This window comes from Campylobacter sp. RM9331 (assembly GCF_020137685.1).
Classification (GTDB): domain Bacteria; phylum Campylobacterota; class Campylobacteria; order Campylobacterales; family Campylobacteraceae; genus Campylobacter_E.
The window spans coordinates 1-57,671 of record NZ_JACGBA010000010.1 but is presented as its reverse complement, the minus strand read 5'-3'; the positions used below and the strand labels follow the sequence as shown (position 1 = coordinate 57,671).

Genomic DNA, 57,671 nt, shown 5'->3' with positions numbered 1-57,671 from the left:
ATTTTTTTAAGCCTAGATTTAAAACTAGGCAAATTAGTGTAGGCGGGGTTAAAATCGGTGGTGATGCTCCAATTAGCGTTCAATCAATGCTATTTACAAAAACTCAAGATATTAATGGATGTTTAGAACAATTAATTGAGTTAAAATTAGCAGGTGCTGATATAGTAAGAGTTGCGTGTTTGGATATAAAAGATGCAAGGGCTTTAGCAGAACTTAAAAAGCAAAGCCCACTGCCGCTAATTGTAGATATTCATTTTAATCACAAATTAGCTTTATATTGTGCTGAATTTATAGATGGGATTAGAATAAATCCAGGAAATATCGGTGGCAAAGAAAATATAAAAGAAGTAGTAAATGCTTGTAAGCAAAGAAATATTCCTATAAGAATTGGTGTAAATCACGGAAGTATTGAAAAGCAATTTGAAAACAAATACGGCAGAAGTGTAAAAGCCTTGCTTGAGAGTGCTGTTTATAATATTAAATTACTTGAAGATTTTGATTTTAGGGATATTAAAATAAGTATTAAAACTTCAGACGCACAAAGCACAATAGAAAGTTATACGAGATTAAGAGAATTGTGTGATTATCCGTTTCATTTAGGAGTAACTGAAGCAGGAACTAAGTTTCATAGCACAATAAAAAGCTCAATTGCTATAGGTCAGTTATTATTAAATGGCATAGGCGATACTATTCGTGTTTCTATGACAGGAGAGCTTAGCGAAGAAATAAGGGTCGCTAAAGCGATTTTGCAAGATAGCGGAGTGCAAAAAAGCGGTATAAACATAATCTCTTGTCCAACCTGTGGAAGAATACAAAGCGATTTATTAAGTGCTGTTAAAGTGGTTGAAGAAAAGACAAAACACATTAAAGCACCATTAAATATAAGTGTAATGGGTTGTGTTGTAAATGCTTTAGGAGAAGCTAAAGGAGCTGATGTAGCAATTGCATTTGGCAAAAATGAAGGCTTAGTAATAAGACACGGCGAAGTGGTTGCAAAATGCAAATATGATACTTTAGTAGATAGATTTTTAGATGAAGTATTAGACGAAGCAAAACTTCACGAAGAATAGAATTTGAAATTCCTATTTCAAATTCTTATTTTAATTTCTTTAATTTTTACGAGAGATTAAAATAAGAATTAAGGAAGAATTATGAGTAAGTATTTTGATATTGAATTAGAGCAAAGTATTTTATTAGCTTGTATAGAAAATAATGAAAATATAGATATAGCCGCAAGTATTATTAAGCCAAGTGATTTTTCATATAGATTACACGCTGATATATTTGAGTTTATATTAAATAAAAGAAGACTTAGAGAGAGTGTGGATTTAAAATTAGTAAAAATTTCTTTTGCAAGTGCAAAGGATAGTTTTTGGACTGCACTTGAGCAGCAAAATTCTTTCATAGAAGTTGATGAATATTCAAAAATGTTAAGGAATTTAAGTGTAAAAGACCAGCTTAATTCTTTAATGAATACAAGCACACAAGAGCTAAGCAGTGTGCAAGATAGTATTGATTATACGCATAATTTAAATGCTAAGATTTATTCTTTAGTATCAGGCGTTAGTGATAATACTTTAAAGAGTTCAAGAACTGCTGTTAATGAGTTTTATGAAGAATTAAATAGGGTTAGTAAGATAATTGATAAAGATGTAATCGGGGTTGATACAGGTTTTTCTTTATTAAATCATTATACAAAGGGCTTTAAAGCAGGGGAATTAATAATTCTTGCAGCTCGTCCTGGTATGGGTAAGACTACATTTGCTTTAAATATTTTATTAAATGCACTTAAAAAAGATGTTGGAGTGGTGTTTTATAGTCTTGAAACAGAAGCTTATAAGATAATGGCTAAATTAATAGCGCAAGATACAGGAATAGGTTTGCAAAATATCTTAACAGGAGATAAATTAACAGAAGATGAGATAAATAATATGCAAATGAGTGCGAATATGCTTAGTGAAAAGACTTTATATATTTATGATAAGGGTAATTTAAATATAGAATTTCTTCGCTCATCTTTAAGAAGATTAAAAGAAGAGCATAACAATATAGGTTTATGTGTATTAGACTATATTCAGCTTATGAACTCACTAAATACAAGGGCTGATAGACATATTCAAGTAAGTGAGATTAGTAGGGGGTTAAAATTACTTGCATTAGAATTAAAAATCCCTATTTTAGCTCTTTCTCAAGTTAATCGTTCGGTAGATTCTAGGATGAATAAAAAACTTATGCTCTCAGACATTCGTGAGAGTGGTAGTATAGAACAAGATGCTGATTTGATATTATTTATTAATAAGGCTGATGATGATCCGACTATTTTAGCAGAACGCCACGCTATACTTGATATTGCTAAAAATAGAAGTGGGGAATTAAAAGAAATTCATTTTGATTTTAAAGCTTCTAAAGCGAAATTTTTACAACTTGAGTTTAGAAAAGACAACGAACCAAGCGAGACTGAAGAATTTTAATTTAGGAAATAAATTCCTAAATTATTCAAGTATTTTTAGATTTTCACAAGCTATATTGTTTCCTAAATCACAAGATTTTTTATAATACAATTTAGCCATATTTTTATCTTTTTTATGATACATAACGCCTAAATTATTACATGCGTATGCGTCTTTATTATCGCAAGATTGATTCCACAAACTAGCTACTTTATCATAATCTTTTAATTCATAATATACATTACCTAAATTATAACAAGCATTATAATCTTTAGCAGAACAAGCAATTGATAGATATTTAATAGCTAAATTATTATTTTTTTCATTAGCATATAAATTGCCTAAGCCATAACAAGCTGGGATTAAATTATCATCACAAGCTTTTTTTAGATATATTTTTGCATTATCAAATTCTTGATTTTTTTTAAATAGTATTCCTAAATTATAGCAAGCATCTTTATAGCTATTTTCACAAGCTCTTGCTAAATATTCTTTTGATTTATTAAAATCTTGAGTATTAATCCCTGCATAAAAGCAAGCTTCATAATTTCCATTATCGCAAGATTTTTCATAATATTTACTTGCTTTATCTTTTTCGTTATTTTTACTATAAATTACCCCTAAATTGTAGCAAGCATTATAAATATCGCCATCACAAGCTAGGGTAAAATGTCTTATAGCAAGACCTAAATTATCTTGATTATATTCAACTACACCTTGATTATAACAAGCAGCAGGGATTTTGCTATTTTCACAATCACTTAAATAATCAGCCATTGATACTAAACTCATACTAATTAAAAATAATATCTTTTTCATGTTCTAAACTCTTGTAATTTTTTATTTAGCTCTTCAGTCATTTCACTAAGATGATTTGCTGCACCAGCTATTTCTTCAACGCTTCTTGCGTTTTCGTTCGTTATTGTATTCATATTGTTTAAATTATTTAGAATTTCTTCCATATCTTTACTTGTATTTATATAATCATTCACGGTTTTTTCACTTGAGCTAATAGCTTCTGCTACGCTATTTTTCATAATATTCATATTATCTTTAGTAGAATTTGCAATATTACTTAAATCTTGCATTTGGTTTGAGTTAATACTCATTTGCTCACTTGCGTCTTTTATACCTTGAACTATAATGCTTATAGTAGCATTTACCTCGCTAAGACTTCTTTGTGTTTTTTCAGCTAATTGTCTAACCTCATCAGCTACTACGGCAAACCCACGACCTGCCTCGCCTGCACGTGCAGCTTCAATAGCAGCATTTAGTGCAAGAAGATTTGTTTGGTCTGCAATTTCGTTAATGATTTCTAATACTGATTTTACATTATCAGCATCTGTGCTAAGCTTTTCTATTTTCATAGCAAGTTCGCTTTCAATACTTGCACTATTTATAATTTTATTACTTAATATATTAATTTCTTTATTTGAAGTTTCCATCATATTTAAAGCTTCATCTAATTTTATAGTAGCTTCTTTAGCCTTTTGAACTCCTATTTCTAAGCTTTCTTTGGTATTTTGTCCTTTTTTAGCTATTTGATTTACTATTTCACTGCCTTCTTCAGCGCGTTTTCCTGTTTGAAGACTAGTATTGCCTAATTCACTTGCTATTGAAGCATTTTCGTTAGAAATATTTTTAGCTTGTTTGATTAAAATTCTTATTTTTTCTAAAAATTCATTAATAGCACTTGAAGCGTGAGCTATTTCATCATTTCCTTTTACTTCTAATTTATTAGTTAAATCCCCATCTCCACTGCTTAAATCTCTTGCTTTAATCTCTAATATTTTTAAAGGTTTTGATATAAATAAAGTTGCGAAAATATATGCAATAAGCATTAAAACTATGAAAATAATTGCACTAATAATTATAAATTTTATTAATTCTTTAAATTGTTCTTCGCCTAATTCTTTTGCGTTTTTATCTAAAAATGTATAAACACTATCTAAATCAACTGCAGTGCTAAATATCAAGCCACTTGCTTTATCTTGTAATGAATATGCTAAGAATTTCTTAGTAGTTTTATCTTTATATTTAAACTCATATTCGCTAAAGCCACCACCATTGTTTCCAGCATTGATTATATCTTGTATGAAAGCTTTATTATTGGTATCAACTGAATTAATTTTATTAGTTCCAATCCAATCTTTTAGTGTGTGATACACAACTAAACCATCTTCTTGAAATACTAAAAATCCTTTAGTATTGTTATCGTATCTTACTTCATCTAATTTGTTTTTTAATATGTCATTAAATTCTTTTAATTTGTTTTGATTTTCTAAATCTTTATATGTTGTTTTTGTATATTGAACCATACTTTCTACTAAAGTTTTTACTTGTTCTTTTCTAAGATATATGCTTTCGTTTTCAATTTCAGTTAGCATTTTGTTTTCTAACTTATCAAACATTAAACTAGAATTAAAGCTAAGTGATACTACTAATAGTAATAATGAACAAAATACCAATATACTAATCTTAAGTGAAATTTTCATTCTAAATCCTTTTAATTTTTTGTAAATAATAAATATATTAGATAAATTTTTATTAATTAAATTTTATTTTTTTTACATTTTTCATTCTTTTTAATTTGTATTAATTATTAAATAAGCAAAATTTGATTAAATCCTAAGAAAAAACCTAATGGAGGCAGTATGATTACAGGTGCAAAGATGATTTGTGAAGCTTTAAAGCTAGAAGGTGTTGAAGTAGTTTTTGGTTATCCTGGTGGAGCAGCTTTAAATATCTATGATGAATTATATAAACAAAATGATTTTAAACATGTTTTAGTTCGTCACGAACAAGGTGCAGCTCACGCAGCAGATGGCTATGCAAGGGCTAGTGGTAAAGTTGGAGTTGCTATTGTTACAAGTGGTCCAGGATTTACAAATACTTTAACAGGGATTGCTACAGCTTATGCTGATAGTATTCCTATGGTTTTAATTTCAGCTCAAGTTGCAAATTCACTAATAGGAACTGATGCGTTCCAAGAAATTGATGCAGTTGGAATGAGTAGGCCTTGTGTAAAGCATTCTTATTTAGTAAAAACTATTGAAGAATTACCAAGAGTTTTAAAAGAAGCTTTTTTTATAGCAAGAAGTGGTCGTCCAGGGCCTGTTCATATTGATATTCCAAAGGATATTACAGCTATTAAAGGCGAATTTAAATATCCTAGTGAAGTAAATATGAAAACATATAAGCCAACTTATAAAGGCAATCCAAGACAAATTAAACGCCTAGCAAGTGCTTTAATGGAAGCTAAAAAACCACTTTTATATATAGGTGGTGGTTGTATTAGCTCAAATTCTAGCGAGGCTATCCGTAAATTTGTGGAAAAAACTAAAGTTCCTGCGGTTTGCACTTTAATGGGTTTAGGAGTATTAGAACACGATAATCCGTATAATCTAAGAATGGCAGGAATGCACGGAAGCTATAGAGCTAATATGGCTATGAGCGAATGTGATTTATTAATTTCATTAGGTGCTAGATTTGATGATAGAATTACAGGTAAAACTAGCGAGTTTGCAAAATTAGCAAAAATTGCTCATATTGATATTGACCCAACTTCAATTTCTAAAATCATTAAAGCTGATTTTCCTATAGTCGGAGATGTTGGTAGTGTTATTAGCGATCTTTTAGATGAGGTAAAAGAATTTGAATTTGATTTATCAACTTGGCATAGTGTTTTAGATAGACACGAGAGTTTATATCCATCATTTAGTTATGAAGATAGCGATGAAATCTTAAAACCACAATGGGTAATTAATGAATGTGCGAAAATTACTCCTAATGCAAATATTATTACCGATGTAGGGCAACACCAAATGTGGGTAGCACAATTTTTTAAATTTAGTGAGCCAAGAAGACTTAGTACAAGTGGTGGTTTAGGAACTATGGGATATTCAATTCCTGCTGCTTTAGGAGTTGCATTTGCAAAAAATAATGAAGTAGTTCTTAATTTTGCTGGTGATGGTTCGTTTTTGATGAATATTCAAGAATTAATGACGCTAACTGCAGAGCGTAAAAAAGTAATTAATATTATTTTAAATAATGCTTATTTAGGAATGGTTCGCCAATGGCAAACTAGATTTTATAATGAAAGATATTCAGAAACTAATCTTGAAGATGTGCAACCTGATTATGAAATGTTAGCAAGAAGTTTTGGCTGTGATAGCTTTAGAGTAAAGAGTAAAGATGAATTTATTAAAGCATATCACGAATGTTTAAAAAGCCCTAGAACTTGCGTGATTGATGTTATTATTTCAAGATTTGAAGATGTTTTACCAATGGTTCCAGCAGGTGCTGCAATTTATAATATGATATTACCACAAAAATTAATCACAAAGGATAGCAAATGAGAAGGGCGTTAAGCGTTATTGTAGAAAACCAACACGGGGTTTTAAGTAGAGTAGTAGGGTTATTTTCTGGTCGTGGTTATAATATAGATAGCTTAACTGTTGCTCCTATTGCAGGGACAGAGTTTTCAAGAATTAATATAATTACAAGTGGAGATGAAGCTGTGTTTGAGCAAATTACTAAACAACTTCACAAATTAATTTCTACTTATAAAGTCTTTGAAGATTGCGAATTTGTTGAGCGTGAATGTGTTTTGGTAAAAATCAATATAGACCAAAATCTAGCTGGTCTTGATAGTTTATTAAAAGGCTATAATGGAACAATAGCTCACTCAAATGATGAATATATGACAATTTGCGTAAATGATACTAGCGATAGAGTGGATAATTTTTTAAAGACGATTAAAAAATACAATCCTAAAGATTGTGCTAGAAGCGGCGTTGTTTTGATGGAAAATTAATATGAAAAGTTTAAAAGAATTATGTGAAAATATAGGAATTAAAATAGAATTTGAAATGCAAATTTCAAATCTAAATTCCTTAGAAGATGCAAATGAAAATGAGCTTAGTTTTTGTATAAAAGAATGTGATGCTTTAAAAACTACTAAAGCAGGTGCGGTATTAATTAGTGAAAAATTAGCAAATCTTTTACCAACAAATGTAAAAGCAGTTATTTGTGAAGACCCAAAATATATTTTTGCATTGTTTAGTAAGGTATTTTCTAAGGATTTAATTAGAGTTGGTAAAGACGCAATCATAGGCGAAAATACAACAATAATGCCAAATGTTTATATAGGTAAAGATGTTAGCATAGGAAGTAATTGCACTATTTTAGCAGGTGCTTATATTGGCGATGGAGTTTGTATTAAAGATAATGTAATAATATACCCAAATGTTACAATTTACAATGATAGTGTAATAGGAAATCATTGTATAATTCACGCTGGAAGTGTTATTGGAAGCGATGGTTTTGGCTATGCAAGTAATAGCAAAGGACATTTTAAAATCTATCATAATGGTTATGTAGAATTACAAGATTTTGTTGAGATTGGTTCGTGCGTTTGTATTGATAGAGCAGTGTTTTCAAAAACACTTATAAAAACAGGCACTAAAATTGATAATTTAGTTCAAATAGGACATAATTGTGTTTTAGGTCAAGGTTGCTTATTAGTATCTCAAACAGGACTTGCGGGTTCAAGTGAGCTTGGAAATACTGTCGTAATGGGCGGTCAGAGTGCAACGAGTGGGCATTTAAAAATTGGCGATGGTGCTATTATTGCTGCTAGGGGTGGAGTTAGTAAAGATTTAGCTGGTGGCAAGGTTTATGGTGGATTTCCTATAATGGAGCAAAGTGAGTGGCTAAAAATGCAAGCAAAATTAAAAAGGATTAATAAATGAAAGCTGAACTAATTAGTTCAATTTTACTCAAAGGCACTCAAAGTGGCAAAATATCATTAGCTAATATTAAAAACCCTTATGGAGATGGTAGCAATGATGTTTTAAGCATAGCTGTGTGTTTAAAAGAAAATATTCCAGAATGGAAAGTTCATATTCCTTATGAAAATTTAGATGAATTAATAATAGCTTTACAATCAATTAGTGGCAAAAGGCAATAAAATTGATTAAAACCCATTTAAGAATTTTTGAAATAGTGCTAATACTTATGATGTTTAGCATAGTTTTTGTTTTTTCTATGGGTTTTTTTAACTATGGGGGACAAAAATCTCCTTATGGTTTTTTATTTTCTCAAACCCTGTTTGCGATTGTTGGAGTGCTTATTATTTTTACATTTCAATTAATTAGCGAAAAGGCTTGTTATAGAATTTTATATGTTATTTTAGGTTGCAGTGTTTTAGCTTGTTTTGTCTTACCATTTTTACCTGCTTCGTTAGTTGTTGAAACTAAAGGAGCTAGGAGATGGATTAGGCTTTTTGGTTTTTCCATTGCACCATTAGAATTTGTAAAAATTTCTTTTATAGCTTTTTTGGCTTTTACATATTCAAGAAAGATTGATAAAAGCAAAAGAACATTTATACAAGATTTGCGATTATTAGCTCCAACTATAGCTATATATTGTTTTATTTTTGGCTATGCTTATATTACTCAAAATGACTTAGGACAATGTGTTGTAACTGCTGTTACATTGTTTATTATGGCATTAGCTGCTGGGGTTAGGTTTAGAAATATTTTATATTTATTTTTAGCTGCAATTGCTGCTGGAATTTCATTAATAGCTTATAATCCTAGAAGACTTGAAAGAGGGCTTGAGTGGTGGGGTAGTATTCAAGATTTTGTTTTACCAATTTTCCCTGAAAGCATTCAAGAAAGTCTTAAAATAGCCCATTCAAGTGAGCCTTATCAAATATCACATAGTTTAAATGCTATTACAAATGGAGATTTATTAGGGCAAGGATTTGGATTAGGGGTTTTTAAATTAGGATTTTTAAGTGAGGTTCATACTGACTTTATCCTATCAGGCATTGCCGAAGAAATAGGATTTTTAGGATTTTTGTTTGTTTCTTTATTATTTGGTTTTTTAATAGCTTCGGTATTAAAATTATCAACTTATATGAAAAATAAGCAAAATTATTTGTTTTGTATAGGCTATGGTGTTTGTATTATGGCTACTTTTTTAATGAATATTGGTGGAATTATTTCTTTAATTCCTTTAAAAGGAATTGCAGTGCCGTTTTTAAGCTACGGGGGTAGCTCTATGTTGGCTAATTCTATAGCTATTGGAATATTATTAAGTATTTTTAAAAATACAGGAGAAAATATTAATTTGGAAAATAAAGAATGATAGCAATTACTGGTGGTGGAACAGGTGGGCATTTAGCAGTAGCTAAAGCTGTGTCAAAAGAATTAGATGAGTTTGTTTATATAGGTAGCACTAAAGGACAAGATAGTTTATGGTTTGAAGGTAGTAATTGCTATTTTTTAAAAAGTAGTGGTTTTGTAAATCAAGGAATTTTAGGCAAGATTAAAGTTTTATTTTCTTTAATAGCTTTAGTATTTGAATGCCTTAAAATATTTAAAAAGCATAAAATTACTTGTGTTTTAAGCGTTGGTGGATATTCAAGTGTGCCTGCTAGTATAGCTGCAATTATTAGTTTTAAAGCACTAATAATTCACGAACAAAACTCAAAAATGGGTCTTGCAAATCGCCTTACAAAACCATTTGCTAAAAGGTTTTTTTCAGCTTATGAAAAAGAGTTTTGCCCTTACCCTGTGCAAGAAAAATTTGCACTCAATAAAAGAAAAAGAACCGAAATTAAAACGATTTTAATAATAGGTGGCTCTCAAGGAGCTAGATTTTTGAATGATTTTGCATTAGAGCTTTATCCTGAATTATTAAAATTAAATATTAAATTAATTCATCAATGTGGTGCTAAAGAGTATGATAAATACGAAAAAGCGTATGAGAAATACGAAATTAAACCAACACTAATAGGTTTTTCAAAAGAGATTGATAAATATATGCAAGAAGCTGATTTTGCTATTAGTAGAGCAGGTGCTAGTGCTAGTTTTGAGCTAATAAATATAGCTTTGCCAACACTTTTTGTGCCGTATAAATATGCTTATAAAAATCATCAATATTTTAATGCCTTGCATTTAGTAGAAAACAAACTAGCATTTATTTGTGAAGAAAAGAATTTAAATAAAGAATTTGTATTGAATTTGCTTAAAACAAATGCCTTAGAATATGCTAATAATTTATATGAATATGAAAATGTAAATGGTGCTAAATTCTTAGCAAATGTTTTAAAGGAATATTGATTTGAGCTTTTTTTCTGTTGAGTTTTTAATATTAATATTTATATTTTTCATTGTATTTAATTTACTAGGCAAAAATAAGCAAAATGCTTTATTATTAGGGTTTAATATACTAATACTATATTTATTTAATCCTTATTGCTTATTAGTAGTGCTTGTTTTTAGCTTTTTTATTCATTTTTTTGCTTTGAGCGTTTATGTTAGAAATTCTAAAAATATCTTTTATACTGCTATATTTTTTATAGTGTTAAATCTGTGTATATTCAAATATTATTCAAGTATTAAAGATAGTGTTGATTATGTTCTAAGCTATTTTGATATTATGATTGCTGATATAATTTTTCCTTTAGGGCTTAGTTTTTATACTTTTAATGCAATTACTTATATTGTTTGGGTTTATAAAGAAAAACAAGAGCCAGTTGGTTATTTAACGCTTTTTACTTATCTTAGTTTTTTTGCTACTTTTGTTAGTGGTCCTATATTTAGATATGTTGATTTTATTAAGCAATTTAATACTTTAAAACGCTTTAAACACAAGGATTTAATACTAGCTAATTTATTGTTTGCTTTAGTAAAAGTATTTTTGATTTTACCTATTGTGGATAAGTATTTTTACGCATTTTTAAATGATTTAAATAATTTAAGTTTTTTAGGTTTATTAAATTGTTTTTACTTGTATTCAATCAAATTATATTTAGATTTTAGTGCTTATATTAATTTAGTTTCTGCATTTGCTTTAATGATTGGCTTTAAATTGCCTAAGAATTTTAATAATCCATTTAAAGCTAGAAACATTCAAGATTTTTGGAAAAGATGGCATATTAGTTTATCAAGTTTTATTCGTGATTATATTTATATTCCACTTGGTGGAAATAGGGTAAATAGAACAAGTTTAAATATTATTATTGCCTTTGTTATTTCGGGTATTTGGCACGGAAATTCGTATAATTTTGCTTTATGGGGTTTAGCTCACGCTTTAGGGCTGATTTTTATTTCTTTATTTTCTTATAGGTTTAATAAATTTGTAGCTTCATTTATAACTTTTACTTATATTAGCATTGTTTGGAGCTTTTTTTATTTTGTGAGTTTTGATGAGGTTAGAGAATATTTTTCATTTTTCTTGAAATTTAATTTCATTGATAAAAGAGAAATTTATATATTTTTAGTAGTATTTGTTTTATTTATAATTAATTTTTATTCTAAAAACCACTTAGCATTGGTTGTAAATATTTTAAGACATTTAAATATTTTTATAAAAATTATTGTAATTAATCTAGTTTTATTAATTGTGTTTATTTATATGCCAAGTGGAATTCCTAACTTTATATATGCAGGGTTTTAATGAGAGAATTTGTTTTAATAATTATTAGTTCAAGCATTATTTTTATTAGCTTATTTAACGACTCTTTAAAAGAATATTATGAAGTAAATTATCATAAAAATATAGATTTTGATTTTGCATTTTTTAAAAAAAGCAATGAATTTAAAGAATACCTAGAATACAATGTGTTTTTTACAAAGGTAAAAGAAATAAAACCACAAATAAGCAATGAAAACAATAATAAAATAAAGGTATTTCATAAATGTTATCTTGATACTTTATATATGATTAAGCTAATTGCTAAGCAAGAAATTCACAATAATCAAAAATTAGTTTTAAGTAAAGATAATGGGGTAATTTTATTAGGCGATAGTTTAATGCAAGGTGTTGGGCTAAGTATATGCAATTCTTTAAAAAAACAAAATATTAAATGTGAGAATTTAGCAAAGCAAAGCACAGGATTACTTAGGAAAAAATACTATGATTATGCAAAGGTTTTAAAATCTTCTTTACAAGAAAGTGCAATTAAAAATGTAGTAATTTTAGTAGGTGTAAATGATTTATGGAACGCTAATGAAAACAACAAGGTATTAAAATTTGGCGATAGTGAATGGAAGAGTTTTTATACAAAAAGAATTGATGAACTTGTAAAAATTACAAGAGATTATAACGCTAATATTTTTTGGTATGAATTACCTGTAGTTAAAAACGATGAGCAAAATGAAAAAATAAAAATATTAAATGAAGTATTTTATGAATTGGCTAAAAAAAATAATTATCAATTTATAAAATTAGATTCTGTATTAACCGAGCATTTTGATTTTTATATCAAGATAGATGGCAAAAGCAAAAGGATTAGGTCAAATGATGGCATACACTTTACTCCACTTGGGTATGAGTTGATTTCACAAGATTTTTTTAAAACAGTTGAAATACAATGAGAATTATTATTTATCTTAGTATAGTTATATTTTTTTCATCTTGTAGTTATGTGGATAGTTTATTTATAAAAGAGATAAAAACAGATAAGATTTATAAATCCCCTAAAATATCTCAAAAAAGCCAAAATGAAATTCTTGTAAGCAAAGAAGCAAAAGTTAAAACAAATTTAGTTAATTTTCAGCCTGATAAACCAAAAGAAATCCAAGTAAAACCTAAAAGCAATCTTTTAATTCCTTATAAAAAAATAGCATTTATAGGAGATTCTCATTTAGCAAGTGATTATATTCCCGAATATTTTAGAAAGGCTTTAAATATTCACTCTTTAGGATTTGTTCCTGCGATTTTACCTAAATGGCACAATCAGTATTTAGCAGATTATAATAGCTTAGGATTTAATGTAGAGTATTTGATAAATACAAAAACTAATTTAAGTTTTGGTGGAATTAATGCAAATTGCAATGCAAAATGTGAGATTAATATCCATCTTAAATTCAAGGCTAATAATGTTGAGTATTTAGAATTTAAATCAGGAATTTGGAATATAAAAAATTATCAAAAAAATACAAATCAGATTAATTTTTCTACAACGGCAAATAAAATCGGTGGTTTTATTACTAATAATTCTAGTTATATTGATAATTTAGGTATTAATGGAGCTAGTATTTTTAATTATTCAAGAATAGATTATAACTTAGCTAAAAGTGTTGCTAAGAAATTAGATTATGATTTAATAATTTTTTCTTTTGGCACAAATGAGAGCGTATCAAATAAGATTAATCAAGAGAATTTCATTAATAACTATTTAAATATTATAGAACTTTTCAAAACAAAAAAATCAAAAATAATATTATTAATCCCGCCAGAACCAACATTATTTGTGAATAAAAACTATGTTAAAGGAGAGAATAATGCTTTAGTAAAAACTTTAATCAAACAAGTGGCAAAGACAAGTGGTGTTTATATTTTTGATATAGATAATTTAATGCAAAAAGAAGGGGGAAAAATTGCTTGGATAAATGATAAAAAATCATTAAAAAATACACATCTTACTAAGTCGGGCTATGAGTATGTAGCATTTAGGTTATTAGAGTTTTTAAAGATTACAAAGGAATAAAATGAAAGATGAATTAATATATAAATTAGAAGATAGGCCTCCGTTTGTGCGTGCTGTTTTAGCTGCACTTGTTCATTTATTAGCTATGTTTGTAGCAGTAATAACTCCTTCATTATTAATAGGAAAAGAATTAGGACTTAGCCCTGAAAATGCTACTAGGATTATTTCTATGTCATTATTTGCTAGTGGGGTAGCTGGATTTATTCAAATGATGACTTTAAAGGTTGGAAAATTTCAAATTGGTTCAGGTTTATTAAGTGTTCAAGGAACAAGCTTTAATTTCGTTTCAGCAATCATTACAGGTGGCTTAGTATTAAGAAATCAAAACCTAAGTGATGCAGAGATTTTAGCAGCAATTTTTGGAACTCTTATGTTATGTAGTATCACTGAAATGCTAGTATCAATCAGTTTAAAATATGTAAAAAGAATTATTTCAAATCTAGTTTGCGGAATTGTTGTAATGATAATAGGTCTTACTTTAATTAGTGCAGGACTTATTAGTGCAGGCGGTGGATTTGCTAGTATGAGCAAGGATATTCCTGCGAATTTACAATTTGCAAGTTTAGAAAACTTAGCTTTAAGTGGGGTAGTATTATTATCAATTGTAGTATTTAACTCTTTTAAAAAGCCTATTTTTAGGGTTGGAGCTTTATTTTTCTCAATTATTATTGGTTTAATACTTGCTACATTTTTAGGTAGATTTGATTTAAGTAATGTGCATTCGGCTAATTTATTTATAGTTCCTGAACCATTATTTTATGGTCTTAGCATAGAAACTAGCCTAATTTTGCCATTTGCGATAATATTTTTAGTTACTTCACTAGAAACCATTGGCGATATTAGTGCTACAAGTGAGCTAAGTCATCAGCCAATGAAAGGCGAAATATATGAAAGAAGATTAAGGGGTGGGGTATTTGCTAATGGGTTTAACTCTTTAGTATCAGCATTTTTTAATACCTTTCCAAATTCTTGTTTTGGTCAAAACAACGCAGTAATTGCACTAAGCGGGGTTGCAAGTCGTTATGTTGGATATATTGTTTGTATTATGCTTATGATTTGCGGGATTTTTCCTATTGTTGCAGAGTTTGCTTTAAGAATACCTGAACCTGTAATTGGTGGTGCTATTTTAGTAATGTTTGGAACAATTGCTGCAACTGGAATTAAAATAATTTCAAGAGAAGAATTAAATAAGCGTTCTGTTATGATACTTTCAATTTCACTTGCTCTAGGTTTAGGGGTAAGCACTCAACCACTTATTTTAGAGCATTTACCTGATGTGTTTAAAAATCTATTTGGCTCAGCAGTTGCAACTGCAGGATTTAGTGCTATATTGCTTGAGATTTTATTACCTAAGGACAATAAATGAGAAAACTATTAATATTATTAATTCCTAGCTTTATTTTTGCTAGGATTTTAATTCAAGGTGCAATGCCTATTGAGATTGATACTTTAGTAAATGCTATGAGTGATAAAAAGGTAGTTAAAATCGGTAGCTATATATTTTATGAAGGCAAAATTAAAGGAAGAGATATTGTAGTATCAAGGACTTTAATAGGTCTTGTAAATGCTTCAGCAGCTACAACTTTAGGCATAACTTATTTTAAGCCTGATATTATTATAAATCAAGGCACAGCAGGTGCTATTGTAGAAGGTCTTAAATTAGGAGATATAGTTGTAGGAGATAGAATTTATAATGCAAATTCTTATAAAACTCCTAAGAGTTTATACACTATCAATCCTTTAGCAAAAGAGCCAATGATAGCTCCACTAACTTTGTTAGATGCAAATAATGAAGATTTAAAAAATGAGTATTTTACAAGTGATGAAACTTTAGTAAATAAATTTATAAGCCTAGCTCCTAAAGGAGTTTTAAAGGTAAATATAGCTAGTGCTGATGCTTTTAATAAAGAAATCTTAATGCTTCATCTTTGGAATAAAACCTATAATGCAAGCGTTGAAGAGATGGAAAGTGTAGCTGCTGCTCAAGTTGCTAAAGCTTTTAATGTGCCGTTTTTAGCTATTAGAATTGTGTCTGATAATTTGATTGAAGATATTGATTATACTCCTAGTATTGCTATTAAATTACAAGAATTATTAATAAAGATTATTGATAAGTTTTGATATTTAATTTTTATCCTAGCAAAAACTAGGATAAAAATCTTTTTATATTTTAAAATATTTTATATGTTGTGTTAAGGTATTTGCAATTTCTTTTAAGCTATTTGCTGCGTGTGTGTTTTCTTGCATAGATTTATTGGTATTTTCAGAGCTTTTTGTGATACTTATCATATCGTTATTTAGGCTTTGAAGTTTTTCTACTTGTGCGTTAGCAGCGTTACTTACTTCATTAGCTTTTAATAATGAATCATTTGCTTGATGGCTGATTTGCTCTAAAATCAAATTAGCTTCATTAGCTAGTCTCATTCCGCTTTCTACTTGTGGAACTGCTGTTTGAATAGCATCAACCGTTGCTTGAGTTTCGCTTTGTATTATTGAAATCATATTTGATATTTCATTTGTTGCTGTGTCAGTTTTTTCTGCTAATTTTCTAATCTCATCAGCTACAACTGCAAATCCACGCCCATGCTCTCCTGCACGAGCTGCTTCAATTGCAGCATTTAATGCAAGAAGATTTGTTTGCTCTGTGATTTCTTTAATTAATTCTGCACTATTGCTAATTTCGGTTGAGTGTTTATCTAGCATTTTGATTTGCTCTGAAGAATAATGCACGGTTTCTGTGATTTTTTCTATTTCTTTAATTGTAGTTCTCATAGAATTAATTCCATTATTTGATAATTCAACCGTTTTTTGAGAATTTTCTTTCGTTTGATTTGCTATATTTAATACATCTTGCATAGCTATTCTAGCATTGTTTATATTTTCTAAAGATTCTCTTGATTTGTTTTGTTGTTCGTTTGATAATTTACTAGCATTATTTGAAGCATTTGTTACTTCTTTTGCACTATTTTCTAATTCTTTTGAAGAATGAATTACTTCTCCTACAATGTCTTTTAATTTATTTTCCATTTCTTTTAAAGCATATAGCATACTATCTTTATACTTAGTATCAATTTTAGTATCTAAATTCCCGTGCGATATGCTAATTACTGCTTTAACTGCGTCTTTTACTTCACCACCAAGTGAACTAATAATTAATCTTGTTATATAAAGTGCTAAGAAAATCGCTACTAAAAATGCAACTATGCTAATTGCTATACTACTACTTAAAAAGCTGCTAATTGTCCCTCTTGCTTGTTTTGTTAATGCTTGATTTTTTGCTTCTTGATAGTCAATAAATTCATTAATAACATTTAGCCAAGTAACAAAACTATCTCTTGCTTGAGATAATAATATTTCGTGAGCTTTGTTTGTATCATTATTGTTTTTATATTGAATTATTTCTTTTATTAAAGGAAGAGTTTTTGCTTCTACGCCTTTAATTTTTTCTAAAATCAATCTATCTTTATCATCTACTAAATCAGCATTTGCGAATATTTTTGCCATATTATTAGCTGCTACATTGTAATTGTTTTCTAATTTATCAATTAAAGATATAGCATTATTTATCTCGTTTTTATCACTTAATAAAACAACATCTCTAATAGCTATTGCTCTATCATGCACACTACCTCTAAAATCAACTGCATACCTTTGTTTTACAGCATTTACATCGCTAATTTCATTTAAATCATTATTTACGCTATTAATTTTAATATATCCGCTAAAAAATATGATTAAAATAAATGCAAGAATACTAGCAAAACCAATGAATAATTGGGCTTTTAAAGAAAGATTTTTCCCTAACATTTTATTTCCTTTTAAATTAAATTTATTTTATTATAATAAAAATTATTAATTAGCAAAATAAAAATTAGAAAAATTATAATGATAATTTAATATATGAATTAATTAAGTTTAATTTAAGCATATAAGCTAGGAATTTTAGTTGAAATTCATATATTTAATAGCGTTAAAATCAATATCTTATGATGATTTTTATATTTTAAAATTAAAAGAATTTAAATTAGGAATTAATTGCATAATCCTTTTAATTAATAGCTTTTGTGTTTTAAGGTGCTTAAATTTATTTTTTTAAAGGTTTTTTGATAATTTCAATTTTAGTTTAATAATTTTCATTAATTTAGCAAGATAGCTTATGGATTAGGTTTTTGTTTTATACCAAAATTGACCTAATCCCATTATAAGTCCTTTTTAATCTTTAATAATCTTACGAAGGTGTCTAAGACAGAGCTTCGTATTTTTCTAAACTTAAAGTGATTTCAAACGCTAATGTGTTGTAAGTCTATGATTAGTTTTTCCACTAAAGTGCTAAAATTTGAAAGAATTTTAAAAGTGGAAAAATCACTACTTTTTAAAAACTCTCAAATACTTAACACATAAGCAAGTTTTACTTGCTATTGCAAACCTAATTCTATCACAACACGGTTTGAAACAACAAACAAAACATACAACCCGTTCTCTCGCATTTATTGCAAACCTAATTCTACCACAACATGGTTTGAAACAACGTTTTGCTAATCCAATCAATAGGAATATTTTTAATTGCAAACCTAATTCTACCACAACATGGTTTGAAACGCCAAGTACTCTACTGCTGAGCTACAATGACATAAAAATATATGTTAAGACATTGTTTTTTACAACATCTTAACATTTGAAACTTATTATAAGTTATAGAAGTCTTCAATTTTATCAGTACAATTTGTATCTTCTAAACCGTAATTTTCATATTTTGTATAATTATAGAGTATTCCTTGTTCGTTTGTTCCATTACGTTTTTGTGCTTCTTTTACTAAAGTTAAAACCTGAGGTTTAATGTTTATATATAGTTCAAGTAATTCTTGGTAAGCTTCTTTAGCCTGTTCTTTTGCTTTATCTAATTCCTCTTGTTGTTCTTTAGTGGTTGGCTTACGATCATATACAGGACCATTTTCTTCATTATGTCGTGCTTTTATACCATAAATTTTTGAAATACTTTCATGCATCTTTATTTTAGCATCTCTATATTGTGAAGTTATAACAAATATGTGATGATGAAGTCTTGCATTATCATAATTTTTAAAATTTGCAGTAGAAGCTTTTACATCATGCAATATATCTGCTTTTCGTATAACACATTCTGACATGTACTTATTATCTTTATTATCATCACTAAAAGAATCACTATTCATTCCTTTAAATGCTCCAAAAGAACCTACAATAGTTATTATGACTAATAATATTGCTATACCTTTAATATTAAATAATTTTTTCATTGTTTTTTCCTTTTAAAATAGTTTTTTAATTTTTAGATTTTTTATATTTTTTAGTTTTAAAATAAATTAGTTAGATAGCATCGTAATTTTTATCCATATTAACTCCTTTAATGAAATAAAATTTATTGTAATACCCCCCCCCATTAATAAAAGTTAATAAGATTAATTAGATAGTTTAAAAATAAGTTTTTTTATGTGAATTAAATATTAAATGTCGTTATAAGGCAAAATATTATATTTTGTGCTTAATCAAAATAACTACTAGTTTGGAATTTAAATTAAAAAAATTATTTAATATAGTATGGATTTTCCTAATTTATAGCTAAATTAGGAAAATTTATTAATTAGATAGTATCTCCGTTAAAGATTGAGTTTTTAACCACTACATAATCAACTTTTCTAATATCACGAAGTTCTTTTCCACCTGCATAAGAAATTGAGCTTTGCAAATCTTCTCTCATTTCATTTAAGGTATCAAAAATATTTCCCCTAAATGGAACATACATTTTTTTACCTTCTACATTTTTACGCTCACCTTTTTGAAATTCACTTGCTGAGCCATAATATTCTTTCATTTTTTTGCCATCAATTTCTATGGTTTTTCCAGGACTTTGCTCGTGTCCGCTAAATAATGAGCCTATCATTACAAAAGTAGCTCCAAAACGAATTGATTTTGCTATATCTCCGTGATTTCTAATACCACCATCAGCAATTATTGGCTTTTTAGCACTTTTAGCACACCAGCGTAGAGCTGCAAGCTGCCAACCACCTGTTCCAAAACCGGTTTTAAGCTTAGTAATACATACCTTACCAGGTCCAATACCAACCTTAGTTGCATCAGCTCCAGCATTTTCTAAATCCCTAACAGCTTCAGGAGTTCCGACATTTCCTGCTATTACAAAGCTAGTTTTTAATGTGCTTTTAATGTATTTAATCATCTTAATTACATTGTCGCTATGTCCGTGAGCAATATCAATTGTAATATATTCAGGATATAGCTCATTTGCTTTTAATTCATCAATAAATTCGTATTCTTTTTGAGTAATGCCAACAGAAATTGACGCAAAAAGCCCTAATTCTTGCATTTTTTTTACAAAGTCTAATCTTTTTTCAGGCTCAAATCTATGCATAATGTAAAAATAATCACTTCTAGCAAATGAAATCGCTAATTCTTCATCAATGATTGTTTGCATATTTGCAGGAACTACAGGTAGTTTAAAAGTTCTATTACCAAGCCTTACGCTAGTATCGCATTCGCTTCTTGAATTGATTATACATTTTGCAGGGATTAATTGCACGTCTTCATAATCAAATACTAATAAATTATTTAACATCTCATCTCCTTAAATTAAAGAACTGATTTTATCTTATAAACAATTAATAAAAACTTGATTTTAAAAGTAAAAATACTTTACGGAATTTAAATCCGGATTTTCACCGGAATTATTTTTTAGCTATCGCTTCTATTTCTATTCTTGATGCTTTTGGTAATGCTGCTACTGCAAATGCACTTCTAGCAGGGAAAGGCTCTTTAAAAAACTCAGCATAAGCTTCATTAACTGCTGCAAAATCATTTATATCAGCTAATAAAACCATTGTTTTTATAACATTATTCATATCTAAACCTTGCTCGTTTAAGATAGCTTTTATATTTCTTAAACTTTGTCTTGTAAGCTCTTTAATATCGCCTTTTACAAACTCTCCTGTACTAGGGTCAATTGGTAGCTGACCACTAACAAATACTAAATCATCTGATTTACCACACACACTATAAGGTCCAATAGCCTTTGGATAATTCATTTTTTCTCCTTTTTTGAAAAATTTTGCAAAAATATTAGCAAAAAAATATTAATTGATAAAAAATAATAAAAAATATTTATAATTAAGGATTTTTTAATAATTTTTTTGCAAAAATTAGCATTAATAATAATTTTTTATTAATTTAATTAAATTTAAAGGAGAATTTATGGAAAATAATTCTAAAAATACCAACTATGCTACAAAAAGCATAAGGTGGTTTACTTTTATTGTTCTTGTTTTTGGTGGGGGAACGGTGTTTAAATTATCATCTTTAAAAGATGCTTTTTATGTTCCTATGCAAGAATTTATGCATCTTAGTAATACTCAAATAGGTGTTGCTTTATCGGTTTATGGAATTGTTCAAACAGTAGGTAATTTTGCTTCTATTTATATATCAGATAGATTTTCTAAAAGAATACTCATACCAATTTCATTGGTTTCTATTGGTATAATTGGCGTTTATATTTCAACATTTCCTAGTTATTATGGTATATTGGCTGCTTGGGGATTGCTTGCCTTTTTTGGTGAAGTTGTTTATTGGCCTGTTTTATTAAAAGCTATAAGATTGCTTGGTGATTCAAGTCAACAAGGAAGATTGTTTGGATTTTTAGAAGCAGGTCGTGGTGTTGTAGATACTATAATAGCTTTTTCAGCTTTAGGTATTTTTGCTTTATTAGGAAGTGGGGCAGCTGGTCTTAAAGGTGGTATTTTATTTTATAGTGCTTCTGTTGCTATCGCTGGAATTGCAAGTTATTTTCTATTAGAAGATGATAAAGTTCAAGAAGTAGATGAAAATGGAAATAAAATTAGTAGAAACAAAGCTGCTTGGAATGGCGTAATAAAAGCTGTAAAAACACCTGAAATATGGGTTGTATCTTTAACAATTTTTACAATTTACTCAATTTATTGTGGATTAACTTATTTTATACCTTTCTTAAAAGATATTTATGCAATGCCTGTTGCGTTAGTAGGTGCTTATGGAATTATAAATCAATATACACTTAAAATGGTCGGAGGGCCTATTGGTGGATATTTGGCAGATAAAAAATGTAAAAGTGCAACAAAATATTTAAGATATGCTTTAATTGCTGCAGCTTTAGCTATGGTTATTTTTATATTATTACCACATGATAATATGAATGTTTATTTTGGTATGACATTAACACTTGGGTTTGGTGCTATTGTTTTTACAATGAGAGCTACATTTTTTGCTCCTGTTGATGAAATTAGAATTCCAAGAGAAATAAGTGGTGCTGCTATGAGTATAGCTTGTATTTTTGGTTATTCTCCACAACTATTTTGTTTTGCATTATATGGATACATTATTGATACAAACCCTGGTATAACAGGTTATAAAATTGTATTTTCTATAATGGTTGGTTTTGCACTAGCTGGAATTTTAGTTACTACTTTGCTTCTTAAAATGATAAAAAGAAAAAAAGAAGCTTTAGGAGAATAATATGAAAATAGGTTTAGAAACTGAAAGTATGCATTTATGGTTTCAAAATAATAAAATGGATATTTTTAGCTATATAGATTTTGCTAAAGATTTAGGTTTTGATGGGGTTATTATTAATATTATTAAAGATTATGGACTTGATGAAAATTGGGGAACGTTAGGTAGTAACAACTTGGAGCATTTAAAGAAAATATCTAAAAAGCTAAAAAACTATAATATGTATTGTGAAATTGATATTAAAGGTTTTGATTATAATAAAATGAAAGAAGTTTGCGAAGTGGCCTCTATTTTAGAGGCTAGCATAATAAGAAGTTATGTTCCTATTACTAAAAAAGTTCTAAATATTACAAAGGGTAGTGAGGGTGCATATGATGATTCTAAGATAACTGCAGATTTTAATATTGATGAATTTTACAAATTTTCTGAAGATATAAAAATGTTAATTCCATTATTAAATGAATATGGAGTTAATTTAGCTATTGAAAATCACGAATATCAAACATCTTTTGAAATGATTGAATTATTAAAAAAGGTAAACAACGATAAGGTAAAATTATTGTTTGATTTCGGAAATTCTATGATGGCGTATGAAGAACCACTTCAAGCTTGTAAGAATATGGCACCATATACAATAACCACTCATTGTAAAGATCATATAATATTTCAAGAAAATAATGAATATTATGTATCAGGAACACCATTAGGTGAAGGAAATATTGATATAAAATCTTGTATAAATGTTTTAAAGTCATATGGTTTAAAACATATAAATATAGAATCTTGTTATCCTTATTGTTCTACTTTTAAAAGGAAAGTAGGAACAGGTGGTGTTAATAATTTGGGAGAAGGTGCTTTTAAAATAGAGCAGCCATTATTTCCTGAACTACAAGCAATGCAATATTATTACCCACAAGAGGTAAGTTTGAGTGCTTTAGATAAATTATTAAAATTACAAAAACAAGGTGTAGAAAATAGTCTTAAATATCTTAAAACAATTTTATAATTGTTTTGTTGTTCTAGTTGCTATATTAAGCAACTAGAATTTTAAATCTTCATTATATAAAAATAATAAAATTTTATTATTATTTTTTCTAAAATTAATAAAAATTTGTTACTTTTTGTAATATTTTATGAAAAAGTAAGAAAAATTAAGAAAATTTATTAAAAAAAATCAAAAAAATTATTATTTTAAGAAAATTTTAAAGATGGGGGGGGGTATAATCAAATGATGATTTTTAAATAAAGGAGAAAAGATGAGCAATTTTGCTTTAATTTCGGTCTTAATAGCTTCTATTGCTTTAGTTGTGTTTTGTATTACAAAACTTAAAATCCACGCTTTTTTATCATTAAGCTTAGCAAGTATTTTTGTCGCACTTATAACTGGTGTTGATTTAACAAAAATCGGTTCTATTATTGAAAATGGAGTAGGTGGGACGCTAGGATTTTTAGCTGTTATTATTGGTTGTGGAAGTGTCTTAGGAAAAATGCTAGAAGTTAGTGGCGGAGCGCAAAAAATAGCCCTATCATTACTAAATCTACTTGGTAAAAAAAGAGCTGATATTGTTATGATGTTGGTTGGATTTATTGCTGGTATTCCTGTATTTGTTGAGGTTGGATTTGTCTTATTAGTGCCTTTAGTTTTAGTTATAGCTAAAGAAATAGGTGTTAGCAGAATAAAAATAGGCATAGCATTAGCAACTTCACTAATGGCAGTTCATTGTATGGTGCCACCACACCCAGCAGCTACTAGCATAGTAGCTACTTTAGGTGCTGATATAGGTCAAGTAATTTGGATGAGTATAGTTGTGGGTATGATATGTGCTTTTATAGGTGGGGTTTTGTTTTTGAAATTCTTTGATTTTTCAAAAGATAATGAGATGAGTGTTTTTGATAATACAAGTTCTACTTATAACTCTATGCCAAGCACAGCAATTACTTATTTTACAATACTTTTGCCTTTAGTTTTAATGTTGCTTAAGACTTTAGTATTTAAAGATAATGCAGTATTTGCATTCATTGGAAATCCTATTATCGCACTATTAATAAGTGTTTTTGTAGCATACTATACTTTAGGCTTAAAGCAAGGCTATTCTATGCAAAATTTAATGGAATTTAGTTCTAATTCATTTACGCAAATTGCTTCAATTTTATTAATTATAGGAGCAGGTGGAGCTTTTAATGAGATATTAATTGCTTCAGGCATTGGCGAAGCATTAAAGCAGACTTTAGGAAGTTTGAGTTTAAATCCTGTGTTTTTAGCTTGGTTAATTGCTATTATTTTACATGCTAGTGTTGGAAGTGCAACGGTTGCTATGATTAGTGCAGCAGGAATTGTCTTGCAAATGGATAGTAATGTTAGTAAAGAAGTTTTATGCCTTGCAATAGGAAGTGGTGCTATAGGTTTTACTATCGTAACTGATAGCTTATTTTGGCTAGTAAAAGAAAGCTTAGGAATGAGCGTAAAAGCTATGTTTAAATATTTCACAAGTGCGACTTTAGTAGCAAGTATAAGTGGTTTAATCTTAAGCTATGTTTTATCAATAATTTTATAAGGAGTAAAAATGTTAATTGAAAATCTAAAAGCAATGAAAGAAACAAGTTGGATTAATACAAATCTAAGTAATGATGTTTTATGCGAATTAAACAAAGGTGCTATTAAGCTTGATAGAATTGATGATGCAAGGGCTAGGCTTAATCGTTTTGCACCTTTACTTAAGATAATTTTCCCTGCTACAAATATTACTAATGGTATTATAGAAAGCCCATTAGCTTGTGTGAATAATTATAAAAAAGAGTTAGAAAAATTAAGCGGTGCTAGTATTCAAGGCGATGTTTATATAAAACTTGATTCGCATTTACCAATATCAGGCTCTATTAAGGCTCGTGGTGGAATATATGAAGTATTAAAACACGCAGAAGATTTGCTAATAGAAAATAATATGCTAAGCATTCAAGATGATTATTCAAAACTTGCCGAGCCAAAATATAAAGAATTTTTAAGTAAATATAAAATAGCAGTTGGCTCAACCGGTAATCTTGGTCTTTCAATAGGAATTATGAGTGCAAAACTTGGCTTTAAAGTAGAAGTTCATATGAGTGATTGTGCTAAAGAATGGAAGAAAAAAATGCTAAGAGAGCACGGATGCAGCGTGATTACTTATGAAGATGATTACGGCGTCGCAGTAGAGCAGGGAAGAAAAAGTTCTGAAAATAATCCGTATTGTTATTTTATAGATGATGAAAACTCGCATAATTTATTTTTAGGATATAGCGTTGCTGCAAAGAGATTAAAAGGACAATTTCAAGCATTAGATATTAATATCAGCAAAGATAGACCGCTTTATGTTTATCTTCCTTGCGGTGTTGGTGGTGGTCCTGGTGGGGTTGCTTATGGGCTTAAGGCTGAATTTGGCGATTGTGTAAAATGCTTTTTTGCTGAGCCAACGCATAGTCCTTGTATGATACTTGGACTTGCTACCGGAAAACATAATGATATAAGTGTAGCTGATATTGGGCTTGATAATATTACGGCTGCTGATGGGCTTGCTGTTGGTCGTGCGAGTGGTCTTGTAGGTAAAGTGCTTGAGCGTGTAATTGATGGAAGCTTTACGGTGAGTGATGAGAATATGTATAGATATTTAAGCTTACTTGCATCTAGCGAAGGTATTAAGCTTGAGCCTTCGGCTTTAGCTGGGGTTAAAGGCTTAATGATTTCTAATGAGCTTAAAACTGAACACAAAAACGCAATTCATCTAATATGGGCAACAGGTGGAAGTATGGTGCCAGACGCTGAAATGGCTGAATTTATTAAAACAGGAGATGAATTATTATAAAATAAGCCCTAAAATAGGGCTTATAATTACTTTACGCAACTATAATTTACAAAACATTTACCGAGGGCTTTATGAATCAACAAACAAGAACAGAATATATAAAATTAGTGCATTTTTTAGCACAAGCTTTAGGCAAGGATTATGAAATAGTTTTGCACGATATAAATGATGATGGAATGAGTATTGCAGAAATTGCTAATAATCACATAAGCGGAAGAAGTATTAATTCTCCTATTACAGGATTTGCACTTGAGCTTGTTAATAAAAAGATTTATGAAGAAAGAGATTTTTTAAGCAATTATAAAGCAAGTGCAGGTGGAAAAAATATAAGAGGTAGCACATTTTTTATCAAAGAAGGCAATAAATTAAGTGGAATGTTATGTATAAACTACGATAAAAGTAGAATGGAAAATATAGCAGCACAATTATTAGGTAGTGATATACCTGTAGAAGAAGCTGCTTATGAAGAAGTTTTGAGCCTTGATTTAAATGAGCTAATTCAAGAATTAACAGGGCTTAGTGTAAATGAGCTAAAAAATACTAATCTAAAACCAAAACAAAGACAAATAATAGTAGATAAAATCTATGAAAAAGGTATTTTTAATATAAAAGGCTCAATTACAGAAATAGCTAATCTTTTAAATCTTTCAGAATCAAGCATATATCGTTGTATAAACAAATCTAAACAAAAATTTTAATCAAGCATAAACGCTTGATTAAGTTAAATTCCATTAGTATTTAGTGCTAAAATCTCAATAGTAATTAATATTAAAGGTATTTTTATGAAAGTAATTTTTGGCCCAGTTAATTCAAGAAGATTTAAAAAATCTTTGGGTATAGATTTAAGTCCTAATGAGAAATGCTGTAATTTTGATTGTTTATATTGTGAACTTGGAAAAGCTAAATTAAAATATGAAAATAAATCAAATTTAAGTGTTGAATATATAATAAATGAGCTAAAAGAAGCTTTGAAAATACATAAAGATTGCGATTATATAAGCATTAGTGCGAATGGCGAACCTACTTTATATCCATATTTAGATGAATTGATTATAAAAATAAATGAAGTTAAAAAGAATGCAAAATCATTAATTTTGAGTAATGCAAGCACAATTTTTGATAAAAATATTCAAAAGGCATTATTAAATCTTGATAGCGTTAAGCTAAGCATTGATAGTGTAAATCCTAAAGTATTTCGCAAAATTGATAGAACGAATATAGATATAAATAAAATAGTTCAAGGTATAAAAGAATTTAGTCAAATTTATAAAGGTGAGTTGATTTTAGAATGCTTGGTTTTAGATGGTATTAATGATGATGAAAAGGATTTTATTGCTTTAAATGATATTTTAAAGGATATTAAAGCAGCTAGACTTGATTTAGGAACTATTGATAGACCGAGTGATTATAATGTAAAGGCTGCAAGTTTTGAGAAATTAAGCAAATTGGCTAGTTTGATAACTAATATAAAAGTTAATATTATGAGTAGAAAAACTAATATAAATAAATATGATGATTTGCTTAAAACTATTAGTTTAAGACCATTAAGCTCACAAGAAATTGATGAAAAAGATATAAAAATGTTAGATGAATTAGTAGATAAAAATATAATAAAATGTGTGAAAATAAATGATATTAATTTTTATAAATTAAACAAATCAAATTCTAATTAATATAAAAGCTATTGTGATTAATTTGCTTATTTTAAGTGTATTTATAAACCAAGTGCGAATGAAAGAAAAAGGGCTTGATTTTAACATCAAGCTTTGTTATATCAATATTAAAATTATTTAAAAAATATTCATACAAAAGCGAATAGTTAGAATTATTCATATAAATACAAATAATATTCTCATCATCTTCTATTAGTAAAGTATCATAAAATCTTTGATTATTTAAAGTAAAAATTTTATAAATATTTTTAAAAAATACTAAAAGTATAAAATTACAAACACTCATAAAAATATAAAATATACTCAAAAAATTATTTAATTTATATAATTGTTGTTTGCTTTGAATATTAAGGCAGGTTTTATAGATTTTAGCATTTTTTAAATATATTGTTTTTTCTTCTTCATTAAGCTCATCTCTTTGCCTACAACTATGATTAACAAAATGTATAAAATCCTTATGAAAATATAAAATATTAGGTTTTTTAAACTTATAATGCAAATATCTCTCATCAAAATATGCAGCAATAATAAATAAATTAATACTAGAAACCTTCATAGAAAAATTACCAATATACATAAAAACACAAAAGCAAATAAACAAAGCACTACAATGAACCAAGCTAGTAATATAAGCGTTTTTATCTTTTAAAGAAAATAAAGGCGTAAAATTACTAGAAGTTAAATATTCGCTCAAATTTTCTCCTTATTAATGTTTGCTTCTATCAACTTTAATTGCGATTTTTGTAAAATCACCCCTTATATTATCATCATCTATTAGATTTGTAATGACTGCTTTATATGTTTTATTTTCAGGTATAAAATAAAATCCAAGATATCTTATTGCTACATGAACCTTTTCATTTTTAATATTTATACTTATTCTACCACTTACTCTTGTATTTTCATTTGGTGTAGCGACTTTATCAAATACTAATATCTCATCACCATCCTTAGTAAGCTCATATATTTTAATATCAAGTGCAAGTGGATAATAAGGATTATTTCGTATATCATTTTCTAATTTTTCATCGTATAAATAAACTGAATAAAAATCCTTACCTACTTTACCATATTCAAAACGCAAAGGATAAAAAGCATAAAGTCCTAAATACTCTCTTATATCTTTTCTTTGTGGCTTAAAGATTATTTCAAATTTAGTGCCTTTTTTGCTTAAATCAAATAAAGTATATATGGGAGTTTTTGGTATTTTATCTTTATGAACAAATTCAAAAGCATTTAAACTAAAAACTAGCATAAGTAATAAACAAATTTTTTTAAGCATTTAAACTCCTTTATTTTTTCATATCATAACATTATTTAAGAATATTTCTTGGTTTGTAAATGTGTTTAAAAGTTAAAATATGATTTTAAATTCTTAGAATTTAAAATGGATAATTAAATATTTTTTATTGTTTAACATTTGCCTTTATTAGGAGTTTTATAAGTTGAATATTTGTAAAATTTGAATACAAATTATTTAAGCTCATTCTTTCTCCTTTTTTAGATTTATTTCACAATGTAAAGATTTTAATTCAGTAAATGTATAAGGGTATGCCCTTGTGTAAAGATAATATGCGTTAGATACAATATTTGCAATACTATGTATATAAATTTCATATGTTGGATATGCATTATAATAGTAAATCTTATAAACCAAAAAATAATCTCTTTCTTTGTAATTTATCGTAAAAATTCTTTGTGTAAGCTCATGAAAATCTGTTGATATTTTTATTCTATTAGATTTTTTTATGACATCTAACAGATTTTTATTTTTAATAGGATGATTGCAAAAATCTTTTTCTATAAACAAAATATTTCCAATTTCACCTAATAAAGCTAAGTAATTTTTATTATCTAAAACTACATCGCCAATAGTTATATTTTTGTGTTTTTTTATGTATTTTTTACCCTTAATTTTACTTGCAAAATAGAGCTCTCCATTTTTATCAACTTCATAAAAAGAATAACTCACATCATTATCAACACCATAGATATTATCACGCCCTATATCTTTATAAACTTTTCTATCAAGCCCTAAATCCCAGCAGTATTTAAGAGTATCTTTTACTTCTTGGCTAGAGTATGGCTTAGTATCTACAATTTTTGGCTTTATTTTTATATCTTTGTATCTAAAAAAATTTTGCCAAAAATTATTTATTGATATCTCTTCGCAATCTACTGTGCATTTACGCTTATAACAATCAGTTGAGTGTTCTTGAATTATTTTTATATGTTCTATTAATTCTTTAGGATAGGTTTTTGAGTTTTCAAGACTAGTGCTAAGCTCTTTTATTCTAGTTTTATAAGAATTTATAATGCAATTATTATCATCTTTACAATCACTAATGTTTTTTAAAAATTCATCTTGGTCTTGCTTTATCTCTTTTGTAATATAAGGAAAGCTTTTATAAATACTATCTAGCTCTATTTTTAACTTATTTATTTGATATAAATAAATATTTGTAATTAGTAAAATCATTAATATTTTAAACATAACTCTCCTTTATTTTTCATATCATAGCATTATTTAAGAATATTTCTTGGTTTATAAATGTGTTTAAAAGTTAAAATATGATTTTTAAATTCTTAGAATTTAAAATGGATAATTAAATATTTTTAATACTTTTAATGTGTTTTTATGAATATGAGTAGTTATAGTGAAATTAAGCTAGGAAAACCTAGCTTAATTTTTTAATGTAGTTCTTTCCAGATTGCGTTTTTCCAAGCATAAGCTAATATTGCTAATAATGCAAAATAAGCCATTATTTTGTATCCTAAATCTTCGCGTTCAGCTTTTTTACTATCTCCAACGCTAGTTAAATAAGCAACAACATCATTTTGAGCTTGTTCGTTAAGTCCAACTCTAGGCATTGCAGTTCCTGGAAGTTGTTTTTGAGTATCGTTTATAAATTTATGTAAATACTCATCTCCTTTAGCACGAATTATTATTGATAAATCAGGTGGCGTTGAACCCATATAATCTTTTAAATCTCCGCCATTTACTTTAGCAATAAAACCATCATATTTAACATCATGACATCTTCCGCAAGCTTCTTCAAAGATAACTTTTTTGTTCTCAAAATTAATTTTTGCAACTTTTTCGCTATCGCTTAATTTACTTGCATTTATTTCATTAGCAATTTTTGCTTTTTTTGCTTCAAGAGCAGCTTTTCCGATACTATTTAAATATCCTACTATATTAGCAACTGATTGAGCATTTTCATCACTTATACTGCCATCATCTTCTAAAAATGCTGTCATCATAGGGTGTGGATTTTCATCATTATATTTTTTGTTATTTTTCATAGCAAGTGCAGGATTAAGAGAAATTGCCATTAAGAATTTACTATCATAAATAGCTCCTGCTGTGCTTAAATCAGGATAAATAATACCTTGAGCGCTAATTCCATCATCAGCAGCTACTAATTCATCAAATTCAACTCTATGACAGCTAGCACAATTAGCTTCAAAATCAGCCTTTCCAGCTTCAACATCAGTTTTTAAACTAGCTATTTTATCAACATTAGCCCAAAGTTTTTTAGTATCTTCTAATTTTTTTGTAGCAAAATCAATATCATCTTTTTTACCACTTTCATTAGCTTTTTTTAATTCAACTTCAGCTTGAGCTATATCGCCTGCTTTAAAATCAAAATTAACTTCGCTAGTATGTTCGTGCATTTGTGAATGAGCGTAAGGCTCAACTCCCCAATAAACAATACCTGTGAATATAACTAATATTGCAAATATTTTTAACTCTTTCATTACTTAGCCTTTCTTTCCATAAGAGTAATTACTGGTAAAACTACTATTAATAATGCTAAAAATGTAACAGAAGCAATAGTTGCTATTGTATTATTAATTCCAACAGGAGGTAATTTACCATAAATAGTAAGAACAATCATATCAATTACTAATAGCCAAAACCATACAAAAAATGCTCCACGTTTATGTGCAGGCGCTACTACATTTGAGCGGTCTAGGAATGGTAATACAAAGAAAATTACTTGAGCTATACCAAAGCAAGCAAGACCAACTTCATAAGAAAATCCTCTTAAGATTTCATAACTCCATAAGAAATACCATTCAGGATAAATATGTGGTGGAGTTTTAAGTGCATTTGCTGGTTCAAAGTTAATTGGATCCATAGCAAAATCATAGTGAAAGCATACTAGATAAAAATAGAAAATCATAAATAAGCAAACATAAAAAATATCTTTACATAAGAAATCAGGCCAAAATGATATAACTTTCGCTTCTTTTTTCTTGCCAGCTAAATATTTTTCAGCTTCTAAATCAAAATCAATTTCTTCAGCAATTTCGTTATTTACATGTGGAAATCTTAAAGCATAAAAGTGAATTGCAACAAATGCAATAACAACTATTGGTAATAAGCAAACATGTAGCATAAAAAATCTATTTAATGTAGCATCTCCAACAGCGTAATCACCTCTAATCCATTCAACTAATTCAGGTCCTATGAAAGGAATGCCACCAAAAAGATTAGTAATAACCATAGCAGCCCAATAGCTCATTTGTCCCCAAGGTAGCATATAACCACTAAATGCTTCAGCAGAGAATAATACGAATAATACCATACCGCTTATCCAAATGATTTCACGACCTTTTTTATAAGAGCCATAATAAATACCTGTTAATAAGTGTATATACATTACTAAAAATACTACCGACGCAGCAACCCCGTGCATATGTCTCCATAGCCAACCATATTCAACTTCTTGCATAATAGTTTTATTTACACTATCAAAAGCAAGTGCAACATCAGGTTTATAATACATTACAAGTAAAAGTCCTGTAATAAATAGTATTGCAAACATAGTAAGTAAAATTACTCCCATTGCCCATAAAAAGTTAATTTTCTTAGGAATCCAGTATTGTGTCATCATAACTTGCATAAATTTTTTGATAGCAAGTCTTTGATCTAGCCAATCAACAATTCCATTTGATTTTTCAAAATGTGCCATGATTAAGCCTTTCCTACATTTTTCATAATTTCTTCATACTCTTTGCCAATTTCTCCTAAAACTAATTTAGTTCCATCAATTGAAAAAGGTGGAATTTCAAGTGGTTTAGGAGGTGGTCCTGACATATTTTTTCCGCTTACATTAAATTTTCCACCATGACAGGCACAAACAAATTCTTTATCAGCTGAATGATATGCTGGAATACAACCTAAATGAGTGCATAGTCCAATTACTACCGTATATCTTGCATCTCCTGCTATTATATCTGTATTGCTTTGTTCCATATCACTTGATTTTTTTAGAATGAATATTGGTTTTTTTCTCCATTCAACAGTTCTTAGCTCTCCATCAGCTAAAGGCGATAAATCAACGGTTGTAAAACCTGCTGCTTTTACACTAGGAAGTGGATCCCAAGTTTTTTTCATACCCACTAGTGTAAAAACACCACCAACAGCCGCAGCAGCGCCTAATGTAAAGCCCATAAAGCTTCTTCTACTAGCCATACTTATCCTTTCATAAAATTTGAAAATAAATAGCTAGTTTAGTGAAAATTGGGTAAATATTACAAGAGTATATTATTATTAATAGTTTTGGAATATTATTTGCTATGGGATTTTTGCATTTTAATTTAAGGAGAGAAAATGGAATTTTATAAATCTAAACCATTGATTGTAAGTGCCTTAGCCGGTAGAGATTTAAGAAATAAATTAATTAGCTCAAACATAGCTAATATTGATACTCCTTTTTATAAATCAAGAGATATTGATTTTGAAACAGCCTTAAACGAAAATGCAAATAAACTTTACAAAACTACACAAAATGCACAAATTGCAGCTACAAATTTTATGCATTTTGGAAAAGGTATGAGTAATAAACTAGCAGTTACTAATGAAAGGCATTTACAACCATTAGAATTTGAAAATAGCGAAAATGGAACTATTTTTGCTAGAGATGGACATTTGCAAAGAAATGATGCAAATACCGTTGATTTAGATGTAGAAACAAGTGAATTAAGCAAAAACGCAATTATGATTAGTGCGCTTGATTCTGTGCTAAAAAAACAAAGTGAAGTTGTAAGAACTATAATTGAGAGTAGTTCTAAATTAAGTTAAGGGATAATTTATGGCATTTTTAAGCGATTTTGATATTAGTGGATATGGACTAAGCGCTCAAAGATTTAGAATGAATTTAATTAGCTCAAATATAGCTAATGCAAATACTACTAGAACAAATGAAGGTGGTCCTTATAGAAGGCAAGATGTAGTGTTTAAAGCCGTTAATTTTGATGATGTTTTAAATGAAGAAATTAATTCTAAAAATAGTTTTTTTGAGTATGAAAATCCTTTAAATGACCCTGTAAATTTTCCTGAAGCAAAGCCTGCTGTTATGGGTGTAGTAGTAGATAAAGTAGTAAGAGATGATAAGGATTTTATATTAAAATACGAGCCAAATCATCCCGATGCAAATGCTAAAGGATATGTAGCATATCCTAATATAAATCCTGTTGTAGAAATGAGTAATTTAATTGAGGCAACAAGGGCTTATCAAGCAAATGTGGCAGCATTTACAAGTGCTAAAACAATAGCTCAAAGTGCTATTGATTTATTAAGATAGGAATTTAAAATATGAATAATATTAAAATCAATCCAAGTTTGATTCAAAGTATTGAAAATACCAAATCAAATTCTAATAAAGTTGATAATGGTTTTTCATTTGCAGATGCTTTAAAACAAGAATTAGAAGAGCTAAATAAAGAACAAATTGTATCAGATAAAGCTATGGCTGATGTAGCTACTGGAAATGTGAAAGATTTACATCAAGCAGCTATTGCTATTAACAAGGCTGAAACAAGTATGAAATTTATGTTAGAAGTTAGAAATAAAGCTATTAACGCATACAAAGAGATAAGTAGAACTCAAATATAAAAAATGCAAACACCTTACGAGCCTAGTAAAAAGACTTTTATAGTATTGTTTTTTTTGTTGCTCGCTTCTTTTTTTATTATTTTTTCTTTTGTTAGAAGTAAAACTAATGAAAGGAATGTAGGTAGTATTGAAAGAGGTGAGCGAGTAGGTGCTTTAAATGGAGATATTATTAGTGCTGATGGATATACATTAGTAACTAGTAGAAGAATTTATAGAGCTGAAATTGATATTAGAAGTATTAATTTAGATAAATTAGATTATTTTTTAAAATTATTTCAGATTTATGCCTTTATTGATGATAAAGAAATGAAAGATATTAAAGCAAGATTATTAAAAGCTTTAAAGCAAAAAAAGGTTTATAATTTTGTTTTATCAAAAGATATTGATTCAAAAGCTGCAAGTTATTTACAAGAATTATCTAAAAAACTTTATGTTTCAGGATTTTTTAAATCCTTTAAAAATGCAAATGGAAAAGTAAGCACAAGAAGACTTGAGATAATTGAACATAAAGAAGAAAGAGTTTTTTCTAAAGGAGATATTTTAACCCCAATTCTTGGTTATTCTCAACTAAGTTTAGAAGATGGAATATATTCAAATATTCCAAAAAAAGGTTTGGAAAAATATTATGAGCAGTATTTAAGCCCTAAAAGTGATTATAAAATAACAGGTAGTAAGGATATTGGTGGAAATATAATCATAAATTCTGATAGTTTTTTAAGTGATAGAATTAATGGTAGTAATGTATATTTAAATGTAAATTTAAAGCTTCAAAAAGGGTTAGAAAATATAGCAAGTGTTGCTAGAAAAAATTTTGGTGCTAAGCAAGTAATAATAGGCATTTTAGATAGCAAAGACGCAAGTGTAATTGCACTAGCAACTAGCAAAAGGTATGACCCATATCATAGAAAAAGTGATTTATCGTATCTAAATACCGACGCTGTAGAATTTGAATACGAACCAGGCTCGGTAATTAAACCAATTGCTTTTGCTAATTTATTAAAACTAAATCGTATAACCCCTTTTGAATGGGTAAAGACTTATGGCGGAAGAATGAAGCTTGATAAGTTTTACATAACAGATACACATCCTATGGATAGTATGATTGCTGAAGATATTATAGTTCATTCATCAAATATAGGAATGGTTCAAATTTCTAATAAAGAAAATGTAAAAGAATTAATTAATGGTTATTTGGAATTTAATTTAGGAAATTTAACTGGTATTGATTTGCCTTATGAAAAAGCAGGTTTTATAAAAGATGCTAAAAAAACTTATGAAGTAGAAAAAAATACTATGGCTTATGGATATGGTTTTAGAACCACTTTTATACAACTTTTAGCAGCTTATAATGTATTTAATAATCGCGGAATTTGGATTAGTCCTAAAATTGCTAAATACTATAATGAAGATAAGGAATTAAAAGAAATATATACTAAAACAGAAAAAGAAGTCTTGCCACTTGAAATTGCAAAGCAGATGAATAGGATATTAATAAAAACTGCAAATCAAAAATCTTTAGCAAAATATTGGCCTTTAGGAATTAGCGTAGGTGGTAAAACAGGAACAGCAAGAATTAGTGTTAGTGGAAAATATGAAAGAGAATATAATGCGAATTTCTTCGGTTTTGCAAATGATGAAAACAATAGATACACAATTGGTGTTTTAGTAATGAGTCCTGATAAAGATAAAGAAGGATATTATGCAGCCCAAACAGCTTTACCTGTTGCAGCACTTGCTATTAATCAATTAATAGAAGATGGTTTTTTAAAGCCAAGTTATAATAGAATTGATTAATATTTATTTTATAAAATGCCCCTAAAAACGGATAAATAATGCAAAATATTAAAAATCAAATGATTTCATTTGCTAATGAAATATTAAAAAATTTTAATGGTGCTGTTTTAGGGCTTAGTGGTGGGCTTGATAGTGCTATTGTATTAAGAATATTAAGCGAGTGCGAAAAAAAGCCACATTGTCTTATAATGCCTACTAATATTTCAAATAAAACAAATCTTGATGACGCTATTAATTTAGCAAATAAATATGCTTTAAAATATGAAATTATAAATATTCAAAATATTTTAGATGAATTTATTAAAGCAAGTGGTTCTAATGACAAGGTATTAATAGGAAATTTTGCAGCTAGGATTAGAATGACTTTATTATATGATTATTCAGCTAAGCATAATTTATTAGTAGCAGGGACAAGCAATAAAAGTGAATTAATGTTAGGATATGGCACTATTTGGGGAGATTTAGCCTGTGCTTTTAATATTTTAGGTGATTTTTACAAGAGTGAATTATTTGAGTTTGCTAAATTTTTAGAACTACCTAATAATATAATTAGTAAAAAACCAAGCGCAGACCTTTATGAAGGTCAAGATGATGAGAGTGATATTGGTTTTACTTATACAGAAATTGATAAGTTTTTAAAAAATTATGAAAAAAATATAATTGATAATAATTATATAAAACTATTAGATAGAATAAATAAAAATAAGTTCAAAAGAGAAAATATAAAAATATTTAAAAGGTCATAAATATGAAAGAAATTTCTTGTTTTTTAAATGTAATTACAGAAGATGATAAAGAGTTTTTAATTAAATCATTAGATAATGATATAAATAGTATTAAATTATTAGAAGATAGTTTAAGTGAAATTTATAAAGGTTCTCGTATAGTTTTAACCAATAATCATACAGCAGCACACCATTTGGCTTTAAGTGCGATTGATTTAAAGCGTGGAGATAAGGTAATTTGCTCTGTAAATTCATTTCCAACAATTGCTCAAAGTATTAGATATTTTGATGCTGAACCTATTTTTGTAGATGTTGAGCTTGATAGTTTTAATATTGATATAAAGAGTTTAGAAGAAGCATTAATTAAACATAATCACAAGAAATTAAGAGCAGTTTTTGTAAATCATACCGCAGGACTTGCAGCAAAACTTGATGAAATTAGAGCTTTATGTGAAAAATACAATGTATCTGTAATAAATGATTGTGGTTTTGCACTTGGTATGGAGTATAAAGGCGAATTAGTAGGAACTAAGGATTTAATATCTTCTTTTGGGTTTAATGCTATGAGAAAAGACCCTGTGTTTGCAGGCGGATTTTTAGTAATTAATGATGAAAAAGTTTATGAAAGAGCAAAATTATTAAACTCAAATGGAATTTCATCAAATGCTTGGGGAGATGATGGCAATCTTGGATATTTTTACGATGTAACAGATATTGGACACGAGTATGAAATCACTAAAGTATGTGCGTCTTTGGCTTTATCTAAAGTAAAAAATTATAAATATTACTTAAAAAGAAGAAGAGAAATAGCAAATATTTATAATGAAGAGCTAAAAGGCTTAAAACATATTAAATTGCCTACAACAACCCCAGAACACACATTTTTAAGATACATAATAAAGGTTGATAAAAATAGAGATAATTTTGCTAAAAAGCTAAAAGAAATGGGGATAAATACAGGAATTCATTTCATACCTTTAAATTTCTTAAGCTACTATAAACAAAAATATAATCTAAAAATCAATGATTTTCCAAATGCTTTAGCAAACTATGCTCAGATTTTATCAATACCAATTCATATAAATCTTAGCGATGAAGATGTAAAAAGAGTTTGTGATGCTATAAAAACTCTTGATTCAAGCTGGATTTAATGGGTTTTATTGATAGATATTTTTTTAATCCTAATTTATGGCAAAAGATTTTAATTTTCACTCTTTTGCCATTTTCTTATATATATTCTTTTATTGCTAGTAAAAACTTTAAATCTACAAAGAAAAATGATTTTAAAATTCCAATAATTAGCGTAGGAAATATCAGCGTAGGCGGTAATGGTAAAACCCCATTTTGCAAGGCTTTAAGCGATATGCTTTATCCTATTTATAACGATGATATTTTTATTATTCTTCGTGGTTATAAACGCAAAAGCAAAGGTTTGCTTGTAGTAAAATTGCGTAATCAAATTCTAAGTGATTATTTAAACGCAGGTGATGAAGCATTAGAACACGCTTTATTTACAAAAGCAAATGTAATTGTTAGTGAAGATAGAATTAAAGGTATTCAAAAAGCACTAGATTTAGGTGCAAAATGCGTTATTTTAGATGACGCTTTTTCTAAGACAAATATAAAAAAATTTGATATTTTATTAAACTCAAATATAAAATATAAATATAATTTTACCCTTCCAAGTGGAGCTTATAGACTTCCTAAAAGTTATGAAAAATTTGCAGATTTTAATGCTTATCAAGATTTACATTTTAAAAGGACTTCTTTTATTCAAGACATTAAAGAAGATATGATTTTAATATCAGCTATTGCAAAGCCTTTTAGATTATTGCAATATAAAGATTTAGTAAAAGCTTATTATTTTTATAACGACCATTCAAGCTTTAATAAAGAAGAGCTAATAAATCTTATGCAAAAGCACAATGCAAAATATATTTTGCTAACTAAAAAAGATTATGTAAAAATAAAAGATTTTAATTTAGAAACTATATTAATTGATGAAGAATTAATAATTTTTGATGAGTTAAAAACAGCTATATTTAATTATTTAAAGGAATTTAATGTATCTTATAAAGACAACCAGCAATGATTTAGAATTGCTTAAAAAAATTGCAAATAAAATAATCAAAAAAGAGCTTAGCAAGTGTATTCATATTGCTAAAATTACAAGTATTTATAAATGGGACGGAAAAATTATTAATGATGATGAGTTTAGTTTAGAAATAAAATCAAAAAATATAAAAAAGGTTTATAAAATAATCAAAAAACACCATAATTACGAATGTTTTGAGTTTGTGTATTATAAATTTAAAGCAAAAGATAAGTATTTAGAATTTTTAAAGGAGAAATAATGATATTTTATTCAAGTAGAGATGAAAACATTACGAGTGATTTTGCAAATGCACTTAAAAATCCACTCTCAAGTGATGGGGGATTGTTTTGTCCTAGTAAATTGCAAGTATTTAATAAAGATGAATTAAAAGGTTTGGGTTATAAAGAATTTGCTAAAAAGATTTTTTCAAGTTTGAGTGATGATTTGAGTAATTTTGAAAAGAGTTTAGATGAATATTTAGATTTTGATACTAAAGAGCCTTTTGTTATCAAAAAACTTGATAGTAAAACTGATATATGTGAATTATTTCACGGAAAAACTAGAGCTTTTAAGGACTTAGCATTAGCACCACTTGCAAGACTTATGGATAATGATAAACATTTAATTATCTGTGCTACTAGCGGAGATACAGGCCCAGCAACTCTTAGTGCATTTAGTAAAAACAAAAGCTCAAAAGTAGTTTGTATTTTCCCAAAAGGAAAAACAAGTGCTGTTCAAGAGCGTCAAATGGCTAATGTAGATTATGGTAATTCTTTAGTTTTAGCAATTGATGGTAATTTTGATGATGCTCAAAGCACATTAAAAAATCTATTAAATGATAAAGAATTTAAAGAAATTGTAAAAAATCAAGGCTTAAATCTAAGTGCTGCAAATTCACTTAATTTTGGAAGAATTACTTATCAATTGCTATATCATTATTATCTTAGTCTTCAATATAAAAACCCAATAAATGTGATAATTCCTAGTGGGAATTTCGGTAATGCACTTGCTTGTTTTTATGCTAAGCAAATGGGTGCAAATATAGATAAAATCAAAATCGTAAGCAATGAAAATACAATTCTTTATGATTTCTTTACTACAGGCGAATATGATTTAAGAAATCGTGAGTTTAAATGCACTTATTCTCCTGCTATGGATATTTTAAAATCATCAAATCTTGAACGCTTAATGTATTATTTCTTCGGAGCTATTAGAACTAAACAATTATATTTAAGTCTTGAAAGTGATAAATATTTTAAAATCACTAAAGATGAACTTGCTAGATTAAAAGAACATTTTATAGCTTATAAATGCAGTGATACCGAAACTTTAGAAAATATTAAAGCTTATAAAAATTATTTATTAGACCCACACACAGCAACAGCGATTAATGCTCTTGATGATAGTTTTAATGTGATTTGCTCTACTGCTGAATGGACTAAATTTACCCCTAGTATTCAAAAAGCTTTAGGCATATTTAAAGATGAATTAAGCGGCATTAAAGATTTGGCTAAAAAGTATAATTATAAGCTTAATGATAGTCTTTTAAATGCTTTAAATTCAACTAATTATTATGCAAAAGATATAAAAGTAGATGAGATTAAAAAAACAATAATAGAATGGATAAAACAATGATTATAATTCCTGCTAGACTTAAATCAAGTCGTTTTAGTGAAAAGATTTTAGTGCCAATCAAAGGCATTCCTATGTGTATTTACACAGCTTTAAATGCTAGTAAGGCTGATAGGGTTGTGATTGCTACTGATAGTTCTAAGGTATTAGAATTGGCAAAAGAATATAATTTAACAGCTATTTTAACAAAGCAAACTCACGAAAGTGGGACTGAAAGATTAGCTGAATGCGTTGATATTTTAGGTCTTAATGATGATGAACTAATTATAAATCTTCAAGCAGATGAGCCTTTATTTGAGCTTAGTAATTTAATTAAGTTTAAAGAATTTTGCAATGAATTTAAGAATGAATTTTTTATGGCGAGTTGCTATACTATAAAAGATACTCCAAGTGATGAAAATATGGTAAAAGTAGTCCTTGATACTAAGCAAAATGCTATATATTTTTCAAGAGCACCAATTCCTTATGATAGAGATAAAAAGGGTGTAAAATACAATCATCATTTAGGCATATATGCTTATACAGCTAAGTCTTTAAAAGAATTTATAACTCTTAAATCAAGTTTAGAACATATTGAAAAATTAGAGCAATTAAGAGCTATTGAAAATGGCAAAATCATTAAAATGTGCGAGATTAATACAAAGTCTTTTGGTATTGATACAAAGGCTGATTACGAAAGATTATTGCAGGTTTTAGAAAATGACAAATGAGCTAATTTTAGCCATTATTAGTATTGTATTTTTTATAGTTTGCATTATTTTTTATATTCGTTATATAAATATTTTTAAGAGTGAAAGCTCGCTTAAAAACGAGTTTTTATCTCTTGCTAAAGATAAAGAATATTTGAGTGTTTTGAGTGAGAATTTAAAACAAGAATTAAATAATTATAAAAATAATTTAGTGCAAATTGAAAATGAAAGAAATAATTTAAATATTCAAAACTCGGCTTTAAGCGAAAAAATAAGTAATCTTGAAAATGATTATAAAGAATTAAAAAATGAGAATAATTTTATAAATGCTGAAATAGCAAACAAGCGTAATCAAAATGAAATTTTAAATACAGAACTTTCAAGGCTAAATGAAGAGCTTAAAAATACTAAAGAGCAATTTGAAAAAGAGTGCGAAAACTTAAAAAATACAAAAGATATTTTAGATAATTTATCTTCTAAATACCATTTAGAAAATGCTAAAAACGAAGCTTTAAACGAAAAAGTAAAATTGTATGAAAACAATTTAAAATCTTTAGAAGAAAAATATGAAAATACTTTAAAAACCTTAGAAAATAACCTAAAAGAGCAAAATGAAAAAAGCTCAAAATTAATTTATGAAGAAAACACAAAAGTATTATTAAATAATTCAAATGAGCTTTTAAACAAGATTTTTAGCCCTTTAAAGGAGCAAATTAGCGAATATGAAAAAGCTTTATTAAAGCAAAATACAAGTATAGAAAACAATATAAAAACAATGTTTGAAACAAGTCAGAATTTGGGTAAAAAGGCTGATGAATTTGCTAATATTTTAAAAGGTGATAAAAAGGCTCGTGGGGATTTTGGCGAGATTATGCTTAAGCAGTGTTTATTATCTAGTGGGCTTGTTGAAAACGAGCATTTTTTTATGCAAGAAAGCTTTAAAGATAGTGATAATAATACAAAAAGACCAGATGCGATTGTGTATTTTGAACCTAACAAATGCGTTATTATTGATTCTAAGTTTTCTTTACCAAGTAGTGATAATTTAGAAGTTTATAAAGATGAAATTGCAAATAATTTAAACGCTAGGATAAATGAACTTGCGAAAAAAGATTATGAATTAGCAGTTGATTTTGCAAATGAATATGTGATTTTATTTGTGCCTTATCAAAATATTTTAGATTTAGCCTTAGAAAGTGATTCGCATATTTTTAAAAAAGCCGAAGCTAAAAAGATATTTTTAGTAAGTCCTACTACGCTTTTTATGGGACTTAAAATGATTTATTTTGGCTGGAAAAACTATGAAGTAAATCAAAACGCTTTAAAAGTCTTTAATGAATTTGGTAAATTTTATGATAAATACGCTAGTTTTTATGAAGATTATGAAAAATTAAAAAAACAATGCGAAAATGGTTTTTTAAAAATTGATACTCATTTATATGGTAAAGGTAGTATTAGTTCTCGTTTAGAAAATCTAAAAGCCTTAGGTATTAAAAACAAAAAAGAATTAAGCGAATTAGCAAAAGATTTAAAAGATAGTGAAATTACTAGATTGATTGATGAAAAATAATTAAAGTATTAATTATTTTTAAAAGTTTTATAGATTAAATAATAAATTATAAATCCTTTTAAAAGTTCTATTTTAAGGGGATTTTTTTAAAATTTTTGAATTGTTTTTTTAAAAAAATTTGTTATTATTTATAAGCATACATTTAGGAGAGAAAATGATTTTTTTAATACCATTAATTATATTTATAGGAATACTTTTTGGGATTGATTACATATATTTTCAAGATGATGATAATAATGTAAAACAAGAAAAAGTTATAAAAAAACAAGAAGTAAGCAATGTAGATGAATATATCAAAAAGTATACAAAATGATAAAACAAGCTTTAATTGATACTTTTGCCGTTGCTGTTGCTTATATAGTAATTGGTATTGCATTTGGCATTCTTGCTTATTCAAATTCTTTTAGTTTTTTTGAAGTTTTTGTGGCTGCTGTTTTTGTTTTTTCTGCGTCATTGCAATTTTTATTATTATCTTTACTTAGCTCGGGTGCTAGTTTAGTAGAGATTTTAATAGCTTCAAGTTTGCTAAATCTTAGACATTTTTTCTATGTTTTAGGAGCTTTAAAATATTTTAGAGATTTAGGCTTTATAAAATACTATGCGATTTTTACTTTAACTGATGAGAGTTTTGCCTTACTTAGTGCAAAAGATTATGATAAAAAAACTGCCGTATTAATTCTAACTTTTAATCATTTTTATTGGATTTTTGGTTGTATTGTAGGGTATTTTATAGCAAGTTTTGCTAAGGCTGATTATAGTGCTTTAGGATTTTCTTTAAATGCTTTATTTATAGTTTTAGCTTACGAACTTTACATAAAACATAAAGAAAATAAAGTATTTTTCATAGCCTTAACTCTTGGGCTTATAGGTTTATTTTTCATAGATAAACAATATATGATGTTAAGTTGTATTTTTTCAGGAATTTTTATATTGATTTTAGGAAAGAAATTATGTCTTATACGATGAGTGCTTTATTAATTGCTGGTTTTAGTGCTGTTGTTTTAAAGGCTTTAGCTTATATATTTTTTGGGACAAAAAAACCAAATGAGCTTTTAATGTATCTTGAAAAACATATGCCACTTTTAATTATGGTTATCTTAGTTTGCTTTTTATATAAAGGATTAGATTATGAAAACCCACCTTATGCAAGTGATTATTTGGTGGCTGGGCTTGTTGCCTTAATCTCTCATATAATGTTTAAAAAAGGTTTTATTAGCATTATTTTAGCAACTTGTGTTTTTTATGTTTTACACGAAATTATTTTTTAGGAATTTACATTGAGATATAGTGTTTTATTACTTAGTTTATTGTTTTTGAGTGCTTGTGGTGGTGGCGGTGGTGCTGCTAGTGTAGAGCCAAATAATTCAAATAATCAAAGCACAATTAATAAAGATTATACAAATTATTTGCCTACTGCTAATTTTAATTTAGAAGATAGTTTATACAATAGTAGTTATTTAAAATTCACACCGCAAAATTCTTCATCAAGCTATGTTACAAATATAGGCTTTAGCTCTAATTGGAATCAAGGTTTTTTAGGAACAGGAATAATCTTAGCTATCCTAGATACAGGGACAAGTGATTTAAGCAAATTAGCTTTTAATAATCATTATGAATATAAGGAAGTAGATAGAGCGCATTGGAAATCACTAGATTATAGATTAAAAAATACTAATTTTACTGCTAACACTTACAAAAGCTCTGTTTTGATTAATGAAAAAACAAACGCAAATGCAACTCATGGAATGCTAGTAATGAATACAGCAAGTTATTTAGCAAAGGATATAAGATTTGCTAATGTGCCTTTACCTTTACTTGATTCAGATGGAAATAAGTTAAGTTCAGGAGATGATATAAATCTTGCTGCTACAATTGATTATTTATCAAATAGCGGGGTAAGGTTTTTTAACCGCTCATTTGCAAGAACAAAAACAATAGATACTAGTGAAGATAATATTGGGGTATTTTATCCAGCAATTATGCAAAATAATGCTCTTGTAGTTAGTTCAGCGGGAAATGAGGAAACAACAGGAGATTTTTCAGCTCATGCTTTGCCTATTAATAGCCCACTTAGAAAAGGTTGGATAATTGCACTTGGTTATTATGATGAAAAACCAAAAGAAGATTACAAAAATATTTATTATATTATGGATAATGGGGTTAAAAAATATGTATATTCTGCAGGAAATACTTGCAAAAAATATGGTTGGGATGATTGTATAGCAGCTCCTTTTGTAATAAATAATAATGCAGGAACTAGCTTTAGTGCCCCAGCTATTTTAACTCTTGGTGCTTTAATTTATGAAAAATATCCTTGGATGAGTAATGATAATATTAAAGAGAGTATTTTTACAACGGCTTATAAGGTTTATGGAGCAAGCGAAAGCGATATTAAAGCTCATTTTGGAGAAGGCATTATAAATCCAGCAAAGGCAATGAATGGAGTTGCAAGTTTAAGGCATGATTTTAATGCTAATGTAGATATAGATAATTTATATGTATTCTCAAATGATATTAGTGGTAATGCAGGGCTTATTAAAGATGGGATTGGAACTCTTGCTTTAAGTGGAAAAAATACTTTTACAGGAGATATAAGTATTAAAAAAGGTGTTTTGTGGCTTAGTAATTCAAATAAAGCTAGTATTACTAATAATTCTATATTAAGAATGAGTAATGCTAGTGCTGCAAATTTAACTAATAATGGAATTTTAGTTAATGAAGGAATGGAAGTTAATAATCTAAAATTAGCTAATACAAGCGTAGTTTATACAAATATAGGCGAAAAATTTAATGTAATTAATAAAGCTACTCTTAATGGGGATTTAAATGTAGTTGGGGTTAAATACGGCTATACCTTAAATAAAGAAAGAGAAAATATCTTAACAGCAGGAAGTATTGAAGGTGAGTTTAAAAATATAAAACCAAATTCTACATTTTTGAAATTAAGCGAACCAATATATGATAAAAATAATTTAAGTATTAAGGTAGATAAAATTGATGATTTAAATACTTTACCTGAATTAAATGCTTATGCTAAGAAAAATTACACAAGTTTATTTTCAAAATTTGATAGATTGCTTTATGAAACAAAAAAGCCTGATTTACCATTGGATAAGGCAAATTATAAAGAAGTGAATTTAAATGGTAATTTACGCGAAAATGAGTTTTTAAAATACAATATGATTGCAAATGCGATAATAAATACAACAAAAGATGAATTAGCATCTACTACAAAATTATTATTTGCAGAAGATATTTATACAAACTCAATTTTAAATATCGCAAGGATAAAATCACTAAATAAAATAAGTTTTGATAATTTTGGAGTAAGTTATAATTACAATAAAATTAGTGATTTAAAAGAAAGTTCAAGTGAATATAAAATAGCTAATAATTTTGATAATTTAGGTCTTGCTTTTGTTTATAATGACGCTAGGATTTATAATGATAATTTTAAAAACAATTCAAGAACTTTAGGCTTTTTAGCAGGTTATAAAATAGATTTAGATGATTATTATTCTAAGAATTTGATTTCGTATTTTGATATTAAAAATAATGCAAATAGATTTGATTTAAGCTCAAAATTTAAAAATAAAGCCTTTTTAATCTCAAGTGAATTAGGATTAAATAATAATATTAGTCCTTATTTTAGGTTAAATTATTTAAAGTATTTTCAAGATAGTTTTAGTGAAAATAGCAATCTATTAGCTTTATCGTTTAATAAGTTTAATAAAGACTTTTATTATGCTAATTTAGGAATTAATTCTAATTTTGCTTTTAAAAAGCTAAATCTTAAAACTTATGCTGATTTAGAATATAATTTCAATAAAGATTATTATTTTTTAGCTAAATATGATTTTTCTGATGAATTAAAAATATCAAATGGCTTTTATAAACAATATTTATTTAATTTAGGTATTAATTTATCTTATCGTTTAAATGATAAAGTTAATTTTAATTTTGATTATAATAATTCATTTGCTAAGAATTATTTTGCAAATAAATTTAATTTAGGATTTTTATATGAATTTTAAACTATCATTAATTGCTTCTATATTTTTATTAAGTGCTTGTGGTGGTGGAGGCGAAGCTAATACTCAAACTCCTAATATAAAATCTTCACAAGATACTTCTACTTCAAGACCATATAAACCTACAGCTAAAGTATCAACTAATGAGAATTTTCAAAACATAGTTGAAAATGCCAAAATAACTTCGGATTATTCTAATTTGCCTGTAATTAATACACCTAAAAAAACCAATATAGCCACTAAGTTAAATACCAAAACTGATACTGCTACTATTAGTGTTTTTGCTAAGCTTTATGATACAAATTTAGCTACTTTTCAAAGTGCAAATAATCCATCAAGCTATTCAAACAAAGAAGTTTCAAGGTCAAATAATAATCAAACCAGCTATGGATTTAGCCCTAATTGGAATCAAGGCTTTTTAGGAAAAGGAATAATTATCGGGGTAAATGATTCGGGGACTGATGATTTAAAAAATGTCTTAGCAAATAAGCATTTTGATTATAAAAAGACAAATCATACTAAATGGAATTCATTGGCAAATAGGATAGATGATGATAATTTTATAAGTAAAAACTATTCAAATTCTATTTTAAAAGATAGTAATAATAGCCCTATTTTACACGGCAAAAATGTAATGAATACTGCAAATACAATTGCAAGTGAGATTAAATTTGCAAATATAGTAAATCCTATTAGTAAAAGTGAAATTGGCGATGATATTAATTTAGCCGCTACAATTGATGCTTTATCAAATAGTGGAGTTAGGTTTTTTAATCAATCTTATGAATATAGTAATTTAGATTATTCAAGTCCAAATACAGGCATATTTTATACGGCAATTATGAAAAATAATGCTTTAGTTTTTAACGCAGCAGGTAATATTACTGATAATATTAACAAGCCTTTTACAACCCACGCAATCCCACTTGATAGTCCTTTAAGAAAAGGTTGGGTAATTGTTTTAGGATATAAAACCAATGCTGCAAGAGCAGATGAATATGGTAAGCATTTTTACATACAAGATAATGATGGAGCAATTAAAGAAGTTTTTCATCACGGAAATACTTGCAAGAAAAATGGTTGGGATGATTGTATTTCAGCTCCTTTTGAGATAAATGGAGTTGAAGGCACAAGTTATAGCACCCCAATAACTGCTAGTGTGGCGGCTTTAATTTATGAAAAATACCCTTGGATGAGTAATGATAATATTAAAGAGAGTTTATTTACAACCGCATTTAAGGTTACAAGCACTACAAATAATGCTGATGATATTAAGGCTCGTTTTGGGGTAGGGATTTTAAATCCTACTCGTGCTATGAATGGGGTTGCTGAGTTTAGAAAAGACTTTTATGCTAATGTGGATTTAGATAATTTATATGTATTTTCAAATAATATTAAAGGTGATTTTGGTCTTATTAAAGATGGAATTGGGACTTTAGTATTAAGTGGGGATAATACTTTTAAAGGTAATAGCGAGATTAAAAACGGCACATTGTGGCTAACTGGCAAGAAAAATCAAGCACATTTTACAAATACAAATGGTGTTTTAAGAGTAAGCAATACAACTGCAAGTGGTATTACAAATAATAGTGTTTTAATAAACGAAGGTTTAACTTTAGGTAGCCTTGAATTAGGTGCAAATAGCAAGATTTATTCTAATTTAGGCGAGAGTTTTAGAGTTTTAGGTAATGCTAAATTAGACGGGGAATTTAATTTAGTAGGTGTTAAATCAGGTGCGAATATAACTCAAGGTCAAAATGTAGATATTCTAACGGCAAGAAGCATTGAAAATAGATTTAAATCGGTGCAATCATTAGTAACTTTTTTAGAAATTAATGAGCCAACTTATACTAATGATAAAGTAAGCGTTATGGTTAAAAGAATTGATTTAAATAAAATTAATAATTTAAATGATTTTGCAAGCAAAAATTATCAATTATTGTTTAATCAACTTGATAATTATTTAGAATACGAAGTTGGTAAAAGAGATAAAACAAGCGATGATTTAGCTTATAATAATATTAATTTAGATGGGCATTTAAGTGAAGCTGAATACAATTTAAGAAGAGCTGATTTGTTTTATGCTAGTATTTTAAATACTACCCAAGACGAATTAGCAAAAAATACAAATAAGCTTTTTGCTAATGATTTATACGATAATAGTTTAATGAATATTGCAAAGGTTAAAAGTATTCAAGCAAATGATTTAAAAGATGATTTTAATATAGAACAAAGCTATAAATATAATAAAATTAATTCTTTAAAAGAAAGCTCGAATGAGACTTTAATTAGCAATGCTTTAATAAAAGATGATTTTAAATTCGCTTTAGGTTTTGTTTATAATAATTCAAATATTTATAATGATGATTTTAAAAACAATGCAAGAACTCTTGGCTTAATTGCTAATGCGAATTTTAATTTAGATGATTTTTATATCAATAATAAATTAAGTTATATTAATACTTTAAATAAGACAGAAAGATTTGGCAATTATGCGAAATTTTATGATAATTCTTTAGCATATACTTTAAAATTTGCTTATAAATTGAATGATTTTTATCCTTTTGTCGCTTTAAATGGTATTTTTTATAAACAAAATTCTTTTAATGAATTAGGCAATGATTTTAGCGTAAGTATTAATAGCTTTAAAAAGTTTTTTACTTATTCAAATATAGGACTTGAGTATAAGAAAAATTTAAATTATTTAAACTTGTTAGCTAGTGTTGATTTAGAATATAATTTTTACAAACATTATTTATTAAAGGCAAAAAATATAAGCTATCAAAATAGCATTGATATTAGTAATGGTTTTTCAAAAAAACTATTAACTAATATTAATTTAGGTTTAGGTTATTCTTTTAACGATAGGCTTAATCTTGGGATAAATTATAAGTTAAATTATGCTAAAGATTATTTTGCTAATAAGTTTATGTTGGGTATTAATTATAATTTTTAAGGAGCTTTAATGAGAGTTTTTAAGTTTGGCGATAATATAGATACAGATTTAATCATAGCCGCAAGATATTTAAATACAAGTGATGAAAAAGTATTAGCTAGTTATGTTATGGAAGATGCTAGACCTGGATTTTTTAAAGAAATTAAAGAAAATGATTGCATAGTTGCAGGAGAAAATTTTGGCTGTGGTTCTAGTCGTGAGCACGCACCAATTGCTATTAAAGCTGCAAATATTAAATGTGTAATCGCAAAAACTTATGCGAGAATTTTTTATAGAAACGCATATAATACTGGGCTTTTAATATTAGAGTGTAACGATACTGATAAAATTGCAGAAAATGATGAATTAGATATAGATATTACAAATGGAATTATTAAAAATATCACAAAAAACGAAAGCTATAAAATAAATCCAATCCCTGTATTTATGCAAGAATTATTAAATGCGGGTGGTTTGATTGAATACGCTAGTAAGGTTGCAAAATGAATAAAATTTGTGTAATTAAAGGCGATGGAATAGGCCCTGAAATAATTAATGAAGCTATAAGAGTTTTAAAAGTAGTTCGCCCTGATTTAGAATATACTGAATGCTTAATGGGTGGGGCTGCGATTGATGAGGTTGGAGTTCCTTTACCACAAGAAACTATTGATGTAGCATTAAATTCTAATGCAGTTTTATTTGGTGCAATTGGTGGAGAAAAATGGGATAAGCTAGAACGCCATTTAAGACCTGAGAGTGGATTATTAGCACTTAGAAAAGCTTTAGGAGTATTTGCAAATCTTCGTCCTGCTTTTGTATATGATGGACTTGAAGAGCTTAGCACTATTAAAGCTAGTGTTGTAAAAGGCGTTGATTTACTTGTAGTAAGAGAATTAACGGGTGGAATTTATTTTGGACAACCTAGAGAAAAACTAGCAGATAGAGCTTATAATACAATGGTTTATACTCGTGATGAGATAATTAGAATTGCAAAAATTGGTTTTGAAAGTGCAATGAAACGCCGCAAAAAATTATGTATGGTAGATAAGGCTAATGTGCTTGAAACTTCAGCTTTATGGAGAGAAGTTTGCGATGAGTTGGCTGTAAATTATCCTGAAGTTGAATTAAGCTATATGTATGTAGATAATGCTGCTATGCAACTTATTAAAAATCCAAAGCAATTTGATGTGATTTTAACGGAGAATTTATTCGGAGATATTTTAAGCGATGAAGCTAGTATGGTAGTTGGCTCAATCGGATTACTTGCAAGTGCTAGTATAGGTGGAAAAGTTGGACTTTATGAGCCAATTCACGGAAGCGCTCCTGATATTGCTGGTCAAGGCATAGCAAATCCAATTGCTACAATTTTGAGTGCTGCTATGATGTTAAGATTTGCATTAAACGATGAAGTATCAGCATTAAAAATAGAAAACGCAGTAAAAAGAGTAATAAGCGAAGGCTATGGATGTGCTGATTTAGCTAATGCAAAAATTAAATTAAATACCCAAGAAATGGGCGAATTAGTAGCGAAGTATTGCTAATGCAAACAATAACCGCAGCAAAGATTTATGAAGAACAAGGGCTAAGAGAAGAAGCCCTTGAAATATATAAAAATATTTTAAAGCGTGATAAAAACAATCAAGCAGCTAAAGAAGGTATTTATAGATTAAGTGGTGCTAAGGTGCATAAACTTGAGCTTAATTTATTAATGTATGATTTTTTTATGAATGCTAAAAGCGAACAAGAATATAATGAGTTTAAAAGGTGGCTAATAAATATATGAATAATGAAGAATTATCACAAATGATTGATAGATTATCTCAAGTAGCAGCAGAAGAGATTAAAAAAGAATATGAAAAAACTGAAGAAGAGCAAATAAATGAAGTAAAAGCAGTAAATGAAATCAGTAGCGAAGAAGAGATAATAGCTAAGATTGAAGATATTCAAAGAGCTAAAGAAACTACTAGCACAGCTATGCTATCAACTTATGAAAAGCAATATTTATTGAAAATTAAAGAAAGAATTTTGGTTCTTTTTGAAGCTTTAAACACCAAGCAAAATGAAGAAGATTTACAAAAAAGATTAGAAATAACAATATCTTTTATTGAATTTTTACTAGCAAGTATTGAAGAGCGTTTAAAAAATTAATGCTTCCTTGGGATGATGAGACTTTTTTAACAATACAATCAATTTTATCAAAATACACAAAAAGAGCTTATTTTGTGGGTGGTTGTGTTAGAGATATTTATCTATGCAATAATACAAATGATTATGATATAGAGATTTATGATGTAAGTCCTAGTAAAATGGAGCAGGTTGCTAAAGAATTAAACGCTTTAGGTGTAGGCAAAAGTTTTTTTGTATATAAAAAAGCAAATTATGATTTAGCACTTGCAAGAACAGAGAAAAAAACAGGCGATTTACATACGGATTTTCGTGTAAAAGTTGAAAAAAGCATATACAAAGGCTCGCTTAGAAGAGATTTTCGTATGAATACAATAATGATTAATATTTTTACACAAGAAATAATAGACTTACATAAAGGCATTCAAGATTGTAAAAAAAAGCTAATTAGAATAGTGAATTATTCTACATTCAAAGAAGATTCGCTAAGGCTTTTAAGATTTATTCAATTCATTGCTAGATTTAAGCTAAAGACTAAGAAAAAGGATTTAAGGTATCTAAAAAAAATTGATATTTCAAACCTTAGCAAGGATAGAATTTATAATGAATTAATAAAATTATTTGAAGCAAAATACCCTGAAATTGGGCTTTATTATTTATATAAGCTAAATTTATTTGAAAAATGTTTTGGTTTTAGCGTTAGCAAATATGAATTTTTTGCTGTTTTAAAAAAGATTAAAGATAATAAGAATTTAGTTTGTAAGGAAAAAAGATTTGCTTTAATGTTTTTTTATTTTATTGATTATTTTAATATATATTATCAATTTATGCCTTATAAAAAAATGCTTTTCTTTTTAACAAAAGAGCCAAATTTTAATGATTTAAATGACTATAATTTATGTAAAATTGCTATTAAAATGCCGCTTAGAGAGTGGCTTGGGCTAAATAAGGATATTGTAAAACGAGCTAAAGAATTAGGAATTTATAATGACAAAATAAAAGTCGTATATGAGAATATTAGCTCAAAAGAAGAAGCACTAATATGCGAAGAAAAAGCCATTAAGGAGTATATGAAAAATGTTTAATATAGTTTTAGTTGAGCCAAGAATTGCAGGAAATGTAGGGACAATAGGTAGAATGTGCTATAACTTAGGTTTTAAATTGCATCTTGTTGGACCTCATTTTTTGGATTTTTCAAGTAAAAAGATTATGCACGCAGGTCTTGATTATTGGGATAAACTTGAGCCAATTTTTTGGGATAATGCAAAGGATTTTTTAGCTAATAATGATATTGCTAAAATGAAATTCGCTAGCACAAAATCAAAAAATCCTTATTTTAACGCTAGTTTTAATGAAGGAGATTTTATAGTGTTTGGAAGCGAGAGTTTTGGTTTGCCACAGCCTGAAATTAAAGAGATTTTAAGTAATGAAAATACCTTTTTAATACCTATGAAAAGTTATGGCAGGTCGCTTAATCTAGCTCAAAGCGTTGCGTTTTTAAGCTCGGAAGCCTTAAGGCAGAATTTTAAAAATTTTAGTATTTAGTATTTATCTAGTTACTACTAACTAGATAAATTATTTTTTCTAAACAAAAGCAAAGAATTAAACACCACAACAAGCGATGAAATACTCATAAGCATAGCACAAAGTGCAGGATTTAAATGCAAATTAATCTCGCTAAAAACCCCGCAAGCTAGAGCAATTCCTATGAAATTATAAAAAAACGATATGAATAAATTTTGCTTAATCTTACTATAAGCTTTATCAAAAATCTCAAAAAGTTTTATGATTTTAATCAAATCATTTTTTAGCAATATCGCATCGGCTTTATTTTTAGCAATTGCATTTGCGTTACTAAATGATATACCAAAATTAGCCGTTCTTAATGCCTTAATATCATTAGCCCCGTCCCCAATAAATACACTTTTTGCGTTTAAATTCTTTATTATCGCAGCTTTATTTTCAGGTGTAACTCTAAAATAATATTCGCTAATTTCTAGTTTGTTTGCTAGATTTTCTACTCTTTCTTTACTATCTCCGCTAATTATTATTATTCTTTTATTGAGTGATTTTAAAAAGCTAATTAATTCTTTTGCATTTTCGTTAATTTCGTTTTCTAAAGTAATTTTGCCTAAATATAAATCATTTTTATAGCATAAAAACTCATTTTCGCAAGGTTTTATTTCTACTTTTAAATTCTCATCAGTATAAATTAAAGAATTATCCTTTAAAGCACAAGTTCCATTTAAATCTAAAAAATCAGTAAAATTATTCGTAATACTCTTAGCTATTGGGTGATTTTGAGTATTTTCAATACTTGCAATTAGCCTAAAATCAGCTTCACTTAAATCATGTGATATTTTTTGCACGGAATTTGTAAGTGTGCCTGTTTTATCAAAAACAAAGCATTCTATATCTTTTATTGAGTTAATTAGCTCTGGATTTTTTAAAATTATTCCTTCTTTAAAGCATAAATTAATGCAAATTACTATTACCATAGGAATTGCAAGTCCTAAGGCACATGGACATGAAATTAACAACACACTACTAACATAAAAAAACACTTTAGAAGAATCTATAAAATACCAAACAAGTCCTGTAATACTAGCAATTATACAAATTATTAATACAAAATATTTGCTAATCTTATCAACTAATTTAAAGGCTTTTAAATCCTTATTATTAGCTTTCATTGCTTCATCTTTAAGCTTTTCAAGTGAGCTTTCATAATAAGTGCTAGTTGCTTTTATCTTTAATAATTCGCCCTTATTAATGCTACCTGCATAGACTAATTCTCCTATTTTTTTGCTTAGACTAAAGCTTTCTCCGCTAATAACGCTCTCATCAATTAAGGCTTCATTTAGACATATCCCATCTACTAAGATTTCTTCGCCGTTTTTAATAAGCAGCTCATCATCTTTATTTATTTGATTAGCTTTTATTATTTTATTGTTTGCTAGGGTTATTGTAGGGATTTTGTTTGGTGTGATTAAAGAATTTGCTTTAGCTTTTGCTTTATTTTCAATAAATTTTCCAAGCCTAATCACAAAGCAGACAAAAGTGCTTTCAAAAAAGAAATGATGATGAATACTAAAAAATGAATAAAAATAATTAATGCTAATTCCAAGTACTACAAGTAAATCCATTCCATAGCTTTTATGAAATATTACTCTTTTATAAAAATCAAGCGAAAGTAAAATAGCCAAACTTGCAAAAACACAAGAGAATAAAAAGCTAAAATCAATAAAAGTTAAAACACTAAAAATCGCTAAAAAAATTAGCCTAATGCCTTCGTAAGTATTTTTTGCATTTATTTTTTCTAAGCTTACTTCAAAGCCTAGTTTTTTGATAGCAAAAATTAGCTTTTCACTATCAAAATCATCATTTACACTAAATTCTCCAAATTTATTGATAAAATCAACCCTTGCATCTATTACGCCTAATTTTAAGGCTTCTTGTTTGATTGAATTAGCACAATTTACACAATGCATTCCATTAATAAAAAGCCTTATATTTTTCATACTAATTTACCTAATCTAAATCCTAATTCTAAAAGCTCATCTTCAAATTCTTCTTTATTCGCATTTATAAAAATATATTTTAAATCATCACTAAAATTAATTGTCCCAAAATCTTCTTCTAAAGCATTTTTTATCTTATTTACACAATGATTGCAATTTACATTAAAAATCTCATATTTTTTCATTTTATCTCCTTTAAAAAATGTAGCTTTCCCCATCATCTGGGATTAAAACTCTATCGCTTAAATTATTCTTATTTACAAATTCTTTTAAAGCTTTTCTAGTTAAAATACAATGATTAATAGCTTCTAAATGAACGGCTATTATCTTGCTAGTTGATATTTTAGCAATATTTTTAATATCGTTTTCATTCATAATAATACTATCATCAAATCCTAAAACCATAGCATTTCCAGCATTTACAATAACAATATCATGATTTTGTTTTAAAGTATTTTCAACATCTTTTGTTAAAACACTATCTCCTATTAAATAAACACTTTTACAATCTTTTGCACTAAAAATAACTCCCATAGTATCACCTAAAAGCCTTGCTAATTCTTCGTTTTTATATATTTCTTCGCTTCCGTGTTTTGCTTTAGTTTTTGTTAGTTTTACTCCTTGAAATTCTAAAGTATCGCTTAAAATCTCAAGATTTTTAAATCCTAAATCTTTAAAATTATTATAATCTTGATTATCTTGAACGAAAACTTTAATATTTTTATCTAATTTTTTACAGGTATACTCATCTATATGATCTAAATGATTATGAGTAATTATTACAGCATTTACATCATTTATAATTTCTTCAAAACTAAATGGCAAATCCACTAAAGGATTTTTTAAATGTGAATTATAAGTATTTGCAAAACCTTCATAAGTGCCTTTTGGTGCCAACATAGGGTCTATTAAAAAACACACATTATTTATAGTGATTTTTACACAAGCACTTCTAATTAATTGAACTTTTGTATTCATAAAATCTCCTTAAATTAAATTAAAGGATAGATATTATCTTTTTTAAAAATAATTGTAAATTACTTACTTTTTCGTATGTATGATAAGCTTTTTTCATTTAAAGCATTAAATAATTTCTTTTCTTTTAAAACTTCAATGCCTATTTCTTGAAAAATAATAATAGCTTTTAACATTTGCTTTCCACGATTTGTTAAAAAATATTCTACTTTTAGTGGATAGCCATCATAAGTTATTTTATCTACTAAGCCATTTTCTCTTAATTGATTTAGGTGTTCAAGAAGCATTTTTTGACTAATTCCAATTATATCTTTTTGTAATTTTGATAAAGAAGAATTACCTAAACTTAATTGAAAAATGATTATGCTTTTCCATTTTCCATTTATCATATTTGCAGCTATTTGCAAAGGACAGGTTACATTATTCATATTTATTTGCATAAAAACTCCTTATACTTACAAATTCGTAAGTAATTTACATTTACTTAAATATGAATTATAATCATAAAAATTAAAAAGGATTAAAGTTATCCTAAAACTAAATTTAAAGGAAAAAACAATGACTTGCACCTATCAAGACTTAATTCATAAACCAATAAAACAACATTCAAACAATCATTCTTGTAATCACTCACACCATAATCATTCACACCATAATTCTAATCACTCCCACGAAC

56 protein-coding genes and 2 pseudogenes (1 of these 58 running past the window's edge) are annotated in these 57,671 nt (G+C 27.6%); 41 read left to right on the top strand and 17 right to left on the bottom strand.

Going from position 1 to position 57,671, the window contains the following annotated elements; genetic code table 11:
• Positions 1-1,070, top strand: partial view of a flavodoxin-dependent (E)-4-hydroxy-3-methylbut-2-enyl-diphosphate synthase gene (ispG, locus tag AVBRAN9331_RS05475; protein ID WP_214149785.1) — the 3' portion only. The gene continues 10 nt to the left of window position 1, outside the view; 1,070 of the gene's 1,080 nt are visible here — the last part of the coding sequence; the start codon falls outside the window, past its left edge; its stop codon occupies positions 1,068-1,070.
• Positions 1,071-1,151: 81 nt separating this feature from the next.
• Positions 1,152-2,471 carry a DnaB-like helicase C-terminal domain-containing protein gene (locus tag AVBRAN9331_RS05470; protein WP_336612584.1) on the top strand — a complete coding sequence of 440 codons (1,320 nt, stop codon included), beginning with the start codon at positions 1,152-1,154 and terminating at the stop codon, positions 2,469-2,471.
• Between the two features lie 21 nt (positions 2,472-2,492).
• Here AVBRAN9331_RS05470 and AVBRAN9331_RS05465 read toward each other — a convergent pair whose 3' ends face one another.
• From AVBRAN9331_RS05465 to AVBRAN9331_RS09880, 3 genes and pseudogenes are all read right to left on the bottom strand, one after another.
• Positions 2,493-3,269 (bottom strand): tetratricopeptide repeat protein, encoded by a 777-nt coding sequence (locus AVBRAN9331_RS05465; RefSeq protein ID WP_214117895.1) that lies wholly within the window; start codon positions 3,267-3,269, stop codon positions 2,493-2,495.
• Positions 3,266-3,760 (bottom strand): annotated as a pseudogene (locus tag AVBRAN9331_RS09885) (methyl-accepting chemotaxis protein); the annotation flags it as partial. The pseudogene AVBRAN9331_RS09885 and the gene AVBRAN9331_RS05465, both read right to left, overlap by 4 nt.
• 363 nt (positions 3,761-4,123) lie before the next feature.
• A pseudogene (locus AVBRAN9331_RS09880) lies at positions 4,124-4,837 on the bottom strand (cache domain-containing protein); the annotation flags it as partial.
• A gap of 267 nt (positions 4,838-5,104) precedes the next feature.
• Between AVBRAN9331_RS09880 and AVBRAN9331_RS05455 the strand changes: the two are divergent.
• From AVBRAN9331_RS05455 to AVBRAN9331_RS05405, 11 genes are read left to right on the top strand one after another with little or no spacing between them, the layout of a single operon-like run.
• A complete protein-coding gene (locus AVBRAN9331_RS05455; RefSeq protein ID WP_336612582.1) occupies positions 5,105-6,808 on the top strand; it encodes an acetolactate synthase large subunit in 1,704 nt (567 codons plus the stop codon).
• Entirely contained in the window at positions 6,805-7,266 is a 462-nt protein-coding gene (gene ilvN / locus AVBRAN9331_RS05450) for an acetolactate synthase small subunit (protein WP_214117892.1), read from the top strand. The genes AVBRAN9331_RS05455 and ilvN overlap by 4 nt, the downstream gene beginning before the upstream one ends.
• 1 nt (position 7,267) lies before the next feature.
• Positions 7,268-8,203: a UDP-3-O-(3-hydroxymyristoyl)glucosamine N-acyltransferase gene (lpxD, locus tag AVBRAN9331_RS05445; protein WP_336612581.1), complete on the top strand. Its 936-nt coding sequence runs from the start codon at positions 7,268-7,270 to the stop codon at positions 8,201-8,203.
• The gene (locus tag AVBRAN9331_RS05440; protein ID WP_214117890.1) at positions 8,200-8,421 is read left to right on the top strand and encodes a hypothetical protein; all 222 of its coding nucleotides are present in this window, start codon (positions 8,200-8,202) and stop codon (positions 8,419-8,421) included. The genes lpxD and AVBRAN9331_RS05440 overlap by 4 nt, the downstream gene beginning before the upstream one ends.
• Before the next feature lie 2 nt (positions 8,422-8,423).
• Complete coding sequence (locus AVBRAN9331_RS05435; protein ID WP_336612580.1) at positions 8,424-9,605, top strand: FtsW/RodA/SpoVE family cell cycle protein; 1,182 nt, start codon at positions 8,424-8,426, stop codon at positions 9,603-9,605.
• The gene (locus AVBRAN9331_RS05430) at positions 9,602-10,582 is read left to right on the top strand and encodes a UDP-N-acetylglucosamine--N-acetylmuramyl-(pentapeptide) pyrophosphoryl-undecaprenol N-acetylglucosamine transferase (RefSeq protein ID WP_214149782.1); all 981 of its coding nucleotides are present in this window, start codon (positions 9,602-9,604) and stop codon (positions 10,580-10,582) included. The genes AVBRAN9331_RS05435 and AVBRAN9331_RS05430 overlap by 4 nt, the downstream gene beginning before the upstream one ends.
• Position 10,583: 1 nt before the next feature.
• Positions 10,584-11,921, top strand: coding sequence for an MBOAT family O-acyltransferase (locus AVBRAN9331_RS05425; RefSeq protein ID WP_214149781.1), 1,338 nt, complete (start codon positions 10,584-10,586; stop codon positions 11,919-11,921).
• On the top strand, positions 11,921-12,841 hold the full coding sequence (locus tag AVBRAN9331_RS05420; RefSeq protein WP_336612579.1) for a DUF459 domain-containing protein: 921 nt from the start codon (positions 11,921-11,923) through the stop codon (positions 12,839-12,841). The genes AVBRAN9331_RS05425 and AVBRAN9331_RS05420 overlap by 1 nt, the downstream gene beginning before the upstream one ends.
• On the top strand, positions 12,838-13,956 hold the full coding sequence (locus AVBRAN9331_RS05415; RefSeq protein ID WP_336612578.1) for a GDSL-type esterase/lipase family protein: 1,119 nt from the start codon (positions 12,838-12,840) through the stop codon (positions 13,954-13,956). The genes AVBRAN9331_RS05420 and AVBRAN9331_RS05415 overlap by 4 nt, the downstream gene beginning before the upstream one ends.
• Before the next feature lies 1 nt (position 13,957).
• A complete protein-coding gene (locus tag AVBRAN9331_RS05410; protein ID WP_214117884.1) occupies positions 13,958-15,322 on the top strand; it encodes a uracil-xanthine permease family protein in 1,365 nt (454 codons plus the stop codon).
• Positions 15,319-16,077 (top strand): 5'-methylthioadenosine/S-adenosylhomocysteine nucleosidase, encoded by a 759-nt coding sequence (locus AVBRAN9331_RS05405; protein ID WP_336612577.1) that lies wholly within the window; start codon positions 15,319-15,321, stop codon positions 16,075-16,077. Before AVBRAN9331_RS05410 ends, AVBRAN9331_RS05405 begins: the two co-directional genes overlap by 4 nt.
• Before the next feature lie 42 nt (positions 16,078-16,119).
• On the opposite strand, the gene AVBRAN9331_RS05400 is transcribed toward AVBRAN9331_RS05405, so the two are convergent.
• The 4 genes from AVBRAN9331_RS05400 to AVBRAN9331_RS05385 form a co-directional block, all read right to left on the bottom strand.
• Positions 16,120-17,763, bottom strand: a complete 1,644-nt coding sequence (locus AVBRAN9331_RS05400; protein WP_214149777.1) for a methyl-accepting chemotaxis protein — start codon at positions 17,761-17,763, stop codon at positions 16,120-16,122.
• A gap of 878 nt (positions 17,764-18,641) precedes the next feature.
• On the bottom strand, positions 18,642-19,232 hold the full coding sequence (locus tag AVBRAN9331_RS05395; protein WP_336612576.1) for a hypothetical protein: 591 nt from the start codon (positions 19,230-19,232) through the stop codon (positions 18,642-18,644).
• Positions 19,233-19,576: 344 nt separating this feature from the next.
• Positions 19,577-20,566 (bottom strand): GMP reductase, encoded by a 990-nt coding sequence (locus AVBRAN9331_RS05390; RefSeq protein WP_214117880.1) that lies wholly within the window; start codon positions 20,564-20,566, stop codon positions 19,577-19,579.
• A gap of 109 nt (positions 20,567-20,675) precedes the next feature.
• Positions 20,676-21,032 (bottom strand): RidA family protein, encoded by a 357-nt coding sequence (locus tag AVBRAN9331_RS05385; RefSeq protein WP_214117879.1) that lies wholly within the window; start codon positions 21,030-21,032, stop codon positions 20,676-20,678.
• Between the two features lie 166 nt (positions 21,033-21,198).
• Here AVBRAN9331_RS05385 and AVBRAN9331_RS05380 point away from each other — a divergent pair, with 166 nt between their 5' ends.
• From AVBRAN9331_RS05380 to AVBRAN9331_RS05355, 6 genes are all read left to right on the top strand, one after another.
• A complete protein-coding gene (locus AVBRAN9331_RS05380; protein ID WP_336608606.1) occupies positions 21,199-22,491 on the top strand; it encodes an MFS transporter in 1,293 nt (430 codons plus the stop codon).
• 1 nt (position 22,492) lies between these two features.
• The gene (locus AVBRAN9331_RS05375) at positions 22,493-23,494 is read left to right on the top strand and encodes a sugar phosphate isomerase/epimerase family protein (protein WP_336612575.1); all 1,002 of its coding nucleotides are present in this window, start codon (positions 22,493-22,495) and stop codon (positions 23,492-23,494) included.
• 250 nt (positions 23,495-23,744) lie between these two features.
• Positions 23,745-25,043 (top strand): GntT/GntP/DsdX family permease, encoded by a 1,299-nt coding sequence (locus AVBRAN9331_RS05370; protein WP_336612574.1) that lies wholly within the window; start codon positions 23,745-23,747, stop codon positions 25,041-25,043.
• A 9-nt stretch (positions 25,044-25,052) separates the two neighbouring features.
• On the top strand, positions 25,053-26,324 hold the full coding sequence (locus AVBRAN9331_RS05365; protein ID WP_336612573.1) for a D-serine ammonia-lyase: 1,272 nt from the start codon (positions 25,053-25,055) through the stop codon (positions 26,322-26,324).
• 71 nt (positions 26,325-26,395) lie between these two features.
• The gene (locus tag AVBRAN9331_RS05360) at positions 26,396-27,022 is read left to right on the top strand and encodes a helix-turn-helix transcriptional regulator (protein ID WP_214117868.1); all 627 of its coding nucleotides are present in this window, start codon (positions 26,396-26,398) and stop codon (positions 27,020-27,022) included.
• A gap of 84 nt (positions 27,023-27,106) precedes the next feature.
• Positions 27,107-27,997: a radical SAM protein gene (locus tag AVBRAN9331_RS05355; protein ID WP_336612572.1), complete on the top strand. Its 891-nt coding sequence runs from the start codon at positions 27,107-27,109 to the stop codon at positions 27,995-27,997.
• 31 nt (positions 27,998-28,028) lie between these two features.
• Here AVBRAN9331_RS05355 and AVBRAN9331_RS05350 read toward each other — a convergent pair whose 3' ends face one another.
• The 6 genes from AVBRAN9331_RS05350 to AVBRAN9331_RS05325 form a co-directional block, all read right to left on the bottom strand.
• Entirely contained in the window at positions 28,029-28,691 is a 663-nt protein-coding gene (locus AVBRAN9331_RS05350; protein WP_336612571.1) for a hypothetical protein, read from the bottom strand.
• A 12-nt stretch (positions 28,692-28,703) separates the two neighbouring features.
• A complete protein-coding gene (locus AVBRAN9331_RS05345; RefSeq protein WP_239803525.1) occupies positions 28,704-29,279 on the bottom strand; it encodes a hypothetical protein in 576 nt (191 codons plus the stop codon).
• A gap of 201 nt (positions 29,280-29,480) precedes the next feature.
• Entirely contained in the window at positions 29,481-30,491 is a 1,011-nt protein-coding gene (locus AVBRAN9331_RS05340) for a hypothetical protein (RefSeq protein WP_336612570.1), read from the bottom strand.
• Positions 30,492-30,688: 197 nt separating this feature from the next.
• Positions 30,689-31,759, bottom strand: a complete 1,071-nt coding sequence (locus tag AVBRAN9331_RS05335; RefSeq protein WP_336608612.1) for a c-type cytochrome — start codon at positions 31,757-31,759, stop codon at positions 30,689-30,691.
• Positions 31,759-32,979, bottom strand: a complete 1,221-nt coding sequence (locus tag AVBRAN9331_RS05330) for a cytochrome b (RefSeq protein WP_214142682.1) — start codon at positions 32,977-32,979, stop codon at positions 31,759-31,761. The genes AVBRAN9331_RS05335 and AVBRAN9331_RS05330 overlap by 1 nt, the downstream gene beginning before the upstream one ends.
• Before the next feature lie 2 nt (positions 32,980-32,981).
• Positions 32,982-33,482, bottom strand: a complete 501-nt coding sequence (locus AVBRAN9331_RS05325) for a Rieske 2Fe-2S domain-containing protein (protein WP_239803527.1) — start codon at positions 33,480-33,482, stop codon at positions 32,982-32,984.
• Between the two features lie 138 nt (positions 33,483-33,620).
• On the opposite strand from AVBRAN9331_RS05325, the gene AVBRAN9331_RS05320 reads away from it, so the two are divergent.
• The 22 genes from AVBRAN9331_RS05320 (at position 33,621) to AVBRAN9331_RS05215 (ending at position 54,044) form a co-directional block, all read left to right on the top strand.
• Positions 33,621-34,091 carry a flagellar basal body rod protein FlgB gene (locus tag AVBRAN9331_RS05320; protein WP_214117861.1) on the top strand — a complete coding sequence of 157 codons (471 nt, stop codon included), beginning with the start codon at positions 33,621-33,623 and terminating at the stop codon, positions 34,089-34,091.
• A 10-nt stretch (positions 34,092-34,101) separates the two neighbouring features.
• Complete coding sequence (gene flgC, locus AVBRAN9331_RS05315; RefSeq protein ID WP_214117860.1) at positions 34,102-34,593, top strand: flagellar basal body rod protein FlgC; 492 nt, start codon at positions 34,102-34,104, stop codon at positions 34,591-34,593.
• A gap of 11 nt (positions 34,594-34,604) precedes the next feature.
• Positions 34,605-34,904, top strand: a complete 300-nt coding sequence (gene fliE, locus AVBRAN9331_RS05310) for a flagellar hook-basal body complex protein FliE (RefSeq protein WP_214117859.1) — start codon at positions 34,605-34,607, stop codon at positions 34,902-34,904.
• A 3-nt stretch (positions 34,905-34,907) separates the two neighbouring features.
• The gene (locus AVBRAN9331_RS05305) at positions 34,908-36,698 is read left to right on the top strand and encodes a penicillin-binding transpeptidase domain-containing protein (RefSeq protein WP_214150324.1); all 1,791 of its coding nucleotides are present in this window, start codon (positions 34,908-34,910) and stop codon (positions 36,696-36,698) included.
• A gap of 38 nt (positions 36,699-36,736) precedes the next feature.
• A complete protein-coding gene (gene nadE / locus AVBRAN9331_RS05300; protein ID WP_214117857.1) occupies positions 36,737-37,444 on the top strand; it encodes an NAD(+) synthase in 708 nt (235 codons plus the stop codon).
• Between the two features lie 2 nt (positions 37,445-37,446).
• Positions 37,447-38,574, top strand: a complete 1,128-nt coding sequence (locus tag AVBRAN9331_RS05295; RefSeq protein WP_214117856.1) for a DegT/DnrJ/EryC1/StrS family aminotransferase — start codon at positions 37,447-37,449, stop codon at positions 38,572-38,574.
• Positions 38,574-39,515 (top strand): tetraacyldisaccharide 4'-kinase, encoded by a 942-nt coding sequence (locus AVBRAN9331_RS05290; protein ID WP_336612569.1) that lies wholly within the window; start codon positions 38,574-38,576, stop codon positions 39,513-39,515. The genes AVBRAN9331_RS05295 and AVBRAN9331_RS05290 overlap by 1 nt, the downstream gene beginning before the upstream one ends.
• Positions 39,487-39,777, top strand: coding sequence for a divalent cation tolerance protein CutA (gene cutA / locus AVBRAN9331_RS05285; RefSeq protein ID WP_214120292.1), 291 nt, complete (start codon positions 39,487-39,489; stop codon positions 39,775-39,777). Before AVBRAN9331_RS05290 ends, cutA begins: the two co-directional genes overlap by 29 nt.
• Positions 39,777-41,153, top strand: coding sequence for a threonine synthase (gene thrC, locus AVBRAN9331_RS05280; RefSeq protein WP_336612568.1), 1,377 nt, complete (start codon positions 39,777-39,779; stop codon positions 41,151-41,153). The genes cutA and thrC overlap by 1 nt, the downstream gene beginning before the upstream one ends.
• On the top strand, positions 41,150-41,860 hold the full coding sequence (gene kdsB / locus AVBRAN9331_RS05275) for a 3-deoxy-manno-octulosonate cytidylyltransferase (RefSeq protein WP_214120293.1): 711 nt from the start codon (positions 41,150-41,152) through the stop codon (positions 41,858-41,860). The genes thrC and kdsB overlap by 4 nt, the downstream gene beginning before the upstream one ends.
• The gene (gene rmuC, locus AVBRAN9331_RS05270; protein ID WP_336612567.1) at positions 41,850-43,409 is read left to right on the top strand and encodes a DNA recombination protein RmuC; all 1,560 of its coding nucleotides are present in this window, start codon (positions 41,850-41,852) and stop codon (positions 43,407-43,409) included. The genes kdsB and rmuC overlap by 11 nt, the downstream gene beginning before the upstream one ends.
• Positions 43,410-43,563: 154 nt before the next feature.
• Positions 43,564-43,722, top strand: coding sequence for a hypothetical protein (locus tag AVBRAN9331_RS05265; protein ID WP_214117850.1), 159 nt, complete (start codon positions 43,564-43,566; stop codon positions 43,720-43,722).
• On the top strand, positions 43,719-44,375 hold the full coding sequence (locus AVBRAN9331_RS05260) for an AzlC family ABC transporter permease (protein ID WP_214120295.1): 657 nt from the start codon (positions 43,719-43,721) through the stop codon (positions 44,373-44,375). The genes AVBRAN9331_RS05265 and AVBRAN9331_RS05260 overlap by 4 nt, the downstream gene beginning before the upstream one ends.
• Entirely contained in the window at positions 44,360-44,677 is a 318-nt protein-coding gene (locus tag AVBRAN9331_RS05255; protein WP_214117848.1) for an AzlD domain-containing protein, read from the top strand. Before AVBRAN9331_RS05260 ends, AVBRAN9331_RS05255 begins: the two co-directional genes overlap by 16 nt.
• 9 nt (positions 44,678-44,686) lie before the next feature.
• The gene (locus AVBRAN9331_RS05250) at positions 44,687-47,443 is read left to right on the top strand and encodes a S8 family serine peptidase (protein WP_336612566.1); all 2,757 of its coding nucleotides are present in this window, start codon (positions 44,687-44,689) and stop codon (positions 47,441-47,443) included.
• Positions 47,433-50,396 (top strand): S8 family serine peptidase, encoded by a 2,964-nt coding sequence (locus AVBRAN9331_RS05245; protein WP_336612565.1) that lies wholly within the window; start codon positions 47,433-47,435, stop codon positions 50,394-50,396. Before AVBRAN9331_RS05250 ends, AVBRAN9331_RS05245 begins: the two co-directional genes overlap by 11 nt.
• Positions 50,397-50,405: 9 nt before the next feature.
• A complete protein-coding gene (locus AVBRAN9331_RS05240) occupies positions 50,406-50,882 on the top strand; it encodes a 3-isopropylmalate dehydratase small subunit (RefSeq protein WP_214117845.1) in 477 nt (158 codons plus the stop codon).
• Positions 50,879-51,916, top strand: coding sequence for a 3-isopropylmalate dehydrogenase (leuB, locus tag AVBRAN9331_RS05235; RefSeq protein ID WP_336612564.1), 1,038 nt, complete (start codon positions 50,879-50,881; stop codon positions 51,914-51,916). The genes AVBRAN9331_RS05240 and leuB overlap by 4 nt, the downstream gene beginning before the upstream one ends.
• Positions 51,916-52,158, top strand: a complete 243-nt coding sequence (locus AVBRAN9331_RS05230; RefSeq protein ID WP_214117843.1) for a hypothetical protein — start codon at positions 51,916-51,918, stop codon at positions 52,156-52,158. Before leuB ends, AVBRAN9331_RS05230 begins: the two co-directional genes overlap by 1 nt.
• Entirely contained in the window at positions 52,155-52,523 is a 369-nt protein-coding gene (locus AVBRAN9331_RS05225) for a CiaD-like domain-containing protein (RefSeq protein ID WP_214117842.1), read from the top strand. The genes AVBRAN9331_RS05230 and AVBRAN9331_RS05225 overlap by 4 nt, the downstream gene beginning before the upstream one ends.
• Positions 52,523-53,584 carry a CCA tRNA nucleotidyltransferase gene (locus tag AVBRAN9331_RS05220; RefSeq protein WP_336612563.1) on the top strand — a complete coding sequence of 354 codons (1,062 nt, stop codon included), beginning with the start codon at positions 52,523-52,525 and terminating at the stop codon, positions 53,582-53,584. Before AVBRAN9331_RS05225 ends, AVBRAN9331_RS05220 begins: the two co-directional genes overlap by 1 nt.
• Positions 53,577-54,044 carry a tRNA (cytidine(34)-2'-O)-methyltransferase gene (locus AVBRAN9331_RS05215; protein ID WP_214150474.1) on the top strand — a complete coding sequence of 156 codons (468 nt, stop codon included), beginning with the start codon at positions 53,577-53,579 and terminating at the stop codon, positions 54,042-54,044. The genes AVBRAN9331_RS05220 and AVBRAN9331_RS05215 overlap by 8 nt, the downstream gene beginning before the upstream one ends.
• 17 nt (positions 54,045-54,061) lie before the next feature.
• Here the strand turns inward: AVBRAN9331_RS05215 and AVBRAN9331_RS05210 are convergent, their stop codons facing one another.
• Genes AVBRAN9331_RS05210 through AVBRAN9331_RS05195 form a run of 4 tightly spaced genes read right to left on the bottom strand, consistent with a single transcriptional unit; the run spans position 54,062 to position 57,435 of the window.
• Positions 54,062-56,020, bottom strand: a complete 1,959-nt coding sequence (locus tag AVBRAN9331_RS05210) for a heavy metal translocating P-type ATPase (protein ID WP_336612562.1) — start codon at positions 56,018-56,020, stop codon at positions 54,062-54,064.
• Positions 56,017-56,205, bottom strand: coding sequence for a heavy metal transport/detoxification protein (locus AVBRAN9331_RS05205; RefSeq protein WP_214120494.1), 189 nt, complete (start codon positions 56,203-56,205; stop codon positions 56,017-56,019). Before AVBRAN9331_RS05205 ends, AVBRAN9331_RS05210 begins: the two co-directional genes overlap by 4 nt.
• Positions 56,206-56,215: 10 nt before the next feature.
• Positions 56,216-56,998: an MBL fold metallo-hydrolase gene (locus AVBRAN9331_RS05200; protein ID WP_336612561.1), complete on the bottom strand. Its 783-nt coding sequence runs from the start codon at positions 56,996-56,998 to the stop codon at positions 56,216-56,218.
• Positions 56,999-57,057: 59 nt separating this feature from the next.
• Positions 57,058-57,435, bottom strand: a complete 378-nt coding sequence (locus AVBRAN9331_RS05195) for a winged helix-turn-helix transcriptional regulator (protein WP_239803535.1) — start codon at positions 57,433-57,435, stop codon at positions 57,058-57,060.
• Between the last annotated feature and the right edge of the window lie 236 nt (positions 57,436-57,671).

What these genes read in the sequence shown, in the direction of transcription:
- AVBRAN9331_RS05470 (WP_336612584.1), top strand. Translation starts at nt 1,152, where the DNA reads ATGAGTAAGTATTTTGATATTGAATTAGAGCAAAGTATTTTATTAGCT.
- AVBRAN9331_RS05465 (WP_214117895.1), bottom strand. Translation starts at nt 3,269, where the DNA reads ATGAAAAAGATATTATTTTTAATTAGTATGAGTTTAGTATCAATGGCT.
- AVBRAN9331_RS05455 (WP_336612582.1), top strand. Translation starts at nt 5,105, where the DNA reads ATGATTACAGGTGCAAAGATGATTTGTGAAGCTTTAAAGCTAGAAGGT.
- ilvN (WP_214117892.1), top strand. Translation starts at nt 6,805, where the DNA reads ATGAGAAGGGCGTTAAGCGTTATTGTAGAAAACCAACACGGGGTTTTA.
- lpxD (WP_336612581.1), top strand. Translation starts at nt 7,268, where the DNA reads ATGAAAAGTTTAAAAGAATTATGTGAAAATATAGGAATTAAAATAGAA.
- AVBRAN9331_RS05440 (WP_214117890.1), top strand. Translation starts at nt 8,200, where the DNA reads ATGAAAGCTGAACTAATTAGTTCAATTTTACTCAAAGGCACTCAAAGT.
- AVBRAN9331_RS05430 (WP_214149782.1), top strand. Translation starts at nt 9,602, where the DNA reads ATGATAGCAATTACTGGTGGTGGAACAGGTGGGCATTTAGCAGTAGCT.
- AVBRAN9331_RS05420 (WP_336612579.1), top strand. Translation starts at nt 11,921, where the DNA reads ATGAGAGAATTTGTTTTAATAATTATTAGTTCAAGCATTATTTTTATT.
- AVBRAN9331_RS05415 (WP_336612578.1), top strand. Translation starts at nt 12,838, where the DNA reads ATGAGAATTATTATTTATCTTAGTATAGTTATATTTTTTTCATCTTGT.
- AVBRAN9331_RS05410 (WP_214117884.1), top strand. Translation starts at nt 13,958, where the DNA reads ATGAAAGATGAATTAATATATAAATTAGAAGATAGGCCTCCGTTTGTG.
- AVBRAN9331_RS05405 (WP_336612577.1), top strand. Translation starts at nt 15,319, where the DNA reads ATGAGAAAACTATTAATATTATTAATTCCTAGCTTTATTTTTGCTAGG.
- AVBRAN9331_RS05400 (WP_214149777.1), bottom strand. Translation starts at nt 17,763, where the DNA reads ATGTTAGGGAAAAATCTTTCTTTAAAAGCCCAATTATTCATTGGTTTT.
- AVBRAN9331_RS05395 (WP_336612576.1), bottom strand. Translation starts at nt 19,232, where the DNA reads ATGAAAAAATTATTTAATATTAAAGGTATAGCAATATTATTAGTCATA.
- AVBRAN9331_RS05390 (WP_214117880.1), bottom strand. Translation starts at nt 20,566, where the DNA reads ATGTTAAATAATTTATTAGTATTTGATTATGAAGACGTGCAATTAATC.
- AVBRAN9331_RS05385 (WP_214117879.1), bottom strand. Translation starts at nt 21,032, where the DNA reads ATGAATTATCCAAAGGCTATTGGACCTTATAGTGTGTGTGGTAAATCA.
- AVBRAN9331_RS05380 (WP_336608606.1), top strand. Translation starts at nt 21,199, where the DNA reads ATGGAAAATAATTCTAAAAATACCAACTATGCTACAAAAAGCATAAGG.
- AVBRAN9331_RS05375 (WP_336612575.1), top strand. Translation starts at nt 22,493, where the DNA reads ATGAAAATAGGTTTAGAAACTGAAAGTATGCATTTATGGTTTCAAAAT.
- AVBRAN9331_RS05370 (WP_336612574.1), top strand. Translation starts at nt 23,745, where the DNA reads ATGAGCAATTTTGCTTTAATTTCGGTCTTAATAGCTTCTATTGCTTTA.
- AVBRAN9331_RS05365 (WP_336612573.1), top strand. Translation starts at nt 25,053, where the DNA reads ATGTTAATTGAAAATCTAAAAGCAATGAAAGAAACAAGTTGGATTAAT.
- AVBRAN9331_RS05360 (WP_214117868.1), top strand. Translation starts at nt 26,396, where the DNA reads ATGAATCAACAAACAAGAACAGAATATATAAAATTAGTGCATTTTTTA.
- AVBRAN9331_RS05355 (WP_336612572.1), top strand. Translation starts at nt 27,107, where the DNA reads ATGAAAGTAATTTTTGGCCCAGTTAATTCAAGAAGATTTAAAAAATCT.
- AVBRAN9331_RS05345 (WP_239803525.1), bottom strand. Translation starts at nt 29,279, where the DNA reads ATGCTTAAAAAAATTTGTTTATTACTTATGCTAGTTTTTAGTTTAAAT.
- AVBRAN9331_RS05340 (WP_336612570.1), bottom strand. Translation starts at nt 30,491, where the DNA reads ATGTTTAAAATATTAATGATTTTACTAATTACAAATATTTATTTATAT.
- AVBRAN9331_RS05335 (WP_336608612.1), bottom strand. Translation starts at nt 31,759, where the DNA reads ATGAAAGAGTTAAAAATATTTGCAATATTAGTTATATTCACAGGTATT.
- AVBRAN9331_RS05330 (WP_214142682.1), bottom strand. Translation starts at nt 32,979, where the DNA reads ATGGCACATTTTGAAAAATCAAATGGAATTGTTGATTGGCTAGATCAA.
- AVBRAN9331_RS05325 (WP_239803527.1), bottom strand. Translation starts at nt 33,482, where the DNA reads ATGGCTAGTAGAAGAAGCTTTATGGGCTTTACATTAGGCGCTGCTGCG.
- AVBRAN9331_RS05320 (WP_214117861.1), top strand. Translation starts at nt 33,621, where the DNA reads ATGGAATTTTATAAATCTAAACCATTGATTGTAAGTGCCTTAGCCGGT.
- flgC (WP_214117860.1), top strand. Translation starts at nt 34,102, where the DNA reads ATGGCATTTTTAAGCGATTTTGATATTAGTGGATATGGACTAAGCGCT.
- fliE (WP_214117859.1), top strand. Translation starts at nt 34,605, where the DNA reads ATGAATAATATTAAAATCAATCCAAGTTTGATTCAAAGTATTGAAAAT.
- AVBRAN9331_RS05305 (WP_214150324.1), top strand. Translation starts at nt 34,908, where the DNA reads ATGCAAACACCTTACGAGCCTAGTAAAAAGACTTTTATAGTATTGTTT.
- nadE (WP_214117857.1), top strand. Translation starts at nt 36,737, where the DNA reads ATGCAAAATATTAAAAATCAAATGATTTCATTTGCTAATGAAATATTA.
- AVBRAN9331_RS05295 (WP_214117856.1), top strand. Translation starts at nt 37,447, where the DNA reads ATGAAAGAAATTTCTTGTTTTTTAAATGTAATTACAGAAGATGATAAA.
- AVBRAN9331_RS05290 (WP_336612569.1), top strand. Translation starts at nt 38,574, where the DNA reads ATGGGTTTTATTGATAGATATTTTTTTAATCCTAATTTATGGCAAAAG.
- cutA (WP_214120292.1), top strand. Translation starts at nt 39,487, where the DNA reads ATGTATCTTATAAAGACAACCAGCAATGATTTAGAATTGCTTAAAAAA.
- thrC (WP_336612568.1), top strand. Translation starts at nt 39,777, where the DNA reads ATGATATTTTATTCAAGTAGAGATGAAAACATTACGAGTGATTTTGCA.
- kdsB (WP_214120293.1), top strand. Translation starts at nt 41,150, where the DNA reads ATGATTATAATTCCTGCTAGACTTAAATCAAGTCGTTTTAGTGAAAAG.
- rmuC (WP_336612567.1), top strand. Translation starts at nt 41,850, where the DNA reads ATGACAAATGAGCTAATTTTAGCCATTATTAGTATTGTATTTTTTATA.
- AVBRAN9331_RS05265 (WP_214117850.1), top strand. Translation starts at nt 43,564, where the DNA reads ATGATTTTTTTAATACCATTAATTATATTTATAGGAATACTTTTTGGG.
- AVBRAN9331_RS05260 (WP_214120295.1), top strand. Translation starts at nt 43,719, where the DNA reads ATGATAAAACAAGCTTTAATTGATACTTTTGCCGTTGCTGTTGCTTAT.
- AVBRAN9331_RS05255 (WP_214117848.1), top strand. Translation starts at nt 44,360, where the DNA reads ATGTCTTATACGATGAGTGCTTTATTAATTGCTGGTTTTAGTGCTGTT.
- AVBRAN9331_RS05245 (WP_336612565.1), top strand. Translation starts at nt 47,433, where the DNA reads ATGAATTTTAAACTATCATTAATTGCTTCTATATTTTTATTAAGTGCT.
- AVBRAN9331_RS05240 (WP_214117845.1), top strand. Translation starts at nt 50,406, where the DNA reads ATGAGAGTTTTTAAGTTTGGCGATAATATAGATACAGATTTAATCATA.
- leuB (WP_336612564.1), top strand. Translation starts at nt 50,879, where the DNA reads ATGAATAAAATTTGTGTAATTAAAGGCGATGGAATAGGCCCTGAAATA.
- AVBRAN9331_RS05230 (WP_214117843.1), top strand. Translation starts at nt 51,916, where the DNA reads ATGCAAACAATAACCGCAGCAAAGATTTATGAAGAACAAGGGCTAAGA.
- AVBRAN9331_RS05225 (WP_214117842.1), top strand. Translation starts at nt 52,155, where the DNA reads ATGAATAATGAAGAATTATCACAAATGATTGATAGATTATCTCAAGTA.
- AVBRAN9331_RS05220 (WP_336612563.1), top strand. Translation starts at nt 52,523, where the DNA reads ATGCTTCCTTGGGATGATGAGACTTTTTTAACAATACAATCAATTTTA.
- AVBRAN9331_RS05215 (WP_214150474.1), top strand. Translation starts at nt 53,577, where the DNA reads ATGTTTAATATAGTTTTAGTTGAGCCAAGAATTGCAGGAAATGTAGGG.
- AVBRAN9331_RS05210 (WP_336612562.1), bottom strand. Translation starts at nt 56,020, where the DNA reads ATGAAAAATATAAGGCTTTTTATTAATGGAATGCATTGTGTAAATTGT.
- AVBRAN9331_RS05205 (WP_214120494.1), bottom strand. Translation starts at nt 56,205, where the DNA reads ATGAAAAAATATGAGATTTTTAATGTAAATTGCAATCATTGTGTAAAT.
- AVBRAN9331_RS05200 (WP_336612561.1), bottom strand. Translation starts at nt 56,998, where the DNA reads ATGAATACAAAAGTTCAATTAATTAGAAGTGCTTGTGTAAAAATCACT.
- AVBRAN9331_RS05195 (WP_239803535.1), bottom strand. Translation starts at nt 57,435, where the DNA reads ATGCAAATAAATATGAATAATGTAACCTGTCCTTTGCAAATAGCTGCA.